Raw genomic sequence first — 56,244 nt, forward strand, 5'->3', positions numbered from 1 at the left:
GGTCGCCGTGGGGTTGCCCGCCTGGCTCGGCGGGCAACCCCACGTCGCGGCGGCGGTCCGGCGCCCCGCGGGTGTCAAGGGCGAACTGGACCACTACGCGGCACTCAACTTCCTGCGCGGACTGCTCACCGTGCTTTGGGACAGCGGCCATCCCGGCCTGCTCCTGGTGCTCGACGAGGTCGAGACCCTGCAACGGGTCCGGGCTCCCCGGGCGTTCGATCCTCCTCCCTGACCAGCAGTTTGTTCCCGTAGTAGGTGCAGCGGCACGGGACGAGGGTGAAGGTCATGCCGTCGCACTCGCGGCAGGGCAGCACCGGCGGCCCGGCCGGAACCGGCCCGGTCATCGCGCTGGCTCCGACGTCCTCCGGTCCGTCGTTCCGGTCCCGTCCGCCTCCAGATGGTCGGGTGGCGCGAGGGGCGTGCACGGGGTCTGGTGTTCGGCGCGCAGGGCGCAGCGCCGGCCGCCGCCGAGCAGCCGGTCGCAGAAGAGCCGGGACTGCACGATCTGGTCGTCCTCGGCCGAGACGGTCGCCTCGGCGACGTCGACCTGCGGCAACCGGGCCAGGGTGCGGGCCGCCGTCCGGGCGAGAATGCGGGCGGTCGCCGGGGTCGGCGCGGCGAAGGGCACGTGTACGACGTACCGCTCGGACATCAGCGCCCCGCCAGTTCGTGTGCGGTCGGGGTCGGCCGGGACCGCCAGCGCCGCAGGGCGTCCTTGATCCGGGCGTTCTGCTTCCGGACGCTCGCCAATTCGGTGTACGCCCGCGCCAGGTCACCGGCGACCTGGTCGAGGAACTGGGCGACCTCGTCCGGGTCGACTCCTCGCCCACCGAAGCCGACCGGGGTGAAACGGCGGGTCCGCACCTGGGACGGCATCAGCGGCCGGTACGTCCCCGACCGGCACGCCGGCCTGAGCCGCCGCAGCGGCTACCGGCCTCTCCGGAACACCAACCAGAGCAGAAAACCCACCACCTTCACCAACCTTCCCGACGTTGGAGCAGGACATGGACCACTTCAGATGGACCACGCTGTCTTGTTGATCAATTCGAGGAACTCGGCTGGGTCGGTCCTGGCCGGTCGGCGCCTGGGAGACAGGGTGATCCGACCGGCCAGGACGAGGCTGGACACCGCCTGCGAGCCCAGCTCAACAAGCCGCGCCGCCGTTCCCCCAATCTTGACCCGTCCCCTTACTCATGTCAGCCCCGTCAACTTGACGCACCTGCTGTATGTCAAGTCCGTACGTTCGGACTCATGAGGCTCGCGGGCATGTCGGAGATCCAGCAGATGCTGGGCGGAGTCAGCCGGCAACGCGCCTCCGAGATCGTGGCCCGGTCCGGATTCCCGGCCCCGCTCGACACCATCGCCACAGGTCGGATCTGGTCGCGGGAGGCCGTAGCCGCCTGGATCGCCGAGAACCGACCGACCCAGCGCAGCGACGAGAAGTAGCGCCACCTCTTCATCAACCTTGCGGAGGCCGGCCAGGACATGGACGGGTGACCCCGGCTCGAACCTGTGCGGGCGCGCTCTTTCCCGGGCCGAGGTCACCCCGCCCTACTACCGCAGCCCTCATCGGCGAATACGACAGCAGGGCGTGACCAGGGGCCGGGACGGACAACCCGTACAAGCCGACCGCCCCACGAACTGGTGGCAAGCGGCGAGCTGTGGTGGGGGGCCAAGCATGCAGTCGGGATGGTCGAGGGGTCGAGCGTTGTTATCTTCTATCGATGCTAGCTCTGCCTTGAGCTGCGGTTTCTATGCGACTTTGCCCGGCGGGTGACTCGACGAGTGACTTATCAGGGGGCAAGCCGTGGAAGGGATCCTTCATGTGAAGTTGGCTCTTGATGTTCGGCGTTGCCAGTAACATAATCATCCACGATGAAGGCGTATCTGGGGGTCACTGACGAGAAGTGGTACCGCTTCCTCGCGGCCCGGCCGACGATCAACGAGGTGAACTTCTGGCGACCGTCCAGCACTCAGCCGTTCAAGGTGCTGACCGAAGGCGAGCCTTTCTTCTTCAAGTCGAAGTACCCCCATAACCGGGTAGTCGGCGGCGGCTTCTACAGTGGATTTGTCAGACTCCGGATCTCCGAAGCATGGGAGCTTTTCGGGGAGGGCAATGGGGCGGACAGCCTCGACAGCATGCGACGTGCCGTCGGCCAGTATCGGCAAGCACCGCTCGGACCGTACGACGACCCGGAAATTGGGTGTGTCCTCGTCAGGGATACCGTCTTTTTTCCTGCCGACCTACCCGGCAATGCTCCACCAGAGTTCGCCCCCAGCATCGTCCAGGGAAAGGGATACGATCTCAGTCAGGAAACATTCGGCGGTTACTTCGATGTGTTGATTGGCCGGTTGCTCGGCACTGCCGTTGAGATTGATCTCAGCGAACCGTGGCATCGCCCTGGACCTGCCTTCGGGGACCCGCGACTTGCGCCCCGGCGCCTTGGGCAGCAGTCGTTCAAGGCGGTTGTGCTCGGGGCGTATAACCGGCGGTGTGCCATTACCGGGGACAAGATTCGACCCGTTTTGCAGGCCGCGCATATTCGACCGCTGACCGAGGGTGGCGAGCACCGCCTCGACAACGGCCTACTTCTCCGCTCGGACGTGCACACTCTCTACGACCAGGGCTACCTCGGAGTCGACCCGAAACACCGACTGTTAGTAAGTCGGCGGCTGCGTGCTGACTTCGGTAACGGCGAACAATTTTACGCTCGTGCCGGAGAGTTGATCGGCGTACCCCAGAGGCAGCAGGACCGGCCATATCGCGAGTTTCTTGAATGGCATCTCGATGAGGTGTTCAAGGCCGTCTGAGGCGGGATGTTCGATGTTGCTGGTGCTTGGACCGGCGAAAAATATCGGCCCGGCGGAAGTGGTCAGTGACCTGGCTGAGAGCGCTCCTGCAACGCGGTCAGCACCGTCATGTTTGGCGGGGTGGGCAGGATCGGCGACTCAGCTAATTGCCCCGGTGCCGCCACCGTAGCACAGCCGCAGCCACTCGTCCGCCGCGTCCAGCGCCTCGAACCCGCTCACAGTCCCTTATCCGTCTACAGTGCACGCCCCTCCGCGAGGTCGGCAGCGACGGCGGGGTGAGCCAGGTGTCGGGCAGCCACAGCGCCTGGCTGGCCGGGGACACCAGCGGAATCGGCTCACCGTCCAAGAGCGCCGCCTCCGGTCTGCGCACCGGAAGCAGCAGCAGCCGGGCCGCCGGCCGGGGGCGCGTCGGGTCGGCCAACTCCTGGACGACCCGCATCTGCCCGTACCGGGCCAGCGGCGCCGCCTCGGTCAGCAGCGCCGGCCCGTCGGCCGCCGCCAACGCCTCGCCGATCGCCGGTACGACCTCGTGTCGTACCAGGTCCACCAGGCTGCGGAAGTCGGCGTCGGCTGGCGATCCGTTGTCGGCGGCGACGATCGCATCCCAGGGGTAGCCGAGCGCCCGCAACCGGTCCAGCAGGATCGCGGTGACGTCCACCTCGGTGAGGCCGAGCCGGGACAGCAGCGCCCGCCGGGCCGCCGTCAGCCGCCGCATCGACGTCTTCACGACCAGGAAGCCCCGCCGCTCGATGGCGCCGACAAGTTTGGCGTGCGCCTCGGCAGTGGCATCCGGACCGAGGATCGGGGCGACCGTGTTCGTCATCCGGGTGCCGCCACCGACCGTCATCCTCGACTCGGGGCGACCGTAGTGGCGCTGTGTGGGTAGCCAGACCAGCGGTACCTCGCACTCGGCCAGCACCTCGTCCAGCCGCGGCCGACCGGGCAGTTCCTCCGCGCGGGGGAACCGGGACCATACCCGTTTGCGCAGCTCGTCGACGGTGAGTGACTGGCCGATCAGCCCTCCGGCAGCCAGCCGCAGGGCCCGCGCGGCCGGCATCCCGACCGGGTAGAGCTGGCCCTGAACGTTGACGTCCGCCTCGCCGTTGCTACCGGCCGCGGCGAGCTGTAACAGCCGCGCGTCGGACAGCGGCGGCATCAGGACCGGCGGGTCCAGGGTCCGCAGCTGTTCGAGACCTGTGGCTGGCTCTGCCCGGCGACCCGGGCCGCCGCCTCGCTCTGGGTGGGCCAGTGCAGATAGCTGTCACCGTCACCGGTTGCCTGGCCGAGCAGCACCCGCAGCGCCGTCCGCTGGGCCCGGTTCCGGCTGGTCTCGGCGGGCAGCAGCGCTGCACAAAGTTCCTCGATTCCGGCGGTACCGGCAGCGTCCCCGGTCACCGATCCGGCAGTTCCGCCCTGCTCCGCGACCCTGGACTCGATCACCGCCAGCTCGGCCCGGAGCGATCGGGCCTGGGCCAGGATCTCCTTGCGGGTGGCGTCCGGTACGCCCCTGGCCCTGATCAGCTCCGACTGGTTGGCGTCGAGCAGTTGCCCGACGGTGTGCACACCGCGCCGCTCCAACGCCGACCGGGCCCGGGCGGTCAGCCCGGCGACCTCCAGCGGAGAGCCCCGGTGCAACGCCTCGACCCGGCCGCCAGGCTGCCCGGACCTCTCGTCCGGGTCCGGGATCTCCCGGAAGATCGCCCGCCAGGCGTCGGTCATCTCGTCGACCGTGTCGAACCGGCCGGCGTCGTCCCGGGCCAGCGCCCGGGCGAAGAAACCGACCATCCGGTCCGCCACCGCCGGGTCGAAGGAGGTCGGGTCGAGGCTGACCTCCTCGCTGATCACCGCCGGGTTGGCGTTGTCGCCCCACCGGGGCAGGGTGCCGGTCGCCATCTCGTAGAGCGTCACCGCAGCGGCGAACCGCTCGGCGGCGGCGTCGTAGCGAAGCCGGCGCGGTGGCCCGAGGAACGGGTCCAGGTAGGTGACGGTGCCGGCGGAGAGCTGGTCGGCCGGGGTCGCCGACAGCGAGAAGTCGAAGACGCACAGGTGTTGCTGCTTGTCCGAGGGACGCGCGCGGGCCGCCAGGTTCGCCGGCTTGATGTCCCGGTGCCATATCCCGTAGCTGTCCAGCACCGCGACGATCTCCAGCAGGTCACGGCCGTACCGTTCCAACAGTTCGAGGGCGAGCCGGCCACCACGCAGCTCCTCGGCGAGGGTCCGCTCCCCGGCCGACTCCATCAGCAGTGCGGTCCGGCCGCCGACCACGATCGGCCCGGCGACCAGGGCGGCCACCCGCCAGTCCCGGATCTTGTCCAGGGTCGCGGCCTCGGCAGCGAACCGCTCCCGGTGCTGCTCGTCCCGGGCGACCTTCAACACAAGCGGCTTGCCGTCCACGTCCGGCCGGGTCACCAGCAGCGCGGTCGCGGTGGCGCCGCTGCCGAGCCGCGCCACAACGGTCAGGCCGCCGTCGAGCACGTCGCCCTTGTGCGCAGACAGCGGGTCGACGACCGGCTCCGGCTCGGGCGCGGTCAGTTCCTCCCAGACGTCCTCCAGCCGGCCCCGGAACTCGGCCACGCTGGCTAGGCGCTGCGCCGGATCGCCCCGGGTGGCGTCGTAGACCAGGTCGACCAGGGACTTCGGCATGCCGTCCGCGGCCGCGTCCAGGTGCAGCCCGCCGACGGTGACCGCGGCGAGCAGCGCCTCCGGGGTCGGCGCCGCTTCCCGGTCAGCGAAGATCCGGTACGCCAGCACGCCGAGCGAGAAGACATCGAGCTGGTGCCCGAGCGAGCGGGTCATGTTCGCCGCCTCGGGCGCCTGGTAGCGGCGTACCTCGTCATCGAAGAACATGGTGAGTGTCGCCGGGTCGGTGGATGAACCGAGTTGGGTCAGCGAGGTGGCCGCCGTCCGGGTTCCGGTCTGCCAGTCGGTCACCACCAACGAGGGACGGGCCGCCTCCGGACGGTCGACGAAGATCGCCCGGGGATGTAGCGACCGGTGGGCCAGCCGCCGGGCGTGTGCGTAGTCGATGATCTCGGCGAGGTCCTGGAGCAGCTGCAACCGCTGCGCCAGCTGCAGCCGGCTTCCTCGCTCGATCAGCCACTGGTCGAGGCGTACCCAGTCCGGCTGGTGGTCGAAGATGACCGCCGGACCCCAGGCGTGCTCGGCCAGGTCGACCGCTCGGGCTATTCCCGGATGGTGAATCCCCTGGAGCAACCGGAACTCCCGCTCGGCGGCCTTTCGGATACCGGGGATCTCGTCTTCGGCCGCGCGGCTGGTCAGATAGAAGCGCACTCGCCGCACTACCGAGGCGTTCAGGGTGTGCTCGGCGAGGAAGTCCTGCCAGCCGAGCCCTTCCGCAACTGGGCGGGAGTCCTTCAGCACCAGCTGATTGATCTTGCGGTCCCGCCGACGTACGGAACCTGCGCGTTCCTGGGAGCGTAGTGTCTGATCAGGCTGGCCAGCCGCTTCGCCTTACGGTTCGCCAGGATGTACGGGTTGTCCTCCGGGAACGTCCGGCCGTTCGGCAGCTGCCGGGTCCAGTGGGTGCCACTGCCCTCGATCACGCCCTGCCAGTGCTTCAGCTCCACCACGTACAGACCACTGCGAGTGAGCACCAGCGCGTCGATCTCGTTGATCGACCCGTCCGTGCCCACGAACTCGACATTGGCCCAGACGTGGTACGGGTGGGCGTCTGGCAGGTAAGAGGCGAGCTCCCGCAGGCCGTCCCTCTCGTGCGGAAAGTTGCTCGGGTTGACCTCTTCCCAGCGGGGAGAATCGTCACGCATGTGTCACCACGCACCGCTCCCGCCGTCCCACCGTCACTCCCCCGATTCAGGGTCCTACTCGTCCTGGCAGGCTACCTGCACCTGTCACTCCGACGGTTCTCGGTCAGTGGGCAAGTTTCGGCAGGAGCCGCCGACGGCTGTACTCACCGGGTGGCGCCGAGTACGGCCCAGCGGCCGGAACGCATCCGGAGCAGCAGGCCGATCAGCCGGGCCACGATGAAGAGGGTGAGCCCGGCCCAGATGCCGCCGAGGCCAAGGTCGAGGGCGAAGGTGAGCCAGATCGCCGGCAGGAAGACGCCGAACCCGCAGACCACGGTCAGGTTGCGCAGGAAACGGATGTCACCGGCGCCGATCAGCACTCCGTCGAGCGCGAAGACGACACCGGCCAGCGGCTGCATTCCGACGAACCACGGCCAGGCGACCATGGCCTGCTCGCGTACCTGCGGATCGTCGCTGAACCAGCTCGGCACGATCCCGGCACCGGCGCCGATGATGATCGCGAAGGCGACGCCGCAGATGCCGCCGTAGATCGCGATCCGCCGGCCCAGCAGCCGGGCGCTGGCACCGTCGCCGGCCCCGAGCGCCGCCCCGACCAGCGCCTGGGCGGCGATGGCCAGCGCGTCGAGCAGCAGCGCGGTGAAGAACCAGAGTTGCAGGGCGATCTGGTGTGCCCCGACGGCGGCCACCCCGAACCGGGCCGCCACGGTGGTCGCGGAGAGGAAACTGGCCTGGAAGGCGGCGCCCCGGATCAGCAGGTCCCGGCTGAGCACGAGTTGCCGGCCGATCATCCGGGGCCGGGGCGCCAGCGGCACCCGCTCGGCAACCAGCGCGGCCGCGAAGAGCACCCCGGAGAGGGTCTGCGCGACCGCGTTCGCGATCGCCGAGCCGGCCAGGCCGAGCCCGGCCGGATAGACCAGCAGCGGGCAGAGCAGCGCGGAGAGCAGGTTCGGCCCGAGCACGAACCAGAGCGGCCGGCGGGTGTCCTGCACGCCGCGCATCCAGCCGTTGCCGGCCGCCGCGAGCAGCAGGCCGGGGGCGCCGATGGCCGCGATCCGCAGCCAGAGTGCCGCGCCGTCGGCCACCTCGGGGGAGCCGCCACCCGCGACGGTACGCGCCAGCGGGCCGGCCACGAACTGCATGGCGACCGCCAGCAGCAGACCGGCGGCGAGGGCGAGCCAGGATGACTGGACGCCCTCGGCAACGGCGGAGGCACGGTCGCCGTACCCGAAACGGCGGGCCGCCCGCCCGGTGGTGCCGTACGCGGTGACGGTGCCGATCCAGACGACCAGGGTCATCACCGGGCCGCCGACGGCGAGCGCGGCGAGCGGCACCGACCCGAGGTGCCCGAGCACGGCGGTGTCGACCAGCACGTAGAGCGGCTCGGCGGCCAGCACCACCAGCGCGGGCAGGGCAAGTCCGAGGATCCGCCGCGCGGACGCGTCGACCGCTACCGGCGGCGGGGCGGCCTGCGAGGTGGCGGCGGTTGGCTGGCTCATCGCGAACGATCCTGGCACGACAGCTGTAAGGAACGCAAGGCTATTCGACGCTTACCACTCCTGGCCGGGGGACCTTCCGGGCCGCGCTGTCGAACTGCCCCGTCTGTGCGCCCACCCCCTGGGATCGACCGCGCCGCACTGGCCCGATCAGCGACCAGTGCCTATGCTCCGGAACCGTGTCGAACCACGGTGGGGGGCCGGGAGCGGGCCGATCGGGACTGGCTGCCCGACTGTTGGCGGTGCCACTGCGCTGGTTGGGGCTCGGCACCGGGGTGGCCGGGCTCGCCGCCTCGGGCCTGTTCGGCGGCCTGGAGACGGTGGCCAAGCCCGAGGTACCGACGGTCGCGGTCGGCAAGGCGGTCGACGGCGGGCCGTGGAGCGTCACGGTGACCGGCGGCCGGCTGGTCGGCAAGCTGCCGACGCTCTACCTCCGCGACGGCAAGCGCTGGTTCACGGTACTGGCGACGATCGAGAACACCGCCGACGAGAGCCGTGCCGACTTCGACGACGCGATCCGGTTGAGCGGCGTGGCCGGGATCGCCGAGGAGCGGCCGAGCCAGGTCCTGCTGGTACGCGACGGGAGCAAGCCGACCTATCTCAATCCCGGCCTGCCCGAACGGCTCGCGTTCCTCTGGGAGCAGGACGACAGCACCCCCGCGCCGAAGAGCGTGAAGGTGCAGGTCTGGGGTACGACGCGCCGCCTCGACACCATCGGCGACACCTGGGAGTGGCTCGACCCCGAGCGCCGGGCCGAGGTCGAGGTGCCGGTGCAGGACCGGAGGGCCGGATGACCGTACCGACCCAGCACCCGGATCCCGACTCCGTCGGCAGTCACCGGGCGCCGCCCGGCCGGGTACAGCGGATGGGCCTCCGGGCCGGTGCCGGCACCCTGATCCTCGCGGCACTGGCGGTGGGCGGGGCCATCGCCAACTGGCGGCCGATCAACGGCGGCGGTGCCGAGGCCCGGGAGCGGCCGTTCGTCCAGGCGGGCAGGTTCGGCGAGACGGTGTCGACCCGGGTCTTCGACGCGACCGTGCTGGACGTCCGGGGCGCCGCAAAGGTGTCCAACGGCGGGCAGTCGTACGACACGGCAGGTGTCTGGATCGTCCTGCGGGTCCGCCTGGCTACCCGGGACAAGGCGACCAGCATCGGGTACTCGGCCCTGCGCGACCAGCGGGACCGGGAGTTCCGGGCCACCACCCGGTTCACCCAGTCGCTGGTCGGTGCCGGCCGGGTCCTCCAGCCGGGAATACCCGTCGAGGGTGACCTCGCCTTCGAGGTACCCCGGGACGCGGCGACCCGGCTTTCCGCGTACTTCGCCCAGCAGCAGATCGACATCCGGATGGACGACCTGGCCGAGGTACCGCTGCCCACGGTGGACCGGTCGCGGGTCGACGAGTGGGCGGATGCTCCGGCACCGGTACCGCTGGCGAGCGCGCGGGCGGTGGCGCCGTGACCCAGCCACCGCCGGTCCCGTCCGGTCAGGGCCTCGACGCACTCGCCCCGGCACCGCCCGTACCGCCCCGGCGGGACCCACTCGCCCCACCCCCGCCGTGGACCGGCCCGCCGACGGTGATCCTGCGGTACGCCGAGGTCGAGACGGCGGTGCTGCCCGTGGTCGAGCCCGGCCCGCCACCGGCCGCCGCCCCCACCACCGAACCGCCCCGCCCGGCCACCGCGCCGTCGCCCAGCCCCGCCGCGCCGCCGAATGCTGCGGCCGTCCCTCCGTCAGCCCCCGCTGCCGCCGCCCCGGGGGCCGCGAGCCCGTTCTCGGAGCCCGTGACCACCGCACCGGCTGCTTCCGGCGACTCGGGCACCGGACAGGTCGGCTGGTGGCGGCGTAACCGATGGGGTCTGCTGGCCCTGTTGCCAGCCCTCGTCCTGGCCCTCGGTCCGGGCGTCAAGGACGGCTACGAGCGCTATTCCCGGGCGGAGTACCTGGAGCCGATCGGTGTCGGAGCCGACGGGTGGGTGGAGTTCTCCGGTGCCCGGATCCGCCTGGTCGAGCTGGTCGAGGCGCCCTCGGTACCGGCGCGCGGCAGCCGGCCGGTCACCCTGCCGGAGGGCGTACGCGTCTGGCGGGCGACGCTGGTGTTCGAGCTTTCCACCCCGGAGGCGCTGATCGGCTGCCTGCCCTATCTCGAGGACGGCGACGGGCGGCTGTTCAGCGCGAACCCGCCGGAGTTGAGCGGCGCGCGGCTGCCGGTCACCCGATGTGTCGCGGACGACCCGGCACAGCGGTCGTTGCAGGCGGAGGCGTACTTCCTGCTGCCCCGCCCGGCCACCCCGGTAGCGCTGCGGATCGTCAAGGCGACCCAGCGACCGCGCTACGCCCGGCTGCCGGTCGCCTGATCCCGGCGGGCTGATCTCCTGCCGACGTCCCGGCGGTCGACGTCCCGGTGGCGGATGCCGAGGGCGGCGGCTGGATCCGCAGCACCCGGTCGACGGCGGCACCGAGCAGACAGGCCAGCAGCACGGTGCCGACCGCGTCGTTGAGCAGTGTCAGCCGCCCGGAGAGCGGCATCCAGATCGACTGGAGGTCCCGCCCGCCGATGATCATCCGCTCCGCCTCCCACAGCCACTCCCGGGCGGTCTGGGCCAGCAGGAAGGCCAGGCAGAAGAAGAGCATCGGGGCCAGGCCGGCCCGGGCCATCAGCCGCAGGCTGTGCACCATCGGCCCGAACCGCTCGCGGAGGTCGGCGCCGAGGTTCGCGCCGACCGCGCGTACCGGTCGGGGCAGCGCCCGCCAACGTCGGGCGGCCCGTTCCACCAGGTCGGCCTCGGACGGCGGAGGTGGGGTCAGCCGGTGGCCGTAGACGACCGCACCGACCGCCAGCCAGGCCAGCGGTACGACGATGGCCACCTGCACCGACCCGGCCGCACCGACCAGGAACGCCCCGACGGCCCGGACCGGCCCGGACAGCGGCCCGAGTTGGTCGACCAGCGCGTGCCAGGCGTCCAGCGCCCAGCCCACGATCCGGCGCTCCTGGAGCCATTGCAGCAGCGGGTCCTGTGCCTGCGCGACCGTGGTGGCGACGACGGAGATCCAGATGACCTCGACGTAGGCGCCGGGAATGCCGAGCCAGCCCATCCGGGACCGTTCCTGCCACTTGCCGAGCAGCCAGCGCAGCACCACCGCGACGGCCACCACCGCCAGGATCGTGCCGGTGAGGTCGAGCGGCATGCGACGGTCCGCGTTCTCGGCGACCTGGCCAGGATCGGTGAAGATGGCGGCATCGGCGAGGTAGGTGTCGACGAAGACCTCGTAGAGGTAGTTGGTGAGATCCTCCTGGAGGTATCCCCAGGAGGCGTAGACGGCGAGGAAGGGCACCAGCGCACTGCCCAGGTGGTCGAGGAGTGTCTTGCGACGCGGCGGGCGACCGCCCGTGTCAGCCACCGGCCAGGTCTCCAGCTCCCCTGCCTCTGCCACTCCGGCTGCCTCGGTCGTTCCGATGTCCGGCGCCTCGGTTGAGTCGATGTCCGCCGTCTCGGTCGTCGCGGCCGAGAGCCACGGCAGGGACGGACGCAGGGCGCGCAGCATCAACACCAGCGCGATCAGGGTGGCGATCGGTCCCAGGACGACGACCAGCATTCCCAGCACACCGTTGATCTTGCTGACCTGCACCGCGCCGAGTACGACGAACTCCCGGGCCGCCGCGCCAGCGAAGTAGAGCGCGAACAGCACCGGCCAGTGCCGGACCAGCAACCGCAGCGAGGTGCCGAGCACCGCGACGGCCTCCAGCAGCGCCGCGCCGAGCGTACGACGTCGGCGCGGCATACGGGTCCACGTTCGTGGAGCCGCCACCGTCCCGTCCGACCCCCCGATCACGGGCCACAGGGTACCGCCGAAGGCAGCGGTGCGACGGGACGGTAGCTAACGCAGCAATCCGTCGAGCGGCGCCCCGTCGGGGCTGCGCCACCCACCGCCCTCGGATAGTGTTCGGTCGACCACGCAACTGGACGGCGGACCAGGCCCACCTGTGCCGGTGGCGCGCCGCCGGCAACCGGGGAGGATCGCGATGGCCAGCATCGAGGAAGTCAAGGCCGCACTTGCTCAGGCTGCCGACCAGGGTAACGCCACCCTCATCCAGATCCGCTCCGCTATGGAGAACACCGAGCAGGTCCTCGCCCGGCTTCGTGCCGTCGCTGCCGGCACCGGCCACCCGAAGATCGCCGAGGCCATCAACCGCGCCGAGCAGACCAAGCAGCGCCTTACCGAGGCCGCCACCATGATCCAGGGCAGCGCCGCCGCAGCTCGCGAGTACGCCAGCGTCCTGGGCTGATCCCAGATCGGCGCTCCGGGGCAGGGATCCAGGACATCGCCGCATTCGTCCGGAACACGCGGGCGCGGTACGAGGACGGGTCCGGACTTCCCGTTCTCGCCATGCCGAGCATGATCCGAGCGGTACTCGGCGAGGCCACCTCGCGGACGACATCGCACCCGACGTCGCCTTCACCGCGCAGATCGCAATTCTCCGCACACTGCTTCAGGAACAAGAGTTCACCGAGCCACAGCTTGAGCGGGTCATCCGGCAGGTCGAGAAGACAGCCGCCGAATACGTGTGGGACAGCTTGCTACTCCGGGCCGCTGCACGCGCCCGGCAGCCACTCGGCCGGGGCGATGGAGGCCCGGAGCCGTTCGAGATCCTCCAACAGGGAGCCGAGCCGGTCCGGGTCGTGCAGAAACTCCAGCACGGCGTGCTGGAACGCGTTCGCCAGCGCGCTCGGCATCACGTCCGAGGCGTCCAGGCACAGCGGACGCTCGCCTGCCGTCAGCGTCTCCGCGACCCTCTCGCTCACCTCGGGCCGTCGGTCCGGCCGGTTGGCGAACGCCGGCTCGGCCGGGGCGCTCGGCCGCACCTCCCGGTTGACCGAGAAGAAGCTGCCGGCGCTGCTGTCCTGCCAGATCCGCTGGGCCTGGTCCGTGGCCAGGAACTCGACGAGGCGCCGGGCCACCGGCCTGTCGCTGAACAGGCCGGCGAAGTCGGCCGACACCACCGAGCCGTCCCGCCCTTCCGCGCCGGGGTCCGCCCCGCCGAAGGTCGGGAAGGGAAAGTAGTCCGCGCCTCGCACGTCCGCCGCCTGGACGACACCGCCCGGCTCGTCGTCGGGGTAGCCGGCCCGCATGCCGATCACGAACGATGCCTGGTGTTCGAGGAGGCAACCGGGCTGCCTGGTGAACATCGGCTTGCCTGCGTCGGTGAACTCGGTCAGCAGGGCTGCGGCGCTGCCGCCCCGGACCATCCCCGGGTGGTCGACCAGCCGCCCCCACTCCGTCCAGGCCGCCCGTACCTCGGGTGAGTTCCAGCCGAGCCGACCGGCCGACCAGGCGTCGTAGGTGGCCGCACCGGAGCGGTGCAGCAGGATGTCCTCTATCCAGTCCGTCCCCGGCCACCCGGAGCCCGGGGTGGCGCTCATACCCAGACACCACGGCGTCCTCCCCGCCGCCGCCAGTGACCGGCTGGTCTCGACCAGCGCCTCCCAGCTCCGCGGCGGTCCCGCCGGGCCGAACGGCGCCCGTTCCGGCAGGTACCAGACGAGGCTTTTCAGGTCGGCCTTGATCGGCACCACGTCCAGCCCGCCGCCCGCGTTCAGTTGGGCCAGCCTGCGCCACTGCGGACTCATCGACGACGCGGGGTCGCCGTCGAGCGGTCGGAGCACTCCCCGTCGGAGGTACGCCGCCATCTCGCTCAGGGTCGGCAGCACCGCGACGTCCGGCGCGGTGCCCTTCTGTACCTCGGCGAGGAGGATCTGGCGTACGGCCCGGGTGCCCCGGTAGTCGACCTCGACGCCGTACTGCTCGGTGAACGCGTCCAGCACGGCTCGGAAGCTCTCCTCCTCGGCGCCGGTCCAGGAGGCGAGCACGGTCACCGTCTCCTCGTCGCGCTGCCCCAGGCAGCCGCCCAGGCCCAACCCGAGGACCAGCACCGGCAGCAGGGCCAGCTCGACAAGCTTGCGTCGCATGGAGAGTCTCATCTCGACCGGTACCGGTATTCCTCGATGCGTGGCCGCAGCCCCCACCAGACGAAGAGCGCGATCGGCGACGCCAGCAGCAGTACGACGAACGCGCCGGAGGTCGCCCCGGTGGCCAACGCCGCCTGGTCGTCGACCTCCGCCGCGCGGCGCAGCACGTCGCGGTCTGCCATCGGCCTCGCGGACGCGGCCGGAGACAGCGGCGCGGCCGGAGACCCGGCTTCGGAGCCGCCGCGGAACACGTCGCTGCTCACCTCGCATCCGTCCGCCCGCGAGCAGAAGCCCGCGAGGAGTCCGTCGAGCGCAGTGATGCCCTCGTGATCGGCCCCGGCGGACTGCTCCGCCGACAGCCGGCGGACCTCCGACAGCTCCGCGTGGGCGTCGGCGAGCTGCTCCTTCGAGACCAGCGCGAACGACGTACCGACGGCGAGCGCGACGAGCAGCACCGTGGCGGCGACGAGGCCCCAGTTGACCGCCCGGCGGAACCGTCGGCGGAGGAAGAGCTGCGCACGGACGAGCAGGTACAGCAGGAGCAGCGCCGGCAGCACCCAGACCAGCGTCGTACCGGGGGCCAGCCACCCGGACGAGAGCCGCGCCTCCAGCGTCTCGTTCTCCGCCGCCAGCAGTGTGTCGAGCTGGGCGAGGATTCCGCCGTCGGAGTGCAGCAGCCGGGAGGCGTACCAGGCGTAGGCGGTGGCCAGGCCACTCGGCCCGCTCTGCCGGTAGTGCGCGTCCGCCCGCCCCATCAGGCCGATGTACGTGACCAGCAGCCCTTCCACGACCTGGATCTGCCGGCTGCTGGTGTCGCCGGAGCCGATGTCCTCGGCCGCCTGTGCCAGGCTCTGGCTGGCGGCGGCGATCTGGTTCTGGTATTCCTCGCCCGGCCCGACGAGTCCGGCCTGCCGGGTCTGGAAGCTGGTGATCGCCGCGGTGTCGGCCCGGACCAGGGCGGTACGCACCGCGGCCAGCTCCATCACCGCGGGCAGGCTCCGGGTGCGTACCGTCTCTGCGGTGCGGTGGGTGCCCCAGACCACGGCGAGCGAGCTGGTCAGCACCAGCACGGTCGCGCCGAGCAGGCAGCCGAGCAGCCGCAGCAGCGTACGCCGGGTCGTGCTCGGCCGCACCGCACTGCTCGTCGCCAGCTCCGCCGTCATCAGGTCCCCTCGCCACCGGCCGCCGGCTCGCGGAACGGGCGGCGGCACGCGTCGCACACCATGGCCTCCGGCGGCGAGATCCGCCCGCAGGGACAGACCTGGTCGGCGGCACCGGTCCCCGGCGCCGGCTCGGGTGCCAGCGGAGACTGCGGCGCGGGCCGGGGCTGGCGGGCGGCCCACGGTGGCTCCACGCCCCCGACCATCACCGAGCTGACCGCGACCCGCAGCAGTGCACTCCTGGTCCAGTCCGCCTTCAGGCGTACCGGCCGGTCGGAGTCGCCGGTGATCTCCACCAGACCGGCCAGCCGGTGCAGTACCTCGGTGTTGCCGAGCCGCTCCGCCAGCCCGACGGCGAGCCCGAGCTGCGCCTCGGCGGTCTGCCGGTCCCCGGCCTCCAGGGCGTCGCAGCCGGCGGCCACGGCGTCGCCCAGTTCCTCCTGCCCCAGGTGCCGGGCGACCAGCGGCTCGATCCGGGTCGGCGCCACCGGGTCGTCCGTCCAGCGCAGCACGATCGGCCATGGGTCGGCGCACCGCTCGCCCGCCATCAGCAGGTCCACCCGGGCCGCCCGGACCTCCTCCTCCAGCGGCGGGCGGTCACCGTTCGACCCGTAGCCGATCGCCAGGTCCACCAGGAAGTCGCGGCTCTCGTCGCCGGTCCAGGAGCCGGTGTAGAACTCGGTGGTCCGGTCGTCCAGCACGGTCGCGTGCTCGGTGAGGTCGGCCAGCGTCGGGGTCTCCTGGCGTACCGACCGGACCCGTACGCCGGGGGCGGTGTTGAGCCGGATCCGCAGGTCGGCCACCTGCTTGCCCATCGCTCTGTCCATGATGGACCGGAAGTCGGCGACCAGCTCGTCGACCTGCCCGATCGCCTCGGCCGTGCCACGCAGCACGGAGGCGATCCGCAGCAACTGCCGGTGGTCCCAGTCCTCGCCGATGCCCCGGGCGTCGCAGACGAAGTTGCCCGCGCAGCCGGCCAGCACCTCTTCGAGCTGTTCCGGAGTCTCGTGCTCGTTGCGGCCGTCGGTCAGCAGGATGACGTGCCGCACCAGATCCGGGTACGGCGCCAGCAGTTGGTCCGCCAGCCGCAGCCAACGCCCCATCGCGGTACCGCCGCCGGCGTAGAGGTGCCCGGTGGCCCGCTTCGCCGCCGCCCTGGTGCTGTCGCCGGCGACCGCCGTCGTCGCTCGTTCGGGGTAGACCATCCGGGCGGTGTCGGTGCCGGCGACGATGGCGAAACTGCTGCCGTCCCGGATGGTGTCGATCGCCGCCCGGGTGGCCTGCTTCGCCGCCGTCATCTTGGCCTGCGGATAGCCCATCGAACTGGAGCAGTCGACCAGCACCACCACCCCGGCCGAACTCGGCGCCGGCGCCGCCGCCTCGGCCGGGGACCGCGCCGTCACCCTGAGCACGACCGCCATCCCGGTGTCCGCGATCGACCGGTACGGGTTCTGCACGACCTCCAGCCCGAAGGCGTGCGGCGGCCCCCCGCCGGGTCCTGGCGTCACACCGGCACCTCCCATCGGATCGTCAGCACAGTCGGATTCACCACGCTCCGCTTCACCACGGGGTCCTCGGCCGTACCGCGTTGGCGAGGTCCACCAGCGCGCCGTGGTCCTGGATCGTCCGGGCCTGCGTCGCGAGCACCCGCATCGACCGCTCCAGCCGCCGCCGGAGGTCGTGCTCGGTCGGCTTCGACCCGAGCACCTCGCCGCCGTTGCCGAGGCCGTTCCCGGTACCGCCCTCCAACACGCCGAGCGCCGCCGTCTGGACCAGCGCCGTCAACCTGTCCCGGGCCTCCCCGGTCGTGTTGCCGCCGTCGAGGTGCAGTGCGGGCAGCCGGCGTACCGCCTCGGCGATGTCGCCCGGGGTCGGCCGACCGGACGGCAGCCGGCCGCAGAGGATACGGATCGCCGCCACCCGGGCCCGCTCGTAGTGCAGGGTCTCCCTCGGCACCTCGTCCAGGATGTCCACCGCGCCGGCCCGGTCGCCCTCGCGCAGCCGCAGCCGGGCCAGCCCGAAGGCGGCACTGCCCTCACTCCGGTCCCGCTGCCAGATCGCCCGGTAGCAGCGGGTCGCCCGGGCGTATTCCGCCAGGTGTTCGGCGCAGAAGCCGAGGGCGAGCTTCGGGGCGATCTCGCCGGGGCAGTCGGAGTAGACGGCGTCGAACTCGGTCTCGGCGGTCGACACGTCCGCGCGGGCCAGCCCGAGCAGGCCCCGGTGCCAGCGGATCCGCCAGTCGTGGTCGGCCCGGGCGCCGAGGCCGGAGACCGCCGCGTCCAGAGAGCCGGCCGCGCTGTCCGGATCACCGGCTTCCAGGTACGCCCGGCAGAGCGCGAGCCGGACCTCGACCGAGCGCAGACCGGAGTTCGCAAGCTTCTCGATCAGCCCGCGCGGGTCCGCCGCCCCCGCGGTCGCCAGCAGGTCCACCGCCTCGTCGTCCGGGTCCACGATCGGCAGCGGCAGCCCGCCGGCCGCCCAGGACGGCGACGGCGGCGCGACGTCGAGCAGCCCGCTCGTGCCCCGGATCCAGCCGTCCAGCCCCGGTACGGCGCCGAGCCCGCCGTCCAGCAGCACCGGGGTCGGGGCGAAGACCGCCGACCGCACCGGGTGGGCCCGGCCGGTACGCAGCGACAGCACCTCCCGGAGTACCCCCTTGAGCTGCTGGGACATCTCCGCCGCGGTGGCGAACCGGCGGTCGTGTCCGGCGACGGCCCGGTTGACCAGTCGGACGAACGACTCCACGCCGAACGCGATCCCGTCGGGGTCGGCCGGGGCCGCCCGGCGCCCCTCCTCGCTGACCTCGAAGAGCACCTGGAGCGTCCGGCCGACGGTGTGGATGTCCGACCGGACGGTCAGGCCGTACCGCCGGATCTCGTCCGGTGGGGCCTGGAAGAAGTCCGTACCCACCACCGGGCTGGCGCGGTCGTCGACCCGGCGTACGCCGCCGACGTCGATCACCTTGATCCGGTCCGGGCAGCGGATCACGTTCGCCGGCTTCATGTCGCAGTAGAGCAGGCCCTTGCCGTGCAGGTATTCCAGCGCGGCGAGGATCTCGTGCCCGTACGCGAGCACGTGCTCGATCGGCAACGGCGCGGTACCCCGGGCGGCGGCCTCCTGCACGTCCTGCAACGACTGCCCGTTGAGGTACTCCATCACGATGTAGCCGGCCCGCTCGCCGGTACGCGGATCGTGGTGGGTGACCGAGTTGAAGATCCGGACGATGTTCGGATGTTCGATGGTGGTCAGGAAGCGGCGTTCGGCGACCGCCAGCCGGAGCGCCGCCTCGTCGTTGGTGATCAGTCCCTTGAGGACGACCCGGTTGTCGTCCAGGTGGGTGTCCCGGGCCAGGTAGACCCAGCCGAGGCCGCCCCGGGCCAGGCAGCCGTCGACCTCGTACTGGTCGGCCACCAGGTCACCCCGGCGCAACTTCGGCACGAAGGAGAACGGTGCGCGGCACCTGCCGCAGTATCCCTCCAGCAGCCCGGGCTGGCCGGCGTATCCCCGGCCGACCTCGGCCTGGCAGTGGCCGCAGAACCGGCTCGACTCGGGTACCTCGGTGTCGCCGCGCAGCCGGCTGACCGGGTCGGCGGGCTCCAACTCCGGAATCGGCACCAGGCCGCCGACCAGCCAGGACGAGCCGCCGGAGGCCGTGGAGCCGGTGAGAGCGGGCGGCGGGCCGGCAGCCGGGGTCGGCAGCGGACGCCGGTCGCAGGTGCCGCAGAAGCCGGTCTCGTCCACCGTCCCGGTGCAGCCCGGGCGGTTGCACCTTTCCGTCACCGCACCGCCCCCGGCCGCTCGTCCCGACCGTCGCGCGGTCCTGGATCATCCACCTCGGCGGGACGACGATCATCGGGGCGACGGTCCTCCGCCTCGGCGACCCGCCGCCGGATCACCGCGGCGTACCGGTCGACCAGCACCGCGCAGGCCGCCAGGTCGGCCGGCCCGTGCCAGAGCGCCTCGTGGGCCTCGCGGTAGAGCCCGGTCAGCTCCCGGTCCTCCCGCAGCGGCGCCGGTACGCCGGCCCGGTAACCGTCGAGCCGGTCCCGCAACCGGTCGCGGTCGTCGAGCAGCGCCTCCATCTGTCGGCGGGCCTGCCTGGCGGCGTCGAGTGCCCGGTCGGCCTTCCGCCGGCACGACTCGATGCCGGGCAGCAGCGGGGTGTCGCCGGGCCGGGCGGCGGCCGCCCGCAGCGCGGTCAGTCGCAGCCGCAGCCCCGGCTCGTGCGAGGACGGCGCCGGTACCGGCCCGACCCGCCCGGCGACGTACGCGTACCGTTCCCGGGCAGCCTGTTCCGCGGCCCGTACGTCGGCGACCCGGGCGGCCAGCAGTTCGAGCGCGGCGTACCCGAGGCTCGGCGCGTGGTCGTCGTGGAAGACCAGCAGCAGCCGGAGGTCGCGTCCGGCCACCCGGTCGGCGATGGGGCGCACCACCTCGGCGACCAGCGCCGCCGGGTCGGCCGCCCGGTCCACGCCGTCGAGCACCAGGTTCATCGGCGGCGGCTCGCCGGCCATGCTGTCGGCCAGCGACTTCTCGGGGTCGGCACCGACGCTCATCCAGTTGACGATCCGGCCGCTCACCTCGTCCACCGTCCGGCCCGAGACGTCGAGCGCCAGGTCGATCCGGCCCGCCGGGGACTCCCCGGCGGCTGGTGCCGGCGCCGGCCCGCCCCGGTCGGTGGGCCGGAACTCCCGGCTGCTCCGCAGCACGACGTCGCGCAGTGCGGCGTGTGCCGCCGAACCCGGCGCGGTGACGATGATCCGGGAGTCCGGCGGGGCGCCGGGAGCGAGGAAGTCGGTGAGCTGCCGGACAACCGTCTCGTCGGTGACCGCCGGGCCGACCGGCGCGGCGAAGCTCGCGTCGACCGCCGAGTCGCCGCTGACCCACTCCCGCACCCGGGGCAGGTATCTGATGATCGTCTCGACCGGGATCATCCAGGACAGTGCCGTGCCCCGGCCGGCGAGGTAACTGACCACGATCCCCAGCACGTGGTCGGTCTCCACGGCGGGACCGGTCGGCTCGGAGTCGAGTTGGATCCACTCACCGCCGGGCCCGCCGTCCCCGGCGAGCCGGGCCCGGGCCCAGAGCCCGGTCGGGACCGTCGCGGGAAAACCGAACATCCGTACCGCGCGACGCGCACCGGACGGCAGCCGGCGCAGTACCGGACCAGTGTCGGACGGCAGCGCCTCGGCGAGCCCGAGCAGGGCCAGGTCGGCCCGTTGGTCGTCCTGCGGCGGTTTCCAGCAGCCGTCGACCACCCCGGCCCGGACCGCTGGTACGCCGGGACGGTGCCCGACGAGTTCCACCTCGAAGTCCCGGGACGGTCTGCTGTGGGCGCCACCCGGCTCGTCGTGGGTCGCCGGAAGGAGAATGTGTGCACAGGTCAGCACGTGCCGGTCGCCGAGGACGATGCCGGCACCGCGGATTCCGGCCCGATCGTCCCGGATGCATGCCCGCCACTCTGCGCGGCCCGAATGCGACACACGGCAACGTTATTCGCAAGTGTCGGATCGATGCCACCCGTAACAAGGTCGGAAATCAGTCTGCCGACCGGCCGGCACCACCGCAGCCTACCGCTGGACCCGCAACCCGCCGACCAGCATCTTCCTCCATCCGGCTCAACCTGGCCGTACCCTTCGATCTCGACATCGACTTCACCGAGATCGACCGGCTCTGACGGTCACACTGCCAGACACGATCGCCTACCTCGCCAACCTTGCCGAGGCCGTGCCCTGGCGCAACAGCTCCCGGTGATCTGGCGACGGGCGTCCACCCTGGGTATGTCGCCGACGGTAGTCCTTGGGAGATATGCCGTAGACCGAGCGGAAGGTCCGGCTGAACGTCGCGGGGTCGGCGAAGCCCCAACGGTTGGCTACCTCGTGGATCGGAGTGGTGGCCAGTGCCGGATCGGCGAGGTCCCGACGAACCCGTCCAAGGCGCTGCTCACGGATCCACGCCGCGACGGTGACGCCCTCCGTCTCGAACAGCCGGTGCAGGTAACTGACGGAGATGTGGTGCTCGGCAGCGATGGTGCTGACAGTGAGCCCCGGATCGTGGAGGCGTCGCTGGATGAACGCCCGAATCCGCAGCGCCCGGGTCCGGCGATGGGTCTCCGATGGAAGTACGTTCTCGGCGTCGAGCGTGTGGGCCAACAACGCCGACAAGAGATCGATCAGGACCCCGCCCAGTCGTGGGCCGTCCGCCGGTCGGTAGCCGTCGGTCTCCCCACAGAGCCGGGTAATGACCCCCACCAGCAGGGCCCCGATTCCGCCCTTCCCCGGCAATCGCCGCGCCAGGAGCTTCTCGACCCTCTGCTCGGGCAGCGGCAACAGGACCTTGGGGATCTCGACTCCGATCATGGCCAGGTGCCCGCCGCCGATCAGACGACAGTCGAAGGGCCGGGACAGATCAACGACAGACAGGTCGTGTCGGCCGTGTACGGCATGCTTGCCGTCCTGGCGCACGTCGAGCGCTCCGCTGAGGACCAGCGAGATGTGGTACCGCTCGGACGCGGACTCCCGGAGCAGCCGTACCGTTCGCCGAAACTGCATCGGCTGAAGCGCCATGGGCCACACCTGTAGGGCGCCAAGTTGCAGTACCCGCGCCCGCGCCTGGAAGTCAGGGGCATGCTCGCTCGCCATTTCCATCGGCCCCATCAGTTGGGTCATTCGTTCGCACCAGATCGCAAACCGATCGGCCGCAGGAAAGTCCTCAGTCTGGAATGTGACAGTCTCCATCATCAACGTCCCCCGTCAACGATCAATAGAGCGGTCGCCTCATCACCATATCTCGACGCGCCGGACAGAGGATTTGTGACATCAGAGCCCCGGCCCCAACCTGCCGATGGCTGGGCCCGCCGGAGTGGCACCTCGAAGATCGAGCCACACGGGTGGACACATTGTCAAGACAATGTGTACCGCGCGTCAACGACCATTCCGAGCACCCGTGGCACGCTTGGCACATCGATCGACCCACAACGAGCCTCAGCTCGGAATGGAGACGTATCACGTGAAGCACAAGATCGTGGCAGTGTTCGCGACTGCTGCCATCTCCGTCCTCTCCGTCGGTGTCGCCGCGGGTCCCGCCTTCGCCGACTGCCCCGCCAACACGTTCTGCCTCTACGAGACCAACGGCTATCGAGACGGGGAGTTCCGGTTCGCCCCCACCACTACCTGTCTCAACCTGTCGAGCGGGATCAACAACGACGCGAATGCTATGCGCAACTACCGGAGCCACGCCGTCAGGATGTGGGACCTTCCGGGGTGCGGGGGCTCCAGCACCTACTACGCGCAGGCCAATTCCTACGACTCGAACTTCGGTAACAACGACTTCTCGAACAAGGCCAGCTCCCTCAAGCGAGTCTGAGGTAGCGACCGACCGAGTTCCTGAGTGATCCGCGTACACAGGTGCTGGCACACGGGGAGAACCGGTGTGCCAGCACCTGGCGACATTGGAGCGAGAATGATTCTGCGATCGGCACGAATTCTTGTCGTTACCCTCCTGGTAGCCGGCTGTGCCGCACCTGCGTCACCGCGGTCCTCGGAGGACGTCGAGCCCTTCCCGCCGACCGCTGAGGTCGAGAACCTGCGCCTACCGTTCGACGCCTACACGCTCTCGCTGGCCGGGCTGTACATCATGGCGAACGCCCAGGATGTGCTCACCCAGGAATGTATGGCGGCGAGGGGACACGACTGGGAGATCATTGAGCGGCCCACGGACCTGAAGGACCTGAGAAACCGCCGACGGTACGGCGTCATCGAGATGCGCATCGCCGAGCGGTTCGGCTTCCACGTCCCAGCTGGGCTGCTCACGCCGCTGGATGTCGAACAGCGGTACGACCGGCGCGACAACGCCCTCAGCGAGAGCCAGCAGTCCGCGGTTTTCGGTGCGGACGGGTGCGGACGCGAGGCGGCCACCCGGCTCCGGCCGGAGAAGAGCGCGGACCTGGATCTGCTGCGGAAGCTGGACCGCGCGTCGTTGGACGATTCCCAGCGTGAACAGCGCGTCGTGGTGGCGATGGACGCCTGGCGGGACTGCGTCCGCAACCTGGGTTTCGACTATCAGGACCCCTTCGCGGCCATGTCCGATCCACGATGGTGGGCGGATGACGCCGCCGCGGCGTCGAACGAGGAGGCCACCGCGTCGAACGAAGAGAGCACCGCGTCGAGCGAGGAGAGAGCGGTGGCTGTCGCTGTTGTTCGCTGCGAGGAGCAGACAGACCTGGTCGAGGTGTGGCACGCCGCCGAGGTGAAGATCCAGGAGGAGGAGATCCGGCGACACCCGGACTACTTCCAGGACCTCCGTGCCGCAACGGAAGCGGAACTCGCCGCCGTTGAGGCGGTGCTGGCGGGCCGGAGGTCTCCGGCGTTGCCAACCGGTCGATGAGGTAGACCGTGACGGTGGGGCGCAGCCCGAGGAGGAGCCGGACCAGCTCGGCCAGGGGTGGCACGTCGGGTCGGCGTCGGGGTACCGCAGGGTGACGATGCCCTTGCGCAGCTCGTGGCGGACTTTCGCTGCCGCAGTCGAGTTCGGTGAGGTCGTCCGGGCGTACCCCGAAGCGGACTCGGCCGCTGGGCCGTCCAACCGGTACCGGGCCAGCGGCGCCGCCTCGGTCAGCAGCACCCGACCCGTCGGCCGCCGCCAGCGCCTCACCGATCGCCGCACGACGTCGTGGCGTACGGATTGAACGCTTCTCCCAAGGCCGGCACGGACCGATCTCGCCGACCAGGGGTGGAACGACCGCTACCTCACTGCGGATCGGGCGTGCCGTGCTGCCAGACGCACGGCGAGCTGCCGATCAGATAGATGTCGACCGACCCCGGCGCCCGGTTGTAGACGGTGACGCTGATCCGGTAGCCGTCGGCCGGGTCCTCGACGCTCAGCCGGGGATCGCTGCGCTCCCGCAGGTCGTTGACCACCTTGTAGTCGCGCTGCTGCCAGTAGTCGGCCAGCTTCGGCAGCGCCTGGTCGGCCGGCCAGTTCGCCGGGAAGACCACCTCGTACTGCTGCTCCACGAAGACCCGGCCGGCCGGGCCACCGTCGGTCGGGTCGTCGCAGGGCAGCGTGCCGCTGTCGCCGAACGGCTTCAGCTCGGCGCCGGGCGGGAGCTGCGCATGGGCCTCCCGCAGGATCTGCTCGACCCGCTGGGCCGCCTGTACGGCGGTGACGGTGGGCTGCACGTCCTCGTCTCCTCCACATGCCGATGTCGCCAGGCCGGTCATCAGGGCCGCCGCCAGTACGCCGGTGCGCCAGCGCCGCGCGGCCATCAGGGCGGCCATCAGGTGACCTTGCCGTTCTGCCCGGTCACGATGTACGCGATGTTCTCCCGGGCCAGGTTCCCATCGTCCCAGTACGCCGAGTGGGTCGCCCCCTCGTTGTCCGGGTCGCCGGGGTTGCTGCTGAACACCCGACCGCCGAAGTCCTCCCGGGTCGGGTCGTTGCCGTGCGCGAGGTCCCAGTCGGGTACCCGCTTGATGGCGTCGTGTTCGGCCCTGCTGGCCCACACCTCCTGCGGGGGTACGCCCTTCAGCTCGGTAGCCGAGTTGGTGTCCACCCCGGGCGAGCCGACGAAGACCACCGCGTCGGCGTTGATCCCGGCGCCGGTGGCGGCGTGCCCGATCACCGTCGAACCGTAGCTGTGCCCGAGGACGACGTTGCGGGAGGGCTCTCCGTCGTGGGTCGCCCGCAGGCCGTTCTGGAACTGGTTGAGTTCCGGCGCACCGCCTTCGGCCGAGCCGTCGAAGGGTGCGTTCCAGGCGATCGAGTCCGGCGCGTCGTAGCCGAGCCAGAGCAGCGAGGCGGTCTCCTGGCTCGGGTCGACCCGCTTGGCGTCCAGGGCCATCCGGTCGGCCCGGTCGATGTCGCCGCCCACCTTGGACAGCTCGGCGCCGGTGCCGGGGATGTACGTCAGCACGTTGTCGGCGGCGTCCGGGTTGCCGACCGAGACGATCGCCCGGCCGTCGTCCGCGGTGGAGAGCCCGATCAGGTACGCCCGCGGCTTGCCCGGATCCTCCAGCCGGTCGTCGATCCGGTTCAGCCCGCGCAGGTTGCCGTCGATCCGCTCCCGCTCTTCCTTGATCTTTTCCAGTTCCGCCAGCGCCGCCCCGGCCGGGTTGCCGGCGTCCGGATAGAGTTCCGCGCCCCGCCCCTGCTCGACCATGGCCCGGATGTGCGCCTCCCGGGCGTCCAGGTCGGCCCGGCGCTGGGTCAGCCCGTCCAGTTCGCGGTCCAGCACGATCCGGTTGGCGATGTCCCGGTTCGCCACCGGTACCCCGTCGAGCGAGCCGACCAGCTCCGGATACTCCGACATGACGTACCGGCGCTGTGCCGGGGAGAGCGAGTCCCACCACTTCTTCACGTCGGCCGGATCGGTGCCCTTGGCCGGCACGCTGGACCTGTCCACCTTGGCCGATGGCGTACCGGAGGCGGTCGCGGTGTTCTCCGCGATCGCCTTCGCGGTCCGGGCGTCCAGCTCGGCGGCCTCCCTGAGCAGCGCGTCGCGTTGCCACACCAGGCTGGACATCGACCGCGCGGTCCCCTCGTTGGCGTGCGCGGGGTCCATCGTCATCGACCCGTCCGGGTTGATGGTGACGTGTGCGGCCCGGCCCTGCTCCACCAGCTCCTCGGCCCGGGCGGACAGTTCCGCGACGTCGGTGCCGTGCTGGGCGAGTGCCTGGGCGATCAGCAGCACTGGCGGAAAGGCGGAGTCGAGTTCCTTGCGCAGACCGTCGCAGTGCGCACCGGCCGCCTGCGACGCCGAGCCGGACTCCCAGACATCCGGCAGCCGCCGGGTCGACAGCGCCAGCGCGTCCGCCCGCTCGTCGGTCGACCTGCCGAGCCGGTCCCAGCCGGCCGCCGCCTTCCGCCACGCCTCCGGGTCGGCGTTCAGCACCATCTCGAAGGTCACGCCGCTCATCGGGGCGCCCCGCCGTCGGACACCGAGCGACCAGGTCGGCCTATCCGCGCGCTCATTGGACCCGAACCCCGCCGTGCCGCTGGCCGGCGCGCTGGTCCGAGCCCTGGTAGTTGTCGGCGGAGTCGATCAGGGACTGTCCGGCCGCCTCGATCCGGCCGCCGAGCCCGTTGAGATATGCCTCCCAGCCGTCGGAGGCCCTGGTCGCCGCGTCGAGGGTGGCCCAGCCGTTCACCCCGGGCCCACCGGGGGGCACCAGTTGACCCTCGACCGCCGTGACATTGCGCTTCAGTTCGGTGCCGTGGCCGACGATTTCGCCGCCCACCGTCCGCAACCCTGGCACGTTGACCCGCACCGGCTGCGTCATCACGCCTCCCCGTCAGACCTCGGGGGCGGTCACCCGGCCGACCGGGCCCCGTTGGGGAAGCAATATATCAACATCGACCTGCCGGCCAGGGCCGGGCAACTGTCCCCACCCGACACACGACCGCACCGGCTGTCCGGGACGGTCCGAGCCCGTCCGGCAGGCCGGTGCGGGCGAAGTCGTCCGGCTCGTCGGCCGGCACGAGCGACGATCGGAAACGGTACGCACAGGTCCGGCCGCGGCCGGGATCTGGCCCCTCACGCCGCTCCGAACTCGGTCACTGGCGAGTGTCAATCGACATCTGGAGTGCGCGACGGGCCTGCTCGCGGGCCTCGTCGGTGTTCTCCGGCTTGGGTTTGGTCGGCTTGGCGGCCATGACGTGGCTCCTTCCAGGGCGGGTGGCACCGCACGACGCGGTCCACCGCGACGGGGATCCTGCTGATCGGCCGGGACGGCGGGTCCGGGATCTCCGGACGAGACGGCCGGGACGGCGTGAGCCCCGGGTCGGTTGACCCTGGGAGGCAGGCGATCTGCGACGGGTTGCCACACCCGGTCACGGGTGGGATGGGTGCGACCACAACCCTAGGTATCGTTCAGTTCCCTTACCCAAGTTATCGTTCAGGTCCACATCCTGTGCTGCATTCCCGCCATACGGGACAGTACGAACCGGCAGATCTTTACGGCGCGGCTGGTCAGCGCGGCCCTGCGCGGACCGGGGCTCCCGGGAACGTTCAGCGGGCGAAGAAGTGCCAGCCCATCCACCACCAGAAACCGAACAGCGCGATCCGACCGACCGGCACCGGGCCGACCTCGTACCGCATGACATAGGCGCAGACGTCCCCGAAGGTGGGGATCCGGGAGTCCTCCCGGCGAGCGGCCCACTCCACCACCCCGAAGAGCAGCAGCGCCACGGTGAACCCGGCGATCGCGACGTATCTCATCGACGCACCAATCCCCAGAACGCGGCTAGCCACGCGAAGTAGCCGACCGAACGGACCAGCGAGTCGTCCAGCAGCGGGTCGGCGATCTTGGAGAAGGTCGGGAAGTCGTCCCGGGAGCCGAGCATGAAGGTACTGGCCTCGAAGACCCCGAAGACGAGCACCGGCAGCAGCCACCAGACGGCGCCGGACCGCAGCCGGTGCGGTACCGGCCGCCGGGGCACCCGGTTGGAGAGCCCGAGCCACACCAGCGCGCCGCCGGTGCCGATGGCGTAGATGTTCGCCTGCGTCGAGAACGACGGGAACTGCCCGCCGATCAAGGACAGAACGGTGAGGGTCGGAACCGTGACGACCGGTCGGTCCCAGGCCCGGGGCACATCCGCAGAGAGCTCCGGCTGCTGTTCCATGAACCGATTGTCCCCGGGCCGCCGCCCGGCGGAAAGCTAGATGCCCCCCGCGTCACTGCTGATCTTGCTGGTCGCCCCGGAGCGGTCCGCTCGCCGTGACGTCCCGGGCCAACTCGGCCCGGATCGCGTCGACGACCTCGGGTGCCGCCCCGTACCCGGTGAACCCGGCCGCCAGCCGGTGTCCACCACCGCCGAGGGCCACCGCCACCCGGCTGACGTCGGTGGCGCCCTTGCTGCGCATGGAGACCGCCCACTCCCCCTCGGCGACCTGCTTGAGCACGCAGCTCACGTCCGCCTCGGCGGTGCAGCGTACCGAGTCGATCAGCGGCTCCAGGGTGTACGGGCGCTGCCCGTGCCGGGCCAGGTCGTCCAGGGTCGCGTACGTCCAGACCAGCCCCTGCCCACCGGCCGCCAACGGCTCCAGCTGGGTACGCCCCAGCACGTCGCCGTAGAGCCGGACCGCGCCGAACGGCCGGGTGTCGAAGATCCGCCGGGAGATCTCCCCGGGGCGGATGCCGGTGGCCAGCAGCCGGGCGGCCATCTCGTGCACCGCCGGGGTGGTCATGTCGAACCGGAACGAGCCGGTGTCGGTCGCCAGCGCGATGTAGAGGCACTCGGCGATCCCCAGGTCGAGCGGCACGCCGAGCCGGACCAGCAGCTTCTCCACCACCACCGAGGTCGCGGCGGCGTCCGGGTCGACCAGGTGGATCCCGCCGAACCGGGTGTTCGAGGCGTGGTGGTCCAGCACGATGGCGGTGTCGGCCCGGTCCAGCCGGTCGGCCAGGTCACCGAGCCGGGAAACGGCGGCGACGTCGAAGCAGATCACCAGGTCCGGGTCCGGGTCGGCGGCGGTCGCCGGGACCAGCAGATCGGAGCCGGGCATCGCCTGGAGCGGCTCCGGCACCTCCGGGCGCCCGGGGAAGGTGGCCTGGAGCTGCCGTACGCCGAGCCGGCGCAGCCCGAGCCCGAAGCCGAGCATGCTGCCCAGCGCGTCCCCGTCCGGGTTGACGTGACAGATCAGGAGTATCCGGCCGTCGGCGGGAAGCCCGGTGATGGCGGAGACCGCCGCCGCCCACTCCGCCTCGGTCGGCTGTTCGGCGGCCGGCTGGGACACGTCGGCGAGCAGTGCGTTGCTCACCGCCGGCCTCCGCCGTCCCCGGCCGGCGGCCGGTCCTCGTCCCGACCGTCGTCGGTGTCGTCGGTGTCGTCGTCCTCGTCGGAGTCGAGCTTGTACGGCTGCGGCTCGCCCGCGTACTCGGCCTGGGCGGCCAGCCGCTGCACCTCCGCGTCAGCGGTACGGGCCGCCGCCAGCAGTTCGTCGATCTGCTTGACCTGGTCCTGCACGTCGTCGAGGACGAAGGTCAGGCTGGGTGAGTGACGCAGCCCGAGCGCCTTGCCGACGGTGCTCCGCAGCAGTCCCTTGGCGCTCTCCAGCGCGGCGGCGGTGGCCGCCTGGTCGGAGGCGTCACCGAGCACCGTGTAGAAGACGGTGGCCTCCCGCAGGTCGGGGGTGATGCGGGCGTCGGTAATGGTGATCATGCCGAGCCGGGGGTCCTTGATCTGGGTACGCACCACCGACGCCACCAGTTCCCGCACGCGCTCCGCATGCCGACGCACCTTGGCCTGGTCCGTCATCTCCGCACCTCCACGCCCATCTGCTTCCGGGCCGGACCGGCGGCGCTGGGCGCCGCGGCCGGACCGGCCGACCTGGGAAACACTACCCGCGCATCCTGCGGCCTCGCCGCCGCCGTCGCCATTGGCCGTACCGGCCGATTACCCCCTGGCCAGCGGCCGATTCAGTCATCCGCGCCGTGCAACCGGCGCCGTACGGAGAGCAACTCGACCTCCGGTCGGCCGGCGACCAGACGCTCGCAGGCGTCCAGCACCGTACCGACGTGCTCGGGTTCGGAGGCGACCAGGGCGACCGCGATCTGGGCGCGGCCGTGCAGGTCCAGCGCGCCCACCTCGGCGGCCGAGACCTCGAACTTGCGCAGCGCGGCGACGATGGGACGGACATAGGACCGCTTGGCCTTCAGGGAGCGCGAGTCCCCGGGCAACAGCAGGTCGAACAGGGCGGTTCCGGTATACACGGCGGGAAGGGTACGCCATCACACCCCCGCCGCTCATCGCCTTTCCGTCGCACCCGGCACCGGACAGGCCGGTGGCCGGAACCCCACGGGCTCCGGCCACCGGTATCGAACTCGCTCAGGCGCGCGGCTTCTCGCGCATCTCGAACGTCTCGATGATGTCCCCGACCTGGACGTTGTTGAAGTTACTCAACGTCAGACCGCACTCGAAGCCCTCGCGGACCTCAGTGGCGTCGTCCTTGAACCGCTTCAGCGAGCTGATCGAGACGTTGTCGGCCACGACCGTCCCGTCACGCAGCAGCCGCGCCTTGGCGTTACGGCGGATGACACCGGACCGGACGATACAACCGGCGATGTTGCCGATCTTGGACGAGCGGAAGACGTCGCGGATCTCCGCGCTGCCCAGCTCGACCTCCTCGAATTCCGGCTTGAGCAGCCCCTTGAGCGCGGCGTCGATCTCCTCGATGGCCTGGTAGATGACCGTGTAGTACCGGATCTCCACACCCTCGCGGTCGGCGATCTCCCGGACCTTGTTCGAGGCCCGGACGTTGAAGCCGATGATCGTGACCGCCTCGGATGAGGCACTGGCCAGCATGACGTCGCTCTCCGTGATGGCACCGACGCCCCGGTGGATGATCCGCAGTTGGACCTCCGCCGGAATGTCGAGCTTGAAGAGCGCGTCCTCCAGCGCTTCCACCGAGCCGGAACCGTCGCCCTTGAGCACCAGGTTGAGCGAGGTCTTCTCGCCCTCCTTGAGCTGCTCCATGATGGTTTCGAGGCTCGGCCGCCGGTGGGAGTTGGCGAAGCTGGCCGCCCGCCGCCGCGCCTGCCGCTGCTCGGCGATCTGCCGGACCGTACGGTCGTCCTCGGCCGCCAGGAAGGTGTCACCCGCTCCCGGCACCGCGGTCAGACCGAGCACCATGACCGGACGTGCCGGACCGGCCTCGTTGACCGGCTTGCCGTTCTCGTCCAGCATGGCCCGGACCCGGCCGTGCGCCCCACCGGCGACGATCGAGTCGCCGGCCCGCAGGGTGCCCTTCTGCACCAGCACCGTGGCCACCGCACCGCGACCCTTGTCCAGGTGCGCCTCGATCGCCACACCCTGGGCCGGCCCGTCGATCGGAGCGGTCAGCTCCAGCGACGCGTCGGCGGTGAGCAGGACCGCCTCGAGCAGTTCCTCGATGCCGATGCCCGGCTTGGCCGCCACGTTGACGAACATGGTGTCGCCGCCGTACTCCTCGGCGACCAGGCCGTATTCGGTGAGCTGCTGCCGGACCTTGTCCGGGTTGGCCTCCGGCTTGTCGATCTTGTTGACCGCCACCACGATCGGCACGTCCGCCGCCTTGGCGTGGTTGAGCGCCTCGATCGTCTGCGGCATGACGCCGTCGTCGGCGGCGACCACCAGCACCACGATGTCGGTGACCTGGGCACCACGGGCACGCATGGCGGTGAACGCCTCGTGACCCGGGGTGTCGATGACGGTCAGCGCCCGGTCCACACCATCGTGCGGCACGTGCACCTGGTAGGCACCGATGTGCTGGGTGATGCCACCTGCCTCGCCCGCGACCACGTTCGCCTTGCGGATCGCGTCGAGCAGCTTGGTCTTACCGTGGTCGACGTGACCCATGACGGTCACCACCGGCGGGCGGCTGACCAGCCGCTCGGAGGCGACCTCGGCGTCCAGGTCGATGTTGAACTGCGCGAGCAGCTCGCGGTCCTCGTCCTCCGGGCTGACGATCGAGATCTCGAAGCCGAGATGCTCGCCCAGCAGCAGCAGGGTGTCGTCGGAGACGGACTGGGTCGCGGTGACCATCTCGCCCAGGTTGAACATCTCCTGGACCAGCGAACCGGGGTTCGCGTTGATCTTGTCCGCGAAGTCCGACAGCGACGCACCGCGAGGCAGCCGGATGACCTGGCCCTGGCCGCGCGGGGCGCCCGAACTCATGGTCGGTGCGGACAGGTTGTCGAACTCCTGTCTGCGCTGCTTCTTCGACTTGCGACCCCGGGTCGGCTTGCCACCCGGACGCCCGAAGGCACCCGCGGCACCGCCGCCACGGCCACGACCGCCGCCACCGGGACGACCGGCGCCACCGGCCGGCGCACCGCCACCGGGGCCACCCCGGTAACCGCCGCCACCGGCACCGCCGCCACCACCGGGACCACCCCGGTAGCCGCCACCGGCACCGCCGCCGCCACCGGGACCACCACGGAAGCCGCCGCCACCGCCACCGCCACCGGGACCGCCGCGGAAGCCGCCGCCACCGCCACCGGGACGACCGGCACCGCCACCGCCACCGGGACGGCCGGGGCCGCCACCGGGACGACCGGGCCGCTGCGTCGGCATGGATGCCGGGCTCGGTCGGGGCGGCATCGAGGCCGGACTCGGCCTCGGCGGCATATTGGCCGGGTTGGGCCGGGGCCCACCCGAGGCAGCCGGACGCTGCCCGCCCGGCGTGATGCCGAACGGGTTGTTACCGCCACTGCGCGCCGGCGGACGGCCACCGGGCCGGCCGGGGCCGGGCGTCGGGGCGCCGGGTGGCGCGGGACGGGCACCCGACGGGGTACCCGGACGGGGCGGAACGGCGTTCGGACCCGGCTTCGGCCGGGTCGTGGGGCCACCGTCGGCCGGCGGCTCGCGCCGGACCGTGTCGTTGCGCTGCTGCCGAGCCGCCTGGGCGGCCTTGACGGTCGCCTCCTGCTCGGCCTTCAGCGCCGCCGCACGCGCCTCGGCGGCGGCCAACTCGATGTCGTGCGCGCTCGCCGGCTTGGCGACCGGAGTCACCGTCTGCGGCGGACCGGGCACCGGCCCCTTGGGCTTCGCCGGCGGCGTCGGCCGACGAGGCGGTCCGGGCTTCGCGGCGATCCTGGGCTCTCCCGGACCCGGCGCCGGAGCCGCCTTGGGTGCCGGCGGTGGCGTCGGGGCGGCGGCGGGTGCCGCCGGCTCCGGGGACGCGACGAAGGCGCCACGCAGCCGCCGGGCCACCGGGGCCTCGACAGTGCTCGACGCTGATTTGACGAACTCGCCCATTTCCTTCAACTTGGCGAGAACGGTCTTGCTTTCGACCCCGAGCTCCTTAGCCAGCTCGTGTACGCGGGCCTTGCCTGCCACTGCACTCCTCACTCCGAGGTCGTGCGGGCAGCACCCGCAGCGACCTCACTCGTGCACTTGAAGCCTGGTCATTTCTGGGACTTCATCGTGTGCTCATGTCGGTCGTCCTACCTTGCTCGGGTTCCGTTGCGTCGATCCCGCCCGGCCGGATGACCGGTCGTGGTCGTCAACGCCTTGGAGGTGCTCGGCCAACTCACTCGCGTCGGGTACGCCAGCGATACGCAGCGCCCGCCCGAAGGCCCGACGCCGCACTGCCAGCGTGAAGCAGGCCGGGTCGGGATGCAGGTGTGCTCCCCGCCCCGGCAGCTTACGGGTCGGATCGGGTCGGAGGCTGTGACCAGTCTCATCACCGACCGCGACGATCCGCAGCAGCTGGCCGGCCGGCGCTCGTTGCCGACAGCCCACACAGGTGCGCTTCGGCTCCGCGCGTCGTACCACTGAGAAAGTCTACCCCTACCCGGCCGAGATCGCTCCGTCAGCCTCGGCTGCGTGATCAGGACCGCCCTGCCGACCGGCCGACGCCTGGGTCGGCATCTGCTCGGTATCGGGCCGGATGTCGATCCGCCAACCGGTCAACCGGGCCGCAAGCCGGGCATTCTGCCCTTCTCGCCCGATCGCCAGCGACAGCTGGAAGTCCGGCACGGTCACCCGGGCTGTCCGGGTCGTCGCGTCGACCACCTCGACCCGGAGCGCCTTGGCCGGCGAGAGGGCGTTGCCGACGAACTGGGCCGGGTCGTCCGACCAGTCGATGATGTCGATCTTCTCACCGTGCAGCTCGCTCATCACCGCCCGGACCCGCTGACCCATCGGGCCGATGCAGGCACCCTTGGCGTTCACGCCCGGCACGGTGGAACGGACCGCGATCTTGGTCCGGTGGCCGGCCTCGCGGGCGATCGCGGCGATCTCCACGGTGCCGTCGGCGATCTCCGGCACCTCCAGGGCGAAGAGCTTCTTCACCAGGTTCGGGTGCGACCGGGAGAGGGTGATCTGCGGGCCGCGGAAGCCCTTGACGACGTGTACGACGACGCAGCGGATCCGCTGGCCGTGCTCGTACAGCTCGCCGGGGACCTGCTCGGCCTGGGGCAGCACCGCCTCGACCTTGCCGAGGTCGACCGAGACGATGCCCTTCTCGCTACGCGCCTCGTGCGCCTGCACCACCCCGGTGACCAGGTCGCCGTCCCGGCCCACGTACTCGCCGAAGTGCACCTCGTCGGTGGCCTCGCGGAGCCGTTGCAGGATGACCTGTTTGGCGGTCATCGCGGCGATCCGGCCGAAGTCGTGCGGAGTGTCGTCGAATTCCCGGATCACCGCACCCTCGGCGTCCTGCTCCTGGGCGTACACCAGGGCGGCGCCGGTCTTACGGTCGATCTCGACCCGGGCGTGCGCCTGGGCCCCCTCGGTGTGCCGGTACGCCGTCAGCAACGCGGTCTCGATCGCCGCGAGGATCGTGTCGAACGGGATCTCCCGCTCGCGCTCCAGGGCGCGCAACGCCGCGAGGTCGATGTTCACCGCTCCTCGCCCTCCACATCTTCGTCGTCGCCGTTGCCGACGTCGTCATAGTCATCATCGCCGGCACCGGTCGGATCGTCGTCGGCGATCTCGTCCAGCCGGCTGAACTCCACCTGGACCCGGCCCGGCCCGAGGTCGGGGTACGCCCAGCCGACCGGTCCGGCGTCGGTCTCCAACACCACCCGCTCGTCGTCGGCGGCGACCACCCGGGCGGTCACCTGCCGGTCCGCGGGTGTCGACGGCCGCTCGTCGGCGCCGCCCTGCTCCGGGCGCTCACCCGGGCCCCGCACGGTCACCTTCACCAGCCGGCCCACGTTGCGCCGCCAGTGCCGGGGCTGGGTCAGCGGCCGGTCCACGCCGGGCGAACTCACCTCGAGCTGGTATTCCCCGGCGACCAGGTCGCCACCGGTCTCCTCCGCCTGGTCGAGCGCCTTGGACAGCAGTCGGGAGACATCCGCCACGGCGTCGAGACTGACCCCGCCGTCGCCGTCCACCACCACCCGGACGACGTACCGCCGGCCGGCCCGGGACACCGAGAGGTCCTCCAGGTCGTAGCCGGCGGCGGTCACCACCGGTTCGATCACGGCACGGAGCCGGAGCCGACGCGCGGACTGGTCCTCGCGGGGACGGTCCGGAGTCCGGTGGCCCACCCTGGGCCGACCGGCGTTCCGGCCACGCTGCGTCATCTCCGCCCCTCTCTCGTGATCGCCGGGCCCCGCCCGGCAGCCATACCAGCGTGCCACCGGACTGTCGCGTCCGGCGGCTGCGCAGAGCGTAACGCGCTGGCCGCCGGAGAGCCCGATCGGCGCACCGACGACGGGCGTGGTGCGCGTGCCGACCCCGTCGGCGGCACCGATGGTGTTGACTTGCCGGGTGCGGACCGGCAACACGAACCAGACGATCGGCGCGGCGGGGCGGTCCCGGCGCGAAGTGGTGCGGGCGGTCGCCCTGGTGGCGCTGGTCGGTGCCACCGGCCCCCTCACCGGCTGTGGTCTCTTCGGCGGCGAGCCCGACCCACCGCCTCCGCCGGACCCGCTGGCACCGTTGATCACCGGCGCTCTCGACCTCGCCGCCCGGTACGAGGCCGCGGTCACCGCGTTCCCCGAGCTGGCCGACCGGCTCCGCCCGGTCGCCGAGGCGCACCGCGCGCACGCCGCCGAACTGTCCCGGGTGACCGGCACCGCCCTGCCGAGCGCCACCGCCACCGCCCCGGCCCCCGGCACCGGAGCCGGCGCGGTGTCCGAGACCCTGGGGCAGTTACGGGAGGCCGAGCAGCAGGGCCGGGACGCCGCCGCGAAGGCCTGCACCGCAGCGCCGGCCGCCCGCGCCGCGCTGGTCGGGTCGATCGCCGCGGCCCGAGCGACGCACCTGGAGGTGCTCCGGTGACCGGGCGCGGCGGCCCAGCCCGGGGAGAGGCGGCCTGATGTCCGAGGCACTGGCGGCGGCCCTGGCCGCCGAGCACGCCGCGATCTACGCGTACGGGCTGATCGGGGTACGGCTGAAGGGGGGCGCCGCCGAGCAGGCCCGCTCCGCCGAGGCGGCACACCGCAGCCGGCGGGACGGGCTCGTGCTGCTGCTCACCGAGCGGGGCGATCCGGTGCCGGCGGCCGAGCCGGCGTACGTGCCGCCGTTCGCGGTCACCGACGAGGCGAGCGCACTGCGGCTGGCGGTCGAGGTCGAGGAGCGCACCGCGGCGGTCTGGCGGGCCGCGCTGCCGGCGACCGAGGGCGCCGAGCGCACCCGGGCGCTGGACGGGCTCACCGACGCGGCGGTCCGGGCCACCCGGTGGCGCAGGGCGGCCGGGACCAGCCCGGCCACCGTGCCGTTCCCGGGCCGCCCGACCTGACGACCTCCACGCCCCGGGTTCGAGACGGATGGCGGTGCGGGCGGACCGGGGTGACGGTCAGCCGGCACACTGTATCGATGTCCGCTCTGGGAAGACCGGTCTCCGCGTTCGGCCGGGCCGTACGCCGGCTCGGTCACTCACGCTGGTTCGCCGCCTGCACGCCAGTACTCGTCCCGGTCGACCGCCTGGTCGCCAGGCTGACCCGGGGCCGGGTGGTGGCACTCGGCCTGGTGCCGTCACTGCTGATCACCACCACCGGACGCCGGTCCGGACGGCCGCGCAGCAACCCGCTGCTCTACGTGCCGGACGGCGACGCCTTCGTGGTGACCGGCTCGAACTGGGGTCGCCCCGAGCAGCCGGCCTGGGCCCTCAACCTGCTCGCCGACCCGAGCGCCACGGTCACCGTCGAGGGCACCCGGATACCGGTCCGGGCCCGGCTGGCCGAGGGTGCCGAGCGGGAGCGGCTGTGGAACCTGCTGGTGGCCGAGTGGCCGGCGTACCGGACCTATGTCCGCCGGGCCGGTGGTCGGGACATCCGCGTCTTCCGGCTCGAACGGACGTCCTCGCCGGGGCGGGACTAGCCGCTGCCCGGTGGAGCCGGCACCGGCGAGCCGGGCCCAGCGCGAGCGGCGGGCGCGGTCAGGTCACGCCGACGCCGATGAGCCGGCCGACCAGGTACGTGGCGGCGGTGGCCGCCGCGCCGAGCAGCAGTTGCCGGCCGCCGCTGACCCACCACTTCCGGTTGGTGAACCGGGCGACGACCGCACCCGCGACGAACAGGCCGACACCGCCCACCCCGAGCGCCAGCCAGAGGCTCGAGAAGCCGAGCAGGTACGTGATCAACGGCACCACGGCACCGACCGAGAAGCAGAGGAACGACGAGAAGGCGGCGGTCCACGGGCTGGGCCGCTCGTCGGCGTCGACGCCCAACTCCTCCTGGACGTGTACCCGCAGCGCCTCCTCCGGGTTGTCCCGCAGCGTCTCCGCGACCTGCTCGGCGAGGTCCCGGGGCAACCCCCGCTCCACCCAGGCGTCGGCGAGTTCCCGGGCCTCCCCGGCCGGGTTCCGCTCCAGCTCGCGGCGTTCCTTGGCGACCTCGGCGGCCACCTGCTCGTTCTGCGACTGCACGCTGGTGTATTCGCCGAGCCCCATCGAGATCGCCCCGGCGACCAGCCCGGCGAAGCCGGTCAGCACGATGCTGCGCGGCGCGACCCCACCGCCGCCGACGCCCGCGATCAACGCGATGTTGGTGACCAGGCCGTCCATCGCGCCGAACACGGCGGGGCGCAGCCAGCCACCGGAGACGTCCGCGTGGTGGTGCTCGCTGACCGGGGTGGACGCGTCCGTCACGAGTGTCCGTCCGTCACGAGGGCGGGTCCGTCACGGCAGGGTGAGGATCTCGTGGCCGTCCTCGGTGACCACGATGGTGTGCTCGAACTGGGCCGTCCAGCGCCGGTCCTTGGTGACCACGGTCCAGCCGTCGTCCCACATGTCGTACTCGTAGGTGCCGAGGGTGATCATCGGCTCGATCGTGAAGGTCATCCCCGGCTCCATCAGATCGGTCGGCCGGGGGCTGTCGTAGTGCGGCACGTAGAGCCCGCTGTGGAACGCCTCGCCGATGCCGTGCCCGGTGAAGTCCCGGACCACCCCGTAGCCGAACCGCTTGGCGTACGACTCGATGACCCGGCCGATCACGTTGATCTGCCGGCCCGGGGCGACCGCCCGGATGCCGCGCATCATCGCCTCGTGGGTCCGCTCCACCAGCAGCCGGGCCGGCTCGGACACCTCGCCCACGCAGAAGGTGGCGTCGGTGTCCCCGTGCACCCCGTCGAGGTACGCCGTCACGTCGACGTTGATGATGTCGCCGTCCATCAGCACGGTCGAGTCCGGGATGCCGTGGCAGATCACCTCGTTGAGGCTGGTGCAGCACGACTTGGGGAAGCCCTTGTAGCCGAGGGTGGAGGGGTAGGCGTTGTGGTCGACCAGGAACTCGTGCACCACCCGGTCGATCTCGTCGGTGGTGACACCGGGCTTGCAGTGCTCACCGGCGAGCTGGGTGGCCTGGGCGGCGATCCGGCCGGCGACCCGCATCTTCTCGATCGTCTCGGCGGACTGCACGTGCGAACCGCGCCACTCCTTCGGCCGCTTCTTGCCGACGTACTCGGGGCGGACGATGTGGGGCGGTACCTGGCGCCACGGGGAGAGCGTGCCAGGGGTCAACGGCGCACGGACGGTCATGACTTCCAGCCTAACGTCGCGGCCCGAGAGCGCTCACGCTTCGGTGACCCGGACGACACCCGGACGTCACCGGAGAACCTCACAGCGGGGTGACGTAGGCGCCGGTGATGCCACCGTCGACCACGAACTGGGCGGCGGTCATGAACGAGGCGTCGTCGCTGACCAGAAAGGCGACGGCGGCGGCGATCTCCTCGGGCTCGCCGAACCGCCCCATCGGCACGTGCACCAGCCGCCGGGCCGCCCGCTCCGGGTCCGTGGCGAAGAGCTCCCGCAGCAGCGGGGTGCCGATCGGCCCCGGGCAGAGCGCGTTGACCCGGATCCCCTGCCGGGCGAACTGCACCCCGAGTTCCCGGGTCAGCGCCAGAACCCCGCCCTTGCTCGCGGTGTAGGCGATCTGCGAGGTGGCCGCCCCCATCAGCGCCACGAAGGAGGCGGTGTTGACGATCGATCCCCGGCCCTGGCGCAACATGTGCGGGATGACGTACTTGCAGCAGAGGTAGACGCTGGTGGTGTTGACCCGGATCACCCGCTCCCAGGCGTCCAGGCCGGTGGTCAGGATCGAGTCGTCGTCCGGCGGGGAGATGCCGGCGTTGTTGAACGCGATGTCGATCCGGCCACGCCGGACCGCGACCTGGTCGTACAGATCGCGTACCTGCGCCTCGTCGCTCACGTCGCAGGCCACGAATTCCCCGTCCACCTCGTCGGCGGCGGCCCGCCCGGCGTCGGCCGCGATGTCGACGCAGACCAGGTACGCGCCCTCGGCGGCGAGCCGGCGTACGGTGGCCAGCCCGATGCCGCTGCCGGCCCCGGTCACCACCGCCACCCGCCCGGCCAGTCGATCACTGATCATCGCCGTACTCCTCCCGGGGATCGCCGTCCCCGGCATCCTCGCCGACTGGGTGGCCGGTGGTCGAGCACGTCCCGGACGTTGCCGGCCTCCCACCGGGCGTTGCCGATGGTGTGCCCGGAGTTGCGCGCCTCCAAGTTCCTCGGCGTGCGCGTCGACGACGGCGGCGAGCCGGCGCAGCAGCCGGGCCCGGTCGCCCGGCGCCACCTGCCGCCACGATTCGTACGCCCGCGGCCCGGTCGATCGCCGCGTCCGCCTCGGCGGCACCCGTCCGCGGCACCGTGGCCACCACCACCCCGGTCGCCGGGTTGACCACCTCGGTCACCGGGGCCGCCGCCGGCCCGGAAGGGGCGTCAGAGGCGTTCGAAACCACGTCGCAGCTCCCAGTCCGTCACCGCCGCGTCGAAGGCGGCCAACTCCACCCGCGCCTGGTTGGCGTAGTGCGCCACCACCTCGGCCCCGAAAGCGTGGGCGGCCAGCGGCGACCCCGTCCAGCGGTCGAGGGCGTCCCGCAGGGTACCCGGCACCCGGGGCGCGGACTCGTCGGCGTACGCGTTGCCGGCGAACTCCGGCTCCAGTTCCAGCTCCGCCTCGATCCCGTGTACCGCCCCGGCCACCAGCGCGGCGATCGCCAGGTACGGGTTGACATCCGCCCCGGGCAGCCGGTTCTCCACCCGCATCCCCTGGCCGTGCCCGACCAGCCGCAGCGCGCAGGTGCGGTTGTCGACGCCCCAGCGCAGCGCGGTCGGTGCGAACGAACCGGGCTGGTAGCGCTTGTACGAGTTCACGTTCGGGGCCAGGAAGAGACTGACGTCGGGGATCGTCGCCAGCAGCCCGGCCAGTACCCGGGTGCCGGTCGGGGAGAGCCGGGCCGGGCCGTCACCGAGCATCGCCGACCGCCCGTCGGCACCCCGCAGCGAGAAGTGGATGTGGCAGGAGTTGCCCTCCCGCTCGTTCGGCTTGGCCATGAACGTGATCGACATGCCCTCCTGGGCGGCGATCTCCTTCGCCCCGTTCTTGTAGACGACGTGGTTGTCCGCGCAGGTAAGCGCGTCGGCGTACCGGAAGGCGATCTCGTGCTGGCCGAGGTTGCACTCGCCCTTGGCGCTCTCCGGGGTCAGCCCGGCGCCGGCCATCTCGGTGCGGATCCGCCGCAGCAGCGGCTCGACCCGGGCGGTACCGAGCAGCGAGTAGTCCACGTTGTAGAGGTTCGCCGGGGTCAGCTCGCGGTAGCCCCGGCGCCAGGCGTCCTCGTACGAGTCGCGGTAGAGCACGAACTCCAGCTCGGTCCCGGCGTACGCGGTCAGCCCGTGCCCGGCGAGCCGGTCGAGCTGGCGGCGCAGGATCTGCCGGGGCGAGGCGAGCACCTCCCCGCTGCCGTCGGGCCAGCGCAGGTCGGCGAGCAGCATCGCGGTGCCAGGCTGCCAGGGGACCCGGCGCAGCGTACTCAGGTCGGGGACCATGGCGAAGTCGCCGTAGCCGCGTTCCCAGCTCGACATCGCGTACCCGTCGACGGTGTTCATCTCGACGTCGACGGCGAGCAGGTAGTTGCAACCCTCGCTGCCGTGCCGGAGCACCTCGGCGAGGAAGTACGGCGCGTGGAACCGCTTGCCCTGCAACCGCCCCTGCATGTCGACCAGGGCGAGGACCACGGTGTCGATGTCGCCGCTGTCCACCGCCACCCGGAGCGCCTCCAGGCTCAGCGCCGGAACCCGGGCCCTCATCCGCCGTCCCCGTCCGCTGCGACCGCCCGGTCCGGAGCCGGGATGCCCGGCTGTGTGGCCGGAGCGCCCGGGGCCGGGTCGGGCACGTCCGGGTCGGGCTGCGGGACGGTCGGCACCACGTTCTGCCGGGGACCGGTGAACCAGTGCCGGGCGCCGAGCAGCCACCAGAGCCCGGCCGCGCCGAGCACCACCGCGACCGCCACGATCGTGTAGTTGAAGGTCGACGCGGTGATCGGCGCGGTGGTGGGGAGCACGAAGAGTACGCAGATCACCGCCACCCAGCCGATCGCCAGCCAGCCGACCAGCGGGCTCCACCGGCCCAGGTGCCACGGGCCGGGCCGGAAGTCCGGGCTGCGGCGGCGCAGGAAGACCGGCCCGACGTACGCGATGTAGAGGCCGATCACCGCGATCGAGGTCGCCGCCAGGTAGGCGGTGGTGTTCCACAGCGACGGCAGCACCAGCAGCGTCGAGCAGGCGACGCAGAGCCAGATGGAGTTGGTCGGGGTACCGGTGCGGGGGTTGACCCGGCGCCAGATCGCCGAGCCGGGCAGCGCGCCGTCCCGGCTGAATGCGTACGCCATCCGGGAGTTGGCGGTGACCGAGGCCATCCCGCAGAAGAACTGCGCCACCACGCAGATGAAGAGCAGGAAGGTGCCCATGGTGTCGCCGGTGGCGTCGATGAAGATCTGGGCCGGCGGGAGGCCGAGTTCGGTCTGCCGCTGGGCGTCGTAGTCCCGGATCGACCAGGTGATCGCGACCAGCAGGAGGAAGCCGGCGACCACCGAGACCACCACGGACATCACGATGCCCCGGGGCGCCGCCCGGGCCGCGTCGTGGGTCTCCTCTGCGACGTGCGCGCTCGCGTCGTAGCCGGTGTACGTGTACTGCGCCATCAACAGGCCGATCAGCACGGCGTAGACCGCCGCGCCGGAGAAGTCGAAGCCGGTGGCGTTGCGTACCTCGAAGAAGACCTCGGAGATCGGCTTGTGCTGGTCGGGCACGATCGCCAGTACCCCGACGATGATCGCCACTCCGGCCAGGTGCCACCAGGCGCTCACGTCGGAGAGCACCCGGACCAGGTTGACCCCGAAGGTGTTCAGCAGGCCGTGCGCGACGATGATCACCAGGAAGACCACGAAGGTGCGTTCCGGGGTCACCTCCAGGTCGAAGGCGAGGCTGAGGAACGCCGAGGTGGTGATCGCCGCCCCGAAGTCGATGGCGGCGGTGACCGCCACCTCGCCGAGAAAGTTGAACCAGCCGATGAACCAGGCCCAGGCTGCCTTGTTCCGCTTGGCCAGCGCCGCCGCCCACCAGTAGAGCGCCCCGGCGGTCGGGTAGACCGAGCAGATCTCCGCCATCGCGAGCGCGACCAGGGTCACCATGCCGCCGACGAAGAGCCAGCCGAGGGTGATAGCCAGCGGGCCGCCGGAGTTCATCGCGATGCCGTACGAGGTGATCGCGCCGGCCAGGATCGAAATGATCGAGAACGAGACCGCGAAGTTGGAGAAACCGGAGAGCTTGCGGCGTAGTTCCTGCTGGTAGCCGAGTTCGGCCAGCCGCTGCTCGTCGAGGTCGACCCCGGCGGCCGGCGGGGTACGGGGCGGCGGGACAGGTGCGCTCATCGGCGTCTCCTTCGTCCGGATCCGGGTGGGACGCAGCGTGTGACCGGCGTCACGCCTCTGTCCGAGATCGTGCGCCTCCGGAAGATCCACGTCAACCGATCCGGATCGAGTGACCGAGATCACGACTCTGCCCCCGCCGTCGATCCGCGCAGTTGAAGAAGTCTTCAATTGCTGACATGCAGGTTCCGCTTTACCAGGCGAAGGCCGAGTTCTTCCGGATGCTCGGGCATCCGACCCGGATCCGCGTACTCGAACTCCTCGGCGACGGTCCCCGACCGGTGCGAGAACTGCTGGCCGAGACCCAGGTGGAGGCGTCCAACCTGTCCCAGCAGCTCGCGGTGCTGCGCCGGGCCGGGATCGTGGTGTCGACCCGGGAGGGCGCCACCGTGGTCTACGCGCTCGCCGGACCGGATGTGGCCGACCTGATGCGGGCCGCCCGGCGCATCCTCACCGAGATGCTGCAGGGCCAGGCCGAACTGCTGGCGTCGCTGACGGTGGAACCCGAGTGAGCGCTGACGGTGGTGGCGGCCGGGTGAACGCCGACGGCGGCGGCCGGCTGAGTCTCGTCGGCCTGCTGCCCGGCCGGGCCGACCTGGCCGCCGTACGCCGCAACCCCCGGGCGGACCTGCTGGCCGGGCTCACCGTCGCGGTGGTCGCGCTGCCGCTGGCACTCGGCTTCGGCGTCGCCTCCGGGCTCGGTGCCGCCGCCGGCCTGGTGACCGCCATCGTGGCCGGCGCGCTGGCAGCCGTCTTCGGCGGCTCCAACCTGCAGGTCTCCGGGCCGACCGGGGCGATGACCGTCGTGCTGGTCCCGATCGTCGCGCAGTACGGACCCGGCGGGGTGCTCACCGTCGGCCTGCTCGCCGGCCTGATCCTCGTCGGGCTCGCGGTCGCCCGGGCCGGACGCTACGCACGGTTCGTACCCGCCCCGGTGGTGGAGGGCTTCACCGCGGGCATCGCGATCGTCATCCTGCTCCAGCAGGTGCCGTCCGCGCTGGGTGTGCCGACCCACGGCGAGCGGGTCCTGCCGGTCGCCGTACGCGCGGTGGCGGCGTTCGCCGCGCACCCGCACTGGCCGTCGGTGGGCTTCTCGATCGGCGTCGCGGCCGTGCTGCTGGTCGTGCTGAGGTGGCGGCCACAGGTCCCGGCCGCCCTGCTGGCGGTCGGCACGGCGACCGTCTGCGCCGAGGTGTGGGGCGTCGACGTCGCCCGGATCGGCGCGCTGCCGGCGACCCTGCCCCAGCCGTCGCTGGGGTTCCTTCGGCTGGACGCCGTGGGGACGCTGCTCACCTCGGCGGTCGCCGTCGCGGCGCTGGCGGCCCTGGAGTCGCTGCTCTCGGCCACCGTGGCCGACGGGATGCGGCGCGGCGAGCGGCACCATCCCGACCGCGAACTGTTCGGGCAGGGCATCGCCAACATCGTCACGCCACTCTTCGGCGGGGTACCCGCCACCGCCGCCATCGCCCGGACCGCCGTCAACGTACGCGCCGGAGCGGTGTCCCGGCTCGCCGCGCTGTCGCACGCGCTGGTACTCGCCGTGGTGATGCTCGCCGCGGCCCCGCTGGTGGCCGGCATCCCCATCGCGGCGCTGGCCGGGGTGTTGCTGGCCACCGCCGTCCGGATGGTGCACCTCGGCACGCTGCGCGCGTTGGCCCGGGCCAGCCGCTCCGACGCGCTCGTCCTGGTGCTCACCGCCGGTGCCACGGTACTGCTGGACCTGGTGGTCGCGGTGCTCCTCGGCCTGATCGTCGCCGGGGGCCTGGCACTGCGCAAGGTCGCCGGCTCCATGCGGGTCGACCACGTGCCGCACGGCGAACACCTGCCGCACTTCGCCGTGTACCGGCCGACCGGTCCGCTCTTCTTCGCCGCCGCGCACCACCTGCGGCAGGCGCTCGCCCACATCGACGGGGTCGACGTGGTGCTGTTGCGGCTGTCCCGGGTCACCGCCATCGACGCCTCCGGCGCGCTGGCCCTGCGGGAGGCGGTCGAGGACCTGCACGACCGGAACATCACCGTGCACGTCTCCGGGATCCGGCCCGAGCACCGCCGGGCCCTGGCCGCGCTGGGTGTGCTGGCCCTGCTCCGGGAACGGGTGCACAGCGACGCCCCGACCGCGATCGCCGCCGTGAAGTCGGGATAGCGTCGGGCCGGGTGGCGTCGGGACAGGGGCCGGCGCCCGGCATCGCCGTCCTGGCGTGTCGGCACTTGATTTCGGCAATATCATCCGGGGCTTAGGCTAGGTTTTCCCGCATGACGTTGTTGGACGACGCGGTGGCGGTGCTGGACGAGCGGGGCGTGCTGGACCGGCTGGGTCGGCTGATCCAGCAGGTCTACCGGCGCGCGGCGGACCGGCACGAGCCGGAGCTCGGCGACGACGCGATGAGCTTCGGCACCACCGTGTGGCGCAACCTGACCAACCTGGGCAAGGCCGAGTTCGACGGCCTGGACGGCATCCGGGTCCGGCTGGAGGACAACTCGCTGGAGATCGTCTGCGCCGGCTACGTCGTCCGGCTCTACTCGCTGCAGGGCGGGATCGAGTCGATCCGCTGGCAGGGCAGCGAGGCCCGGCTCGGCGGCGCGGTGGAGAACAGCCGCGACGGGCAGCTCGCCTTCGACGACGAGGGGCAGTTCCCCGAGGTCTTCGCCGCGGTGGTGCCGCCGAAGCGGCACATCCGGATCGCGCACACCGGAGACATCGTCACCGGCGAGGCGGTCGCCTACATCGGGCTGCCCCGGGACAACCGGGACAGCGGCTCACCCTGGTTCGAGGTACGCCTCTGGTTCGGCGAGCCGGCCACCACCGGAGCACCGCTGCCGGTGGTCGTCGGTGCGGTGCCGCAGCCCCGCACCGACGAGCTGCCGATCCCCGAGCTGGACCTGCTGGCCATCCAGCCCGACGACCGGAGCGGCCGGTTCGGCGCGGCATTCGGCCGTCCGGCCGAGCGGTCCGCGTGACAGGCCGGCCCCGACCTCCGGTACCCGCCGCCGCAGCCGCCGCCGCGTTCGCGCCACACGCTCTGGCCCTGGCCCGCCGGTGGCGGCGGATGCGCAAGAACGAGCTGGCCCGACAAATCGGGGTCACGGCTGCGGCGGTCAGCCAGTACGAGCTGGGCCAGGCCCGCCCGTCGGCGGCGACGCTGGCCCGGCTGGCCCTGGCGCTCTCGATGCCGGTCGAGTTCTTCGCCGCCGGTTTTCCCGTCCCGGTCACCTCCGGGCAGGCGCACTTCCGCAGCCTGCGGACGACCAGCCAGGCCGAACGGGATCAGGCGGAGGCGTTCGGCGAACTCGCCTGGCGGGTGGTGGAGGTGGTCGAACGGCAGCTCCGGCTGCCCCGGCTACGGCTGCCGCACCTGGAGTTGGCCGAGCCGACCGGCCCCGACGACGTACGCGCCGCCGCCGTCACCGCCCGGGACGCGTTCGGCCTAGGTGCCGCGCCGGTACCACACATGGTGCGGCTGCTGGAGTCGGCCGGGGTGATCGTGCTCGCCCTGCCGGACGTCTCCGAGCGGGTCGACGCGTTCTCGCACTGGTACGGCCAGCGTCCGTTCGTCTTCCTCAACCCGGGCAAGGACGACAAGGCCCGGTCCCGGATGGACGCCGCGCACGAGTTGGGCCACCTGCTGATGCACCACGACGCCGAGCCGGGCAGCCAGTTGCTGGAGCGGCAGGCCACCGCGTTCGCCTCCGAGTTCCTGGCCCCGAGCGCGGCGCTGCGCGACGAACTGCCGTCCCGGCTCGACTTCGACCGGCTGCACGACCTCAAGCGCCGCTGGGGGATCAGCCTGAAGGCGCTGGTCTACCGCGGGCACGACCTCGGCGTCTACCGGGAGCACACCTACCGGCGCGGGATGGCGCTGCTCGCCCAGTGGGGGTTCCCGGAGCCGGGCGACCTCGGCCCCCGCGAACAGCCGTCGCTGCTCGGCAAGGCCGTCGAACTCCTCGGCCGGCAGCAGGTCACCGTCGACCGGCTGGCCGGCCGGGCCGGACTGCCACCCGGGCTCACCCGTGCCGTGCTGGCCGCCGCCACCGAGTACGTCCCCGAGCTGGACATCGCCGTCACCTGAGGCGCCCCGGGCGCCCCGCGACCGGGCGTCGACGCCGGTAATTGCCTTGCCGACCTGCCGTTCCGGCAGCATGATCTGAGGTATGACATGGCAGGCATCGCACACCGCTCGCCGCCGACGCCGGCGTGCCGGGTCGCTGGCCTGACCGGACGGCATCGCGCGCGATCTCGGCGCGCCGGTCCGGCACCGCCGGCCCGTTGGGCCCCGCCCGGGGCCCGACGCCGGGTTCTCGGACAACCCGGCTTCCCGCGGCGGCGCGGGGCGCGGTCACCTCTCTCATCGGGTACGACGCAGGTCGTGCCAGCGCCCGCCCCGCGCCGCCGCACCGCACCGACCGGCGGCGACGACGACGACGATTCTGAGCCGTCCCGCCACGCCTCAGGTGAGGACGAGGCCGACCAGCCAGACGGCGGTGATGCCGAGCGCGGCGGCCAACTCGACCAGCAGGGCGAGCCCGACCGCCGACAGCGCGTGCCGGGTGGACGGCCAGGCCTGCTTCGCGTCACCGAGCCGGGCCAGTTCGGCGAGCCAGAGCCCGAGTACGAAGCCGAGCACCAGCCCGACCACCGGCACCACGAAGAACCCGACCAGCCCGAGTACGCCCCCGGCGAGCAGGGACATCGTCGGCACCCCGCTGCGCTTCAGGTTCCGCCCCGGCCACAGGTACTTGATGGTGGTGCCGAGCAGCGTGATCGCGGTGGCCAGGCCGAGTACCACCCAGCGGCCGTACCCCTCGCCGTCGCCGAAGAACGACCAGACCACCACGCCCAGCCAGCACAGGATCAGCCCGGGGATGATCGGCACGATCACCCCGCAGACGCCGATCAGGATCGTCACGCCACACAGCAGGGTCACCACAGACTCGGTGTCGGTTAGGTCCACGCCTCCAGGGTGCCCTACCGGCACCGGTCCCGCCGCACCCGCCACCCGGCGTCAGGCGACACCCTGCCGTCGCCGCTGCGCGCGGGCGGACAGCCACTTGGTGATCTCGCCCTCCGGAGCCGGCGCCGCGAAGTAACGCCCCTGGGCGGCGTCACAGCCCAGCGCCCGGAGCTGGTCCGCCTGGCCGAGCGTCTCCACCGCCTCGGCGGTGACGGTCAACCCGAGGGCGTGGGCCAGCCGCACCAGCGCGTCGACGATCCGCCCGTCCACCAGGCCCTGCCGGTCGCTGGACCGGATCCCCTCGACGAACGGGCCGGCGAGCTTGAGGTTGTGGATCGGCAGCCGGCGCAGGTACGCCAGGTTGGAGTAGCCGGTGCCGAAGTCGTCGATCGCGAGCCGTACCCCGAGGGCGGCCAGCCGGCGCAGCGCGGGCAGCGGCTCGCCCGCGGTGGCCATCACCGCGCTCTCGGTCAGTTCGAGTTGCAGCAGGTCGGCCGGGAGCTCCGTCTGGCGCAGCACCTCGGAGACCGTGCCGACGATGCCCGGGTCGCGGGCCTGCCGAGCGGCCAGGTTCACGCTGATCACCAGCCGGGCGTCGGGGAACTCCCGGTGCCACCGGCTGGCCGCCTCGCAGGCCCGGGCCAGCACCCAGCGACCGAGTTCGACGATCAGCCCGGTCTCCTCGGCCAGCCCGATGAACTCGTCCGGGCCGAGCAGCCCCAGCTCCGGATGCCGCCACCGGACCAGCGCCTCCACCGCGCAGATCGCCTCGTCGGCCAGGGTCACGATCGGCTGGTACTCGACCATGAACTCGCCCCGGTGCAGCGCCGCCGACATGCCGGCGACCAGGGCCGACCGGGTCTGCTCCCGGGCCCGCCGCGCCGGGTCGTAGCTCACCCACCGGCTCCGGCCCTCGGCCTTGGCCCAGTAGAGGGTGACGTCGGCGGCCTTCATCAGCTCGGCCACCGAGGTGGTGGCGAGCGGCCCGGAGACCACGCCGATGCTGGCCGAGACCGACAGCTTGTGCTCGCCGACCTGCACCGGCTCGGCGACCGCCGCCAGCGCCAGGTCGGCCACCGCCTTGACCGCCCGGCAGCCGGCGTTGTGGTCGATCAGGATCACGAACTCGTCGCCGCCCATCCGGGCGACCAGGTACCCCTGCTCGGCCACGCAGTCGGCGAGCCGCCGGGCCACGGTGACCAGCAGGTTGTCGCCGAGGTCGTGCCCGAGACTGTCGTTGACCGCCTTGAAGCCGTCGAGGTCCAGGAAGCAGATCCCGACCCGGTCGTCCGGCCCGCCGGTGGCGAAGACCTCGCCGAGTCGGTCGAAGAAGAGGGTACGGTTCGGCAGCCCGGTCAGCGGGTCGTGCGACGCCTGGTAGCGCAACCGCTGCTGCAGCTCGTGCCGTTCGGTGATGTCCTCCACCATCGCCACGGTGAACCGGGGCCGCCCGTCGTCGTGCCGGATCAGCGAGACCGCGAGATCTGTCCAGACCGCGCTGCCGTCCTTGCGGTAGTAGCGCTTCTCCACCCGTACGGCGTCCTGCTTGCCCTCGATCAGCTCCTGGTACAGCTCCCACATCCCGGCCGCGTCGTCGGGGTGGAACAGCGCGGCCACGTTGATCTCACGCAGCTCGGCGACGGAGTAGCCGAGCAGCTCGGCGAAGGCCCGGTTGACGTCGATGATCTGCCCGTTGACGTCCGCGATGCCGATCCCGATCGCGGCGTCGACGAAGACGGCCCGGAACCGTGCCTCGCTGTCCCGCAGCGCCCGCTCGACCCGGTCCCGTGCCTCCCAGGCGGCCTGGGCGATCCGCTCCTGCTGGCTGAGTGTCCGCCGGCGCAGCGCACCGGCGAATCCCGCCGAGAGGGCGCCCTGGAGGGCGGCGACCCGGGGTGCCGCCGCCGGCTCGGGCAGGGTGGGCAGGACGAGGGCACGGAACCGCTCGCCGAGGGCGCGTACCGACCAGTCCAGCACGCCCGGCTCGGTCAGGTGGGCGTCGACCAGGGCCTGGCCGACGTCATACCCGGGCCGCGGGGTGAAGGGTTCGGCCAGCAGCGCCTCGGCGAGTCGTACGGTGTGCGCGAGCAGCAACCGCTGGTTCTCGGCCGTACTCGTCGCCACGAAGCCGCACCGGGCCACTTCCCGCGCCCAGCGTTCCGCGTACCGGTGCGCGCCGGACCGGTCGAACTCGGAGTCGGAGACCGGCGGCTCGGAGGTCGACACCGCTAGCCCGCGCCGCGGTCGTGCCGGCCCACACCGCCGAACGCGCCGAGCCGCTCCGGATGCTCTCCCGGGTCGGTGGGCTCGTCGGGTCGCCACAGCGGCATGTGCACCACGCCCGGCTCGACCAGGGTGAAGTCGCCGAAGAACGCGGTGATCTCGGCCCGGGAGCGGAGCGTGATCTCGGTCGAGGTCCGGGCGGAGAGGCGCTGCGCGTCCAGCATCTCCGGGGGCTGGTCCTCGTAGGTCGAGTGCGAGAGCAGCAGATAGCTGCCGGGCACCGTGCCGGCGCGCAGGGCGGCCAGGATCTGCTGCGGGTCGTCCGCGTCGGGGACGAAGTGCACCACCCCGGCCAGCAGTACGGCGACCGGACGGCTGAAGTCGATCACGCCCAGCTTCTCGGCCTCGGCCAGGATCCGTTCCGGCTCCCGCAGGTCGGCGTGGATCACCCCGGTGTACTCGTTGCCGGCCAGGATCGACCGGCTGTGCGCCACCGCCACCGGGTCGATGTCTACGTACGCGATCCGGGCGGTCGGGTCGAGCCCCTGGGCCACCTCGTGCACGTTGCCGACCGTGGGTATGCCGGAGCCGATGTCGAGGAACTGGTCGATGCCCTCGCCGACCAGCATCCGTACGCCCCGGCGCAGGAACGCCCGGCCGGCCCGCATCGTCTCGGCAAGGTTCGGTGTCATGCCCGCGATCTGCTCGGCGAGTTGCCGGTCGATCTCGAAGTTGTGCGCGCCGCCGAGGAAGTAGTCGTAGACCCGGGCGGCGCTGGGCCTGGTCAGATCGATGTCCGAAGGTAGCCCGTCCGGAAGTCGCATGTCCGCCTCAGCTCGTCACTCCGGCCCGTGCAGGGGCTGGTCGGCCACGACCTGCACCCGGCAGGCAGCGCCGACGAACCCGGCGGGGTCGTGGTGATCGACCCACACTTTAGGGCCTGTCCAGCGGATCTTCTACCGGCTGTACGGTGGCGGGATAGGTTTGGCCGCATGGCGCAGGCACCGCTCCTCCGGGAGACCGACGTCGATGGCCCGGTCGTCCGACCGGCCGGGCGGTCCCGCCGCCGGACCGGCCACCCGTCCCGCCCCCGCCGCACCCGGAGGTGACCCGCCCGGAGGTGACGGCCGCGTACCGGCCCGCCGTGGCGCTCGCCGCTGCGGCCTGCGCCCTGCTCGGCACCGCTGCGGTGGCGCTCGCCGTCTTCGCCGGACCGGCCCCGGAACTCACCTCGTACGTCAGCGAGGCCGGCGCGTCGGACAGTACGACCATCTGGGCGTACCGGATCGGCCTGCTGGCCACCGCCGCCGGCCAGGTGTTGCTCGGCGCGGCCCTGCCCGCCGTGTTGCGGCTGGCGACCGGGCTGCTGGCGGCGAGCGCGGTCGCCACGGTGGTCTCGGCCGGGGTGAGTTGCCGGGCCGCCTGCCCGCTGCCACCCTTCGACCGGGTGACCCTGGCCGACCTGGTGCACGGCGGCGCCAGCATCGCGGCGGTGGCCGGCACGGTCTTCGCGATGCTGGCGGTGGCCGGGACGACCGGGGTGGCCCGGCCGCTGCGCCGGATCTCGGTGTCCGCCGCCGCGGTAGCGCTGCCGCTGTCGGCGGTCGCCGGGCTCACCCTGCTGCTGGTCGGCCGGAGCGTCCTGATGGGCGCGGTGGAGCGGCTGCTCCTGCTCGACCTGGCCGCCTGGGGAGTCGTCACCGCGCTGACCCTCGGGCTGGCCCGGGCACCCGCCGCGCTGAACCTTTTTCAGCCTGAACCGCGCGGCGCCCACGCACCGCGTCCGACCTTGCGGTCTGTCGGACCGCGAGGGGAGGTTGAAGAAGGTTCACTGGTCGGCCGGGAACGAGACGCGCCGCCGACGAGACGCCCCAGGCGACAACTGTAAGGCGCCTCACGAAGATCCGTCCTTTCATTACCGGCTCCGGCGTCGTATCGTCTCTTGACGATGACCAATGTCTGGTTCCTGACCGTGCGCCTGTATGTCGACCTCCGACTACAGGCCAGCGGCTGTTGTCGCGGCTGAGGCGTCTCCGCCGACCGCAGTCCGCCAGTCCGGCGTAGCCCCGGCCACCACGCCGCCGCGCCGGATCCAGACGTAGGGATTCCGTCTATGACTTCCGCGATCTCCACCATTCGCAAGATTCCGTTTTCCGCACAGATCCTCGCCGGTCTGGTCCTCGGCATCGCGCTCGGCTATCTGGCCCGGGCCGCCGACATCTCCTGGCTCGGCACCACCCTCGACGAAATCGGCAGCATCTTCGTCCAACTGCTCCGGCTCGCCGTGCCCCCGCTGGTCTTCACCGCCCTGGTGGTCAGCGTGGTCAGCCTGCGCGGTGTGGCGAATGCCGCCCGGCTGGCGCTGAAGACCCTGCTCTGGTTCGGCATCACCGCGCTGATCGCGGTCGCCGTCGGCATCGGGCTGGGCCTGCTGACCAATCCGGGCCGGGGCGTCACCCTGGACGTCGCCGGGGCCAAGGCACCCGAGCGGACCGGCTCGTGGACCGACTTCCTCACCGGGATCATCCCGGAGAACCCGGTCGGGGCGTTCGTCGAGAACAACGTGCTCCAGATCGTCTTCCTGGCCGTGGTCGCCGGGATCGCGTCGCTGCTGGTCGGGGCGGCGGCCGAGCCGTTCGTCAACTTCAACAAGGCACTGCTGGCGATCACCCAGAAGGCGCTCTGGTGGCTGATCCGGCTCGCCCCGATCGGCACCCTCGGCCTGATCGGCCACGCCGTCGAGGCGTACGGGTGGGACCTGCTGGCGCCGCTGGCAAAGTTCACCACCGCGGTCTACGTCGGCTGCGCGATCGTGCTGCTGGTGGTCTACCCGCTGGTGCTGATCGTCGCCGGCAAGCTCAACCCGCTGCGCTTCTACGCCGGCACCTGGCCCGCGATCGAGCTGGCCTTCGTCTCCCGCTCCTCGGTCGGCACCATGCCGGTGACCCAGCGCTCGGTGGAGCGGATCGGCGTGCCGCGCGAGTACGCCTCGTTCGCCGTGCCGTTCGGCGCCACCACCAAGATGGACGGCTGCGCGGCGGTCTACCCGGCGCTCGCCGCGATCTTCGTCGCCCAGGTCTTCGGGGTCAGCCTGAGCCCGCTCGACTACCTGCTGATCGCCTTCGTCTCGGTGGTCGGCTCGGCCGCCACCGCCGGGCTGACCGGGGCGCTGGTGATGCTCACCCTGACCCTGAGCACGCTGGGCCTGCCGCTGGCCGGGGCGGGCCTGCTGCTCGCCATCGACCCGATCCTGGACATGATCCGCACCGCCACCAACGTCGCCGGACAGGCGCTGGTGCCGACCGTGGTCGCCGCCCGGGAGGGCGTACTGGACCGGGCCGCGTACGACGCCGCCGGCCGGCGCGAACTGCTGGACGAGGAGCCTCCGGCCGAACCTCCGGCCCGAGACCTCAACCCGACCCCGCAACCGGCCTGACGCTAGGTTGATCGTGGTCTTCCGCTACCCCTGGAGGGGCAGTGGGAGACCACGATCCGTTCCTGCGCCCGCCACGGCGCCGACCTGTCCGGTGCCTGCCGGGGCGCGATCAGTCTGGGCGCCCACCGGGGCGCGGGGAGGGGCGAGGATGAGTGTGCTGTTCAGCCCGTTGACGCTGCGTGGTCTGACCTTGCCGAACCGGATCGTGATGTCGCCGATGTGCCAGTACTCGGCGGGCCCGGACGGGCTGCCCACCGACTGGCACCGGATCCACCTCGGATCCCGGGCGGTGGGCGGGGTCGGGCTGGTGATCAGCGAGGCCACCGCCGTCGTACCGGAGGGCCGGATCAGTCCCCGGGACACCGGGCTCTGGTCGGACGCCCACGTCGACGCCTGGCGGCCGATCACCGCGATCGTCGCCGGAGCCGGCGCGGTGCCGACCGTGCAGCTCGCACACGCCGGCCGCAAGGCTTCCACCTACTGGCCCTGGTCCCCGACCAAGGGCGGAGTGCCGGACGACGAGGGCGGCTGGACCCCGGTCGGCCCGGGCACCGACCCGTTCCTGCCGGCGTACCGGACGCCGGAGGCACTGGACCGGGCCGGCATCGCGCGGGTGGTCGAGGCGTTCGGGCGGGCCGCCGCGAGGGCGTTGGACGCCGGGTTCCGGGCGGTCGAGATCCACGCCGCACACGGCTACCTGCTGCACGAGTTCCTCTCCCCGCTGGTCAACTTCCGCACCGATTCCTACGGCGGCGACCTGGCCGCCCGGAGCCGGTTCGCCCTGGAGGTGACCCGGGCGGTCCGGGCCGCGGTCGGCGACGACGTACCGGTGCTGGTCCGGATCTCGGCCACCGACTGGGTGCCGGGCGGCTGGACCCCGGCCGACAGCGTGCTGCTGGCCAAGCTGCTCGCCGAGGCCGGCGCCGACCTGGTGGACTGCTCGTCCGGCGGCGGCGTGCCGGAGGCCGAGATCCCGCTCGGTCCCGGCTACCAGGTGCCGCTGGCCGCCCAGGTCCGCCGGGATGCCGGGGTGCCGACCGGCGCGGTCGGGCTGATCAGCGAGCCGGAGCACGCCGAGGCGATCGTCGCGACCGGCGACGCCGACCTGGTTATGCTCGGCCGGGAACTGCTGCGCGACCCGTACTGGCCGCGCCGCGCGGCGGACCGGCTCGGCGCCGCCGTGCACACCCCGGAGCAGTACCTCCGGGCCTGGTGAGCGCTTCAGAACAGCACGGTGGCGAAGGTGCCGACCGAACGGAATCCGCAGCGCTCGTAGACCCGCCGGGCCGGGGCGTTGTAGTCGTTGACGTAGAGACTCACCGTCGGGGCGACCCGGGCCAGCGCGTCCCGGACCACCGCCGCCATCGCGGCGACGCCGATCCCCCGCCCCCGCCAGGCCGGATCGACCCAGACCCCCTGGATCTGCGCGGTGCGCCGGGTGACGACCGCCAGCTCGGCTTTGAAGATCACTTGGCCGTCGACGATCCGTGCGTACGCCCGGCGGGCCCGGACCAGCTCGGCCACCCGCTGCCGGTACGCCCGCCCGCCGTCCTCGGCCAGCGGCGACACCCCGACCTCCTCGGTGTACATCGCCACCGCGGCCGGAAAGAGGGCGTCGATCTCACCCGCCCGCACCGGGTGCACGTCCGGGTCCGGCGCCACCTGCGGCGCCGCCCCGGTCGCCAGCAGCGGCTGGTTCGGGCGTACGTCCCGGGCCGGCCCCCACCGCCCGGAGAGCCGCTCCCAGAGCCCGAGCACCCCGTCGGCCCGCCCGACGATCGACGAGCAGGTGCGTTCCTCGGCACCGAGCGCCTCGGCGAAGGCGGCGATCGCGGGTCGGCCGGCGCAGACCGGGGTGACCTGGCCGCCCAGCCAGCAGACCGATTCGAGCTTGTCCCGGCTGCCGTAGCCGAGCACCCGGCCGTCCGCCCGCCACCAGGACAGGCCGTTCGCGGCGACCCGCTCGGCCACCTGTGCGGCGGCGAAGGGGTCGAGGTCGAGGATCCGCTCCACCGCGCCGCGTTCGGCCTCTCCGAGCTGGCGTACCGGCACCATCAGCACGCCCTCCAGCGTGCCAGATCATCGGCCGGGGAACGGGCCGGATCACCGCGCCCGCCCCGGGCGGGTCCGGACATCCCGGCCGTTACGCGGACTCCCGGACCACCAGTTCGGTGGGGAGGATGACCGCGGCGTGCGAGTCGCCGGCCAGGTGCCCGAGGAGCAGCCGGACCATCTCGGCGCTGATCCGGGCCCACGGCTGCCGGATCGTGGTGAGCCGCGGTACGGAGGTGGTGGCGACCTTGGAGTCGTCGAAGCCGCCGACCGCGACGTCCTCGGGCACCCGCTTGCCGGCCCGGCGCAGCGCGGCGATCGCGCCGGTGGCCATCAGGTCCGAGCTGACGAAGACGGCGTCCAGCTCGGGCGCCTGGCGCAGCAGCCGCTCCATCGCCGCCTCGCCGCCGTCGTGGGTGTAGTCGCCGGCCACCACCAGCCGGGGATCGGTCTCGCCCAGCACGTCGTGGTAGCCGGCGAGCCGGTCCACCCCGCCGGAGGTGTCCAGCGGGCCGGTGATGGTGCCGATCCTCCGGTGCCCCCGGGACCGCAGGTAGCTGACCATCTGCCGCGCCCCGCCCCGGTCGTCGGCGGCGACGTAGCTGACGTCGGAGTCGTGGCCGAGCGGGCGGCCGACGGCGACGAAGGGCAGGCCCCGCTCGTCCAGCTCGTCCAGCAGCGGGCTGCCGGCGTGGTTGGAGATCACCAGTGCGCCGTCCACGTGGCCGGCGGTGACGTACCGGCCGACCCGCTTTCGGTCCTCGGAGG

The 56,244-nt window shown here is 72.0% G+C and carries 54 protein-coding genes (1 of these 54 only partly in view); 19 read left to right on the forward strand and 35 right to left on the reverse strand.

All coding sequences use genetic code 11. The features are described from left to right. A partial coding sequence (locus R6Y94_RS08775) for a BREX system ATP-binding domain-containing protein (RefSeq protein ID WP_318395290.1) occupies positions 1-232 on the forward strand: 232 nt, incomplete at its 5' end. Positions 233-340: 108 nt separating this feature from the next. On the opposite strand, the gene R6Y94_RS08780 is transcribed toward R6Y94_RS08775, so the two are convergent. Both R6Y94_RS08780 and R6Y94_RS08785 read right to left on the reverse strand, forming a co-directional pair. Further along, complete coding sequence (locus R6Y94_RS08780) at positions 341-652, reverse strand: hypothetical protein (RefSeq protein WP_318395291.1); 312 nt, start codon at positions 650-652, stop codon at positions 341-343. After that, a complete protein-coding gene (locus R6Y94_RS08785) occupies positions 652-924 on the reverse strand; it encodes a DivIVA domain-containing protein (RefSeq protein ID WP_412102722.1) in 273 nt (90 codons plus the stop codon). Before R6Y94_RS08785 ends, R6Y94_RS08780 begins: the two co-directional genes overlap by 1 nt. A gap of 327 nt (positions 925-1,251) precedes the next feature. On the opposite strand from R6Y94_RS08785, the gene R6Y94_RS08790 reads away from it, so the two are divergent. Beyond that, positions 1,252-1,446, forward strand: a complete 195-nt coding sequence (locus R6Y94_RS08790; RefSeq protein ID WP_318395293.1) for a hypothetical protein — start codon at positions 1,252-1,254, stop codon at positions 1,444-1,446. Between the two features lie 429 nt (positions 1,447-1,875). Then, positions 1,876-2,811, forward strand: coding sequence for an HNH endonuclease (locus R6Y94_RS08795; RefSeq protein ID WP_318395294.1), 936 nt, complete (start codon positions 1,876-1,878; stop codon positions 2,809-2,811). A gap of 142 nt (positions 2,812-2,953) precedes the next feature. On the opposite strand, the gene R6Y94_RS08800 is transcribed toward R6Y94_RS08795, so the two are convergent. From R6Y94_RS08800 to R6Y94_RS08815, 4 genes are all read right to left on the reverse strand, one after another. After that, entirely contained in the window at positions 2,954-3,967 is a 1,014-nt protein-coding gene (locus R6Y94_RS08800) for a hypothetical protein (RefSeq protein ID WP_318395295.1), read from the reverse strand. After that, complete coding sequence (locus R6Y94_RS08805) at positions 3,967-6,192, reverse strand: protein kinase domain-containing protein (RefSeq protein ID WP_318395296.1); 2,226 nt, start codon at positions 6,190-6,192, stop codon at positions 3,967-3,969. The genes R6Y94_RS08800 and R6Y94_RS08805 overlap by 1 nt, the downstream gene beginning before the upstream one ends. Continuing rightward, positions 6,186-6,596 (reverse strand): nuclease-related domain-containing protein, encoded by a 411-nt coding sequence (locus R6Y94_RS08810; RefSeq protein WP_318395297.1) that lies wholly within the window; start codon positions 6,594-6,596, stop codon positions 6,186-6,188. The genes R6Y94_RS08805 and R6Y94_RS08810 overlap by 7 nt, the downstream gene beginning before the upstream one ends. A gap of 143 nt (positions 6,597-6,739) precedes the next feature. Then, complete coding sequence (locus tag R6Y94_RS08815) at positions 6,740-8,092, reverse strand: MATE family efflux transporter (RefSeq protein ID WP_318395298.1); 1,353 nt, start codon at positions 8,090-8,092, stop codon at positions 6,740-6,742. A gap of 239 nt (positions 8,093-8,331) precedes the next feature. Here R6Y94_RS08815 and R6Y94_RS08820 point away from each other — a divergent pair, with 239 nt between their 5' ends. The 3 genes from R6Y94_RS08820 to R6Y94_RS08830 are packed head-to-tail and all read left to right on the forward strand — an operon-like array spanning position 8,332 to position 10,444. Beyond that, positions 8,332-8,883, forward strand: a complete 552-nt coding sequence (locus tag R6Y94_RS08820; protein WP_318395299.1) for a hypothetical protein — start codon at positions 8,332-8,334, stop codon at positions 8,881-8,883. Beyond that, positions 8,880-9,548 (forward strand): hypothetical protein, encoded by a 669-nt coding sequence (locus R6Y94_RS08825; RefSeq protein ID WP_318395300.1) that lies wholly within the window; start codon positions 8,880-8,882, stop codon positions 9,546-9,548. Before R6Y94_RS08820 ends, R6Y94_RS08825 begins: the two co-directional genes overlap by 4 nt. After that, positions 9,545-10,444, forward strand: a complete 900-nt coding sequence (locus R6Y94_RS08830; protein WP_318395301.1) for a hypothetical protein — start codon at positions 9,545-9,547, stop codon at positions 10,442-10,444. Before R6Y94_RS08825 ends, R6Y94_RS08830 begins: the two co-directional genes overlap by 4 nt. On the opposite strand, the gene R6Y94_RS08835 is transcribed toward R6Y94_RS08830, so the two are convergent. Further along, positions 10,398-11,870 carry a hypothetical protein gene (locus tag R6Y94_RS08835; RefSeq protein ID WP_318395302.1) on the reverse strand — a complete coding sequence of 491 codons (1,473 nt, stop codon included), beginning with the start codon at positions 11,868-11,870 and terminating at the stop codon, positions 10,398-10,400. The genes R6Y94_RS08830 and R6Y94_RS08835 overlap by 47 nt on opposite strands. A 241-nt stretch (positions 11,871-12,111) precedes the next feature. Between R6Y94_RS08835 and R6Y94_RS08840 the strand changes: the two genes are divergently transcribed. After that, positions 12,112-12,375: a hypothetical protein gene (locus R6Y94_RS08840; protein WP_318395303.1), complete on the forward strand. Its 264-nt coding sequence runs from the start codon at positions 12,112-12,114 to the stop codon at positions 12,373-12,375. Between the two features lie 292 nt (positions 12,376-12,667). Here the strand turns inward: R6Y94_RS08840 and R6Y94_RS08845 are convergent, their stop codons facing one another. From R6Y94_RS08845 to R6Y94_RS08870, 6 genes are all read right to left on the reverse strand, one after another. After that, a complete protein-coding gene (locus R6Y94_RS08845) occupies positions 12,668-14,056 on the reverse strand; it encodes an ABC transporter substrate-binding protein (RefSeq protein ID WP_318395304.1) in 1,389 nt (462 codons plus the stop codon). Positions 14,057-14,064: 8 nt separating this feature from the next. After that, complete coding sequence (locus R6Y94_RS08850) at positions 14,065-15,219, reverse strand: hypothetical protein (RefSeq protein WP_318395305.1); 1,155 nt, start codon at positions 15,217-15,219, stop codon at positions 14,065-14,067. Then, a complete protein-coding gene (locus tag R6Y94_RS08855; protein WP_318395306.1) occupies positions 15,219-16,724 on the reverse strand; it encodes a vWA domain-containing protein in 1,506 nt (501 codons plus the stop codon). The genes R6Y94_RS08850 and R6Y94_RS08855 overlap by 1 nt, the downstream gene beginning before the upstream one ends. A gap of 52 nt (positions 16,725-16,776) precedes the next feature. Beyond that, complete coding sequence (locus tag R6Y94_RS08860; protein ID WP_318395307.1) at positions 16,777-18,957, reverse strand: serine/threonine-protein kinase; 2,181 nt, start codon at positions 18,955-18,957, stop codon at positions 16,777-16,779. Between the two features lie 35 nt (positions 18,958-18,992). Continuing rightward, the gene (locus tag R6Y94_RS08865) at positions 18,993-20,699 is read right to left on the reverse strand and encodes a hypothetical protein (RefSeq protein ID WP_318395308.1); all 1,707 of its coding nucleotides are present in this window, start codon (positions 20,697-20,699) and stop codon (positions 18,993-18,995) included. 219 nt (positions 20,700-20,918) lie between these two features. Next, complete coding sequence (locus R6Y94_RS08870; RefSeq protein WP_318395309.1) at positions 20,919-21,884, reverse strand: helix-turn-helix domain-containing protein; 966 nt, start codon at positions 21,882-21,884, stop codon at positions 20,919-20,921. Between the two features lie 340 nt (positions 21,885-22,224). Between R6Y94_RS08870 and R6Y94_RS08875 the strand changes: the two genes are divergently transcribed. Together R6Y94_RS08875 and R6Y94_RS08880 are read left to right on the forward strand one after the other, a co-directional pair. Then, positions 22,225-22,581 carry a peptidase inhibitor family I36 protein gene (locus R6Y94_RS08875; RefSeq protein ID WP_318395310.1) on the forward strand — a complete coding sequence of 119 codons (357 nt, stop codon included), beginning with the start codon at positions 22,225-22,227 and terminating at the stop codon, positions 22,579-22,581. A gap of 96 nt (positions 22,582-22,677) precedes the next feature. Further along, the gene (locus R6Y94_RS08880; protein ID WP_318395311.1) at positions 22,678-23,601 is read left to right on the forward strand and encodes a hypothetical protein; all 924 of its coding nucleotides are present in this window, start codon (positions 22,678-22,680) and stop codon (positions 23,599-23,601) included. A 362-nt stretch (positions 23,602-23,963) separates the two neighbouring features. On the opposite strand, the gene R6Y94_RS08885 is transcribed toward R6Y94_RS08880, so the two are convergent. From R6Y94_RS08885 to rimP, 12 genes are all read right to left on the reverse strand, one after another. Continuing rightward, entirely contained in the window at positions 23,964-24,494 is a 531-nt protein-coding gene (locus tag R6Y94_RS08885) for a hypothetical protein (RefSeq protein WP_318395312.1), read from the reverse strand. Next, complete coding sequence (locus tag R6Y94_RS08890) at positions 24,494-26,131, reverse strand: alpha/beta hydrolase (protein WP_318395313.1); 1,638 nt, start codon at positions 26,129-26,131, stop codon at positions 24,494-24,496. The genes R6Y94_RS08885 and R6Y94_RS08890 overlap by 1 nt, the downstream gene beginning before the upstream one ends. 52 nt (positions 26,132-26,183) lie before the next feature. Continuing rightward, a complete protein-coding gene (locus R6Y94_RS08895) occupies positions 26,184-26,495 on the reverse strand; it encodes a hypothetical protein (RefSeq protein ID WP_318395314.1) in 312 nt (103 codons plus the stop codon). Between the two features lie 728 nt (positions 26,496-27,223). Beyond that, positions 27,224-27,433, reverse strand: coding sequence for a DUF6186 family protein (locus R6Y94_RS08900; RefSeq protein ID WP_318395315.1), 210 nt, complete (start codon positions 27,431-27,433; stop codon positions 27,224-27,226). Next, positions 27,430-27,837: a hypothetical protein gene (locus R6Y94_RS08905; protein WP_318395316.1), complete on the reverse strand. Its 408-nt coding sequence runs from the start codon at positions 27,835-27,837 to the stop codon at positions 27,430-27,432. Before R6Y94_RS08905 ends, R6Y94_RS08900 begins: the two co-directional genes overlap by 4 nt. Positions 27,838-27,889: 52 nt before the next feature. After that, positions 27,890-28,975, reverse strand: coding sequence for a DHH family phosphoesterase (locus tag R6Y94_RS08910; RefSeq protein WP_412102716.1), 1,086 nt, complete (start codon positions 28,973-28,975; stop codon positions 27,890-27,892). After that, positions 28,972-29,472 (reverse strand): 30S ribosome-binding factor RbfA, encoded by a 501-nt coding sequence (gene rbfA / locus R6Y94_RS08915; RefSeq protein ID WP_318395317.1) that lies wholly within the window; start codon positions 29,470-29,472, stop codon positions 28,972-28,974. The genes R6Y94_RS08910 and rbfA overlap by 4 nt, the downstream gene beginning before the upstream one ends. Positions 29,473-29,633: 161 nt before the next feature. Next, complete coding sequence (locus tag R6Y94_RS08920) at positions 29,634-29,927, reverse strand: DUF503 domain-containing protein (protein WP_101370373.1); 294 nt, start codon at positions 29,925-29,927, stop codon at positions 29,634-29,636. Positions 29,928-30,042: 115 nt separating this feature from the next. Further along, positions 30,043-33,033 carry a translation initiation factor IF-2 gene (gene infB / locus R6Y94_RS08925; protein WP_318395318.1) on the reverse strand — a complete coding sequence of 997 codons (2,991 nt, stop codon included), beginning with the start codon at positions 33,031-33,033 and terminating at the stop codon, positions 30,043-30,045. Between the two features lie 93 nt (positions 33,034-33,126). After that, entirely contained in the window at positions 33,127-33,471 is a 345-nt protein-coding gene (locus tag R6Y94_RS08930; protein ID WP_318395319.1) for a YlxR family protein, read from the reverse strand. A gap of 15 nt (positions 33,472-33,486) precedes the next feature. After that, entirely contained in the window at positions 33,487-34,542 is a 1,056-nt protein-coding gene (gene nusA, locus R6Y94_RS08935; RefSeq protein WP_318395320.1) for a transcription termination factor NusA, read from the reverse strand. Next, complete coding sequence (gene rimP, locus R6Y94_RS08940) at positions 34,539-35,228, reverse strand: ribosome maturation factor RimP (RefSeq protein WP_318395321.1); 690 nt, start codon at positions 35,226-35,228, stop codon at positions 34,539-34,541. The genes nusA and rimP overlap by 4 nt, the downstream gene beginning before the upstream one ends. A 244-nt stretch (positions 35,229-35,472) precedes the next feature. Between rimP and R6Y94_RS08945 the strand changes: the two genes are divergently transcribed. The 3 genes from R6Y94_RS08945 to R6Y94_RS08955 all read left to right on the forward strand — a co-directional run bounded on the left by R6Y94_RS08945 (position 35,473) and on the right by R6Y94_RS08955 (position 36,969). Continuing rightward, positions 35,473-35,928 carry a hypothetical protein gene (locus R6Y94_RS08945; protein ID WP_318395472.1) on the forward strand — a complete coding sequence of 152 codons (456 nt, stop codon included), beginning with the start codon at positions 35,473-35,475 and terminating at the stop codon, positions 35,926-35,928. Between the two features lie 37 nt (positions 35,929-35,965). Next, a complete protein-coding gene (locus R6Y94_RS08950; protein WP_318395322.1) occupies positions 35,966-36,388 on the forward strand; it encodes a ferritin-like domain-containing protein in 423 nt (140 codons plus the stop codon). A 77-nt stretch (positions 36,389-36,465) separates the two neighbouring features. Further along, positions 36,466-36,969: a nitroreductase/quinone reductase family protein gene (locus tag R6Y94_RS08955; protein WP_318395323.1), complete on the forward strand. Its 504-nt coding sequence runs from the start codon at positions 36,466-36,468 to the stop codon at positions 36,967-36,969. 58 nt (positions 36,970-37,027) lie between these two features. Here the strand turns inward: R6Y94_RS08955 and R6Y94_RS08960 are convergent, their stop codons facing one another. The 5 genes from R6Y94_RS08960 to R6Y94_RS08985 all read right to left on the reverse strand — a co-directional run bounded on the left by R6Y94_RS08960 (position 37,028) and on the right by R6Y94_RS08985 (position 42,819). Further along, positions 37,028-37,738, reverse strand: coding sequence for a VIT1/CCC1 transporter family protein (locus R6Y94_RS08960; RefSeq protein ID WP_318395324.1), 711 nt, complete (start codon positions 37,736-37,738; stop codon positions 37,028-37,030). Positions 37,739-37,768: 30 nt separating this feature from the next. Continuing rightward, positions 37,769-38,626 carry a type I methionyl aminopeptidase gene (gene map, locus R6Y94_RS08965; protein WP_318395325.1) on the reverse strand — a complete coding sequence of 286 codons (858 nt, stop codon included), beginning with the start codon at positions 38,624-38,626 and terminating at the stop codon, positions 37,769-37,771. Positions 38,627-38,705: 79 nt separating this feature from the next. Further along, complete coding sequence (locus R6Y94_RS08970; protein WP_318395326.1) at positions 38,706-39,476, reverse strand: 3-oxoacyl-ACP reductase; 771 nt, start codon at positions 39,474-39,476, stop codon at positions 38,706-38,708. Positions 39,477-39,826: 350 nt separating this feature from the next. Beyond that, positions 39,827-41,197, reverse strand: coding sequence for a glutamine synthetase family protein (locus tag R6Y94_RS08980; RefSeq protein WP_318395327.1), 1,371 nt, complete (start codon positions 41,195-41,197; stop codon positions 39,827-39,829). Then, positions 41,194-42,819 (reverse strand): amino acid permease, encoded by a 1,626-nt coding sequence (locus tag R6Y94_RS08985; RefSeq protein ID WP_318395328.1) that lies wholly within the window; start codon positions 42,817-42,819, stop codon positions 41,194-41,196. The genes R6Y94_RS08980 and R6Y94_RS08985 overlap by 4 nt, the downstream gene beginning before the upstream one ends. A 176-nt stretch (positions 42,820-42,995) precedes the next feature. Between R6Y94_RS08985 and R6Y94_RS08990 the strand changes: the two genes are divergently transcribed. The 4 genes from R6Y94_RS08990 (at position 42,996) to R6Y94_RS09005 (ending at position 46,883) form a co-directional block, all read left to right on the forward strand. Next, positions 42,996-43,328 carry a metalloregulator ArsR/SmtB family transcription factor gene (locus R6Y94_RS08990; RefSeq protein WP_318395329.1) on the forward strand — a complete coding sequence of 111 codons (333 nt, stop codon included), beginning with the start codon at positions 42,996-42,998 and terminating at the stop codon, positions 43,326-43,328. Continuing rightward, entirely contained in the window at positions 43,325-44,959 is a 1,635-nt protein-coding gene (locus R6Y94_RS08995) for a SulP family inorganic anion transporter (RefSeq protein ID WP_318395330.1), read from the forward strand. The genes R6Y94_RS08990 and R6Y94_RS08995 overlap by 4 nt, the downstream gene beginning before the upstream one ends. 110 nt (positions 44,960-45,069) lie before the next feature. Next, entirely contained in the window at positions 45,070-45,774 is a 705-nt protein-coding gene (locus R6Y94_RS09000) for a hypothetical protein (RefSeq protein ID WP_318395331.1), read from the forward strand. After that, positions 45,771-46,883 carry an XRE family transcriptional regulator gene (locus R6Y94_RS09005; RefSeq protein ID WP_318395332.1) on the forward strand — a complete coding sequence of 371 codons (1,113 nt, stop codon included), beginning with the start codon at positions 45,771-45,773 and terminating at the stop codon, positions 46,881-46,883. The genes R6Y94_RS09000 and R6Y94_RS09005 overlap by 4 nt, the downstream gene beginning before the upstream one ends. A 378-nt stretch (positions 46,884-47,261) precedes the next feature. On the opposite strand, the gene R6Y94_RS09010 is transcribed toward R6Y94_RS09005, so the two are convergent. From R6Y94_RS09010 to R6Y94_RS09020, 3 genes are read right to left on the reverse strand one after another with little or no spacing between them, the layout of a single operon-like run. After that, positions 47,262-47,765, reverse strand: a complete 504-nt coding sequence (locus R6Y94_RS09010) for a DUF456 domain-containing protein (protein WP_318395333.1) — start codon at positions 47,763-47,765, stop codon at positions 47,262-47,264. Positions 47,766-47,816: 51 nt separating this feature from the next. Further along, positions 47,817-49,991, reverse strand: coding sequence for a putative bifunctional diguanylate cyclase/phosphodiesterase (locus R6Y94_RS09015; RefSeq protein WP_318395334.1), 2,175 nt, complete (start codon positions 49,989-49,991; stop codon positions 47,817-47,819). A gap of 2 nt (positions 49,992-49,993) precedes the next feature. Beyond that, positions 49,994-50,812, reverse strand: a complete 819-nt coding sequence (locus R6Y94_RS09020) for an SAM-dependent methyltransferase (protein WP_318395335.1) — start codon at positions 50,810-50,812, stop codon at positions 49,994-49,996. A gap of 296 nt (positions 50,813-51,108) precedes the next feature. Here R6Y94_RS09020 and R6Y94_RS09025 point away from each other — a divergent pair, with 296 nt between their 5' ends. From R6Y94_RS09025 to R6Y94_RS09035, 3 genes are all read left to right on the forward strand, one after another. Then, complete coding sequence (locus tag R6Y94_RS09025; protein ID WP_318395336.1) at positions 51,109-51,876, forward strand: DUF998 domain-containing protein; 768 nt, start codon at positions 51,109-51,111, stop codon at positions 51,874-51,876. A gap of 246 nt (positions 51,877-52,122) precedes the next feature. Beyond that, positions 52,123-53,424 (forward strand): dicarboxylate/amino acid:cation symporter, encoded by a 1,302-nt coding sequence (locus tag R6Y94_RS09030; protein ID WP_318395473.1) that lies wholly within the window; start codon positions 52,123-52,125, stop codon positions 53,422-53,424. 148 nt (positions 53,425-53,572) lie between these two features. Next, positions 53,573-54,640 (forward strand): NADH:flavin oxidoreductase/NADH oxidase, encoded by a 1,068-nt coding sequence (locus R6Y94_RS09035; protein WP_318395337.1) that lies wholly within the window; start codon positions 53,573-53,575, stop codon positions 54,638-54,640. A gap of 5 nt (positions 54,641-54,645) precedes the next feature. On the opposite strand, the gene R6Y94_RS09040 is transcribed toward R6Y94_RS09035, so the two are convergent. Continuing rightward, positions 54,646-55,485, reverse strand: coding sequence for a GNAT family N-acetyltransferase (locus tag R6Y94_RS09040; protein WP_318395338.1), 840 nt, complete (start codon positions 55,483-55,485; stop codon positions 54,646-54,648). Between the two features lie 82 nt (positions 55,486-55,567). Next, positions 55,568-56,244 carry the 3' portion of a LacI family DNA-binding transcriptional regulator gene (locus tag R6Y94_RS09045; RefSeq protein ID WP_318395339.1) on the reverse strand. It continues 352 nt past the right edge of the window, so 677 of the gene's 1,029 nt are visible here — the last part of the coding sequence; its start codon lies beyond the right edge, outside the window; its stop codon occupies positions 55,568-55,570.

Origin of the sequence: Plantactinospora sp. KLBMP9567 (assembly GCF_033446045.1) — a bacterium.
Lineage (GTDB): Bacteria > Actinomycetota > Actinomycetes > Mycobacteriales > Micromonosporaceae > Plantactinospora.

Excerpts from the sequence above, each read along its gene's own strand:
- R6Y94_RS08800 (WP_318395295.1), bottom strand. The coding sequence starts at position 3,967 with ATGCCGCCGCTGTCCGACGCGCGGCTGTTACAGCTCGCCGCGGCCGGT.
- R6Y94_RS08985 (WP_318395328.1), bottom strand. The coding sequence starts at position 42,819 with ATGAGCGCACCTGTCCCGCCGCCCCGTACCCCGCCGGCCGCCGGGGTC.
- R6Y94_RS08990 (WP_318395329.1), top strand. The coding sequence starts at position 42,996 with ATGCAGGTTCCGCTTTACCAGGCGAAGGCCGAGTTCTTCCGGATGCTC.
- R6Y94_RS08950 (WP_318395322.1), top strand. The coding sequence starts at position 35,966 with ATGTCCGAGGCACTGGCGGCGGCCCTGGCCGCCGAGCACGCCGCGATC.
- R6Y94_RS08870 (WP_318395309.1), bottom strand. The coding sequence starts at position 21,884 with ATGACCCAACTGATGGGGCCGATGGAAATGGCGAGCGAGCATGCCCCT.
- R6Y94_RS08905 (WP_318395316.1), bottom strand. The coding sequence starts at position 27,837 with ATGGAACAGCAGCCGGAGCTCTCTGCGGATGTGCCCCGGGCCTGGGAC.
- rimP (WP_318395321.1), bottom strand. The coding sequence starts at position 35,228 with ATGACGCAGCGTGGCCGGAACGCCGGTCGGCCCAGGGTGGGCCACCGG.
- R6Y94_RS08980 (WP_318395327.1), bottom strand. The coding sequence starts at position 41,197 with ATGAGGGCCCGGGTTCCGGCGCTGAGCCTGGAGGCGCTCCGGGTGGCG.
- R6Y94_RS08810 (WP_318395297.1), bottom strand. The coding sequence starts at position 6,596 with ATGCGTGACGATTCTCCCCGCTGGGAAGAGGTCAACCCGAGCAACTTT.
- R6Y94_RS09000 (WP_318395331.1), top strand. The coding sequence starts at position 45,070 with ATGACGTTGTTGGACGACGCGGTGGCGGTGCTGGACGAGCGGGGCGTG.
- R6Y94_RS08895 (WP_318395314.1), bottom strand. The coding sequence starts at position 26,495 with ATGACGCAGCCGGTGCGGGTCAACGTGCCAGGGTTGCGGACGGTGGGC.
- R6Y94_RS09020 (WP_318395335.1), bottom strand. The coding sequence starts at position 50,812 with ATGCGACTTCCGGACGGGCTACCTTCGGACATCGATCTGACCAGGCCC.
- R6Y94_RS08825 (WP_318395300.1), top strand. The coding sequence starts at position 8,880 with ATGACCGTACCGACCCAGCACCCGGATCCCGACTCCGTCGGCAGTCAC.
- R6Y94_RS08845 (WP_318395304.1), bottom strand. The coding sequence starts at position 14,056 with ATGCGACGCAAGCTTGTCGAGCTGGCCCTGCTGCCGGTGCTGGTCCTC.
- R6Y94_RS08955 (WP_318395323.1), top strand. The coding sequence starts at position 36,466 with ATGTCCGCTCTGGGAAGACCGGTCTCCGCGTTCGGCCGGGCCGTACGC.
- R6Y94_RS08840 (WP_318395303.1), top strand. The coding sequence starts at position 12,112 with ATGGCCAGCATCGAGGAAGTCAAGGCCGCACTTGCTCAGGCTGCCGAC.
- R6Y94_RS08835 (WP_318395302.1), bottom strand. The coding sequence starts at position 11,870 with ATGCCGCGCCGACGTCGTACGCTCGGCGCGGCGCTGCTGGAGGCCGTC.
- map (WP_318395325.1), bottom strand. The coding sequence starts at position 38,626 with ATGACCGTCCGTGCGCCGTTGACCCCTGGCACGCTCTCCCCGTGGCGC.
- R6Y94_RS08890 (WP_318395313.1), bottom strand. The coding sequence starts at position 26,131 with ATGAGCGGCGTGACCTTCGAGATGGTGCTGAACGCCGACCCGGAGGCG.
- R6Y94_RS09035 (WP_318395337.1), top strand. The coding sequence starts at position 53,573 with ATGAGTGTGCTGTTCAGCCCGTTGACGCTGCGTGGTCTGACCTTGCCG.
- R6Y94_RS08795 (WP_318395294.1), top strand. The coding sequence starts at position 1,876 with ATGAAGGCGTATCTGGGGGTCACTGACGAGAAGTGGTACCGCTTCCTC.
- R6Y94_RS08790 (WP_318395293.1), top strand. The coding sequence starts at position 1,252 with ATGAGGCTCGCGGGCATGTCGGAGATCCAGCAGATGCTGGGCGGAGTC.
- rbfA (WP_318395317.1), bottom strand. The coding sequence starts at position 29,472 with ATGACGGACCAGGCCAAGGTGCGTCGGCATGCGGAGCGCGTGCGGGAA.
- R6Y94_RS08900 (WP_318395315.1), bottom strand. The coding sequence starts at position 27,433 with ATGAGATACGTCGCGATCGCCGGGTTCACCGTGGCGCTGCTGCTCTTC.
- R6Y94_RS08970 (WP_318395326.1), bottom strand. The coding sequence starts at position 39,476 with ATGATCAGTGATCGACTGGCCGGGCGGGTGGCGGTGGTGACCGGGGCC.
- R6Y94_RS08815 (WP_318395298.1), bottom strand. The coding sequence starts at position 8,092 with ATGAGCCAGCCAACCGCCGCCACCTCGCAGGCCGCCCCGCCGCCGGTA.
- R6Y94_RS08880 (WP_318395311.1), top strand. The coding sequence starts at position 22,678 with ATGATTCTGCGATCGGCACGAATTCTTGTCGTTACCCTCCTGGTAGCC.
- R6Y94_RS08780 (WP_318395291.1), bottom strand. The coding sequence starts at position 652 with ATGTCCGAGCGGTACGTCGTACACGTGCCCTTCGCCGCGCCGACCCCG.
- R6Y94_RS08850 (WP_318395305.1), bottom strand. The coding sequence starts at position 15,219 with ATGACGGCGGAGCTGGCGACGAGCAGTGCGGTGCGGCCGAGCACGACC.
- R6Y94_RS08885 (WP_318395312.1), bottom strand. The coding sequence starts at position 24,494 with ATGGCCGCCCTGATGGCCGCGCGGCGCTGGCGCACCGGCGTACTGGCG.